56 protein-coding genes are annotated in these 57,671 nt (G+C 31.8%); 12 read left to right on the top strand and 44 right to left on the bottom strand.

The genetic code is table 11. The features are described 5' to 3' along the window. Window positions 1-471 precede the first annotated feature (471 nt). The 3 genes from CN946_RS20070 to CN946_RS20080 form a co-directional block, all read right to left on the bottom strand. A complete protein-coding gene (locus CN946_RS20070; RefSeq protein WP_098862714.1) occupies window positions 472-1,215 on the bottom strand; it encodes a hypothetical protein in 744 nt (247 codons plus the stop codon). A 311-nt stretch (window positions 1,216-1,526) separates the two neighbouring features. Continuing rightward, window positions 1,527-2,048, bottom strand: coding sequence for a DUF4362 domain-containing protein (locus tag CN946_RS20075; protein WP_098862715.1), 522 nt, complete (start codon window positions 2,046-2,048; stop codon window positions 1,527-1,529). A 108-nt stretch (window positions 2,049-2,156) separates the two neighbouring features. Further along, window positions 2,157-2,768: a hypothetical protein gene (locus tag CN946_RS20080; protein WP_098862716.1), complete on the bottom strand. Its 612-nt coding sequence runs from the start codon at window positions 2,766-2,768 to the stop codon at window positions 2,157-2,159. A gap of 243 nt (window positions 2,769-3,011) precedes the next feature. Here CN946_RS20080 and CN946_RS20085 point away from each other — a divergent pair, with 243 nt between their 5' ends. The 4 genes from CN946_RS20085 (at window position 3,012) to CN946_RS20105 (ending at window position 7,316) form a co-directional block, all read left to right on the top strand. Continuing rightward, window positions 3,012-3,167, top strand: coding sequence for a XapX domain-containing protein (locus CN946_RS20085; protein WP_025671048.1), 156 nt, complete (start codon window positions 3,012-3,014; stop codon window positions 3,165-3,167). Between the two features lie 100 nt (window positions 3,168-3,267). Then, entirely contained in the window at window positions 3,268-4,446 is a 1,179-nt protein-coding gene (locus CN946_RS20090; RefSeq protein ID WP_098862717.1) for a NupC/NupG family nucleoside CNT transporter, read from the top strand. Window positions 4,447-5,098: 652 nt separating this feature from the next. Beyond that, on the top strand, window positions 5,099-6,469 hold the full coding sequence (locus CN946_RS20100) for a glycosyltransferase family 2 protein (protein ID WP_098862719.1): 1,371 nt from the start codon (window positions 5,099-5,101) through the stop codon (window positions 6,467-6,469). After that, window positions 6,462-7,316, top strand: coding sequence for a polysaccharide deacetylase family protein (locus CN946_RS20105; RefSeq protein ID WP_098862720.1), 855 nt, complete (start codon window positions 6,462-6,464; stop codon window positions 7,314-7,316). The genes CN946_RS20100 and CN946_RS20105 overlap by 8 nt, the downstream gene beginning before the upstream one ends. A 124-nt stretch (window positions 7,317-7,440) precedes the next feature. Here CN946_RS20105 and CN946_RS20110 read toward each other — a convergent pair whose 3' ends face one another. The 9 genes from CN946_RS20110 to CN946_RS20150 all read right to left on the bottom strand — a co-directional run bounded on the left by CN946_RS20110 (window position 7,441) and on the right by CN946_RS20150 (window position 14,960). After that, window positions 7,441-8,304, bottom strand: coding sequence for a COG4705 family protein (locus CN946_RS20110; RefSeq protein WP_098862721.1), 864 nt, complete (start codon window positions 8,302-8,304; stop codon window positions 7,441-7,443). A 240-nt stretch (window positions 8,305-8,544) separates the two neighbouring features. After that, complete coding sequence (locus CN946_RS20115; protein ID WP_098862722.1) at window positions 8,545-9,045, bottom strand: GNAT family N-acetyltransferase; 501 nt, start codon at window positions 9,043-9,045, stop codon at window positions 8,545-8,547. Between the two features lie 281 nt (window positions 9,046-9,326). Then, entirely contained in the window at window positions 9,327-9,809 is a 483-nt protein-coding gene (locus CN946_RS20120) for a heme-degrading domain-containing protein (RefSeq protein ID WP_098862723.1), read from the bottom strand. 11 nt (window positions 9,810-9,820) lie between these two features. Next, window positions 9,821-10,861 (bottom strand): oxidoreductase, encoded by a 1,041-nt coding sequence (locus CN946_RS20125; RefSeq protein ID WP_098862724.1) that lies wholly within the window; start codon window positions 10,859-10,861, stop codon window positions 9,821-9,823. Beyond that, on the bottom strand, window positions 10,848-11,636 hold the full coding sequence (locus tag CN946_RS20130) for a DeoR/GlpR family DNA-binding transcription regulator (RefSeq protein ID WP_098862725.1): 789 nt from the start codon (window positions 11,634-11,636) through the stop codon (window positions 10,848-10,850). The genes CN946_RS20125 and CN946_RS20130 overlap by 14 nt, the downstream gene beginning before the upstream one ends. Before the next feature lie 188 nt (window positions 11,637-11,824). After that, a complete protein-coding gene (locus tag CN946_RS20135; protein ID WP_098429108.1) occupies window positions 11,825-12,235 on the bottom strand; it encodes a hypothetical protein in 411 nt (136 codons plus the stop codon). Window positions 12,236-12,418: 183 nt separating this feature from the next. Continuing rightward, window positions 12,419-12,628, bottom strand: a complete 210-nt coding sequence (locus CN946_RS20140) for a hypothetical protein (protein ID WP_098862726.1) — start codon at window positions 12,626-12,628, stop codon at window positions 12,419-12,421. Window positions 12,629-13,056: 428 nt separating this feature from the next. Beyond that, complete coding sequence (locus CN946_RS20145) at window positions 13,057-14,175, bottom strand: RtcB family protein (protein WP_098862727.1); 1,119 nt, start codon at window positions 14,173-14,175, stop codon at window positions 13,057-13,059. A 233-nt stretch (window positions 14,176-14,408) separates the two neighbouring features. Then, window positions 14,409-14,960 carry a histidine phosphatase family protein gene (locus CN946_RS20150; protein WP_141546952.1) on the bottom strand — a complete coding sequence of 184 codons (552 nt, stop codon included), beginning with the start codon at window positions 14,958-14,960 and terminating at the stop codon, window positions 14,409-14,411. Between the two features lie 278 nt (window positions 14,961-15,238). Between CN946_RS20150 and CN946_RS20155 the strand changes: the two genes are divergently transcribed. Next, window positions 15,239-15,805 (top strand): hypothetical protein, encoded by a 567-nt coding sequence (locus CN946_RS20155; protein WP_098862729.1) that lies wholly within the window; start codon window positions 15,239-15,241, stop codon window positions 15,803-15,805. Between the two features lie 125 nt (window positions 15,806-15,930). Here the strand turns inward: CN946_RS20155 and CN946_RS20160 are convergent, their stop codons facing one another. Beyond that, window positions 15,931-16,629, bottom strand: coding sequence for a Dph6-related ATP pyrophosphatase (locus CN946_RS20160; protein ID WP_098862730.1), 699 nt, complete (start codon window positions 16,627-16,629; stop codon window positions 15,931-15,933). A gap of 290 nt (window positions 16,630-16,919) precedes the next feature. Between CN946_RS20160 and CN946_RS20165 the strand changes: the two genes are divergently transcribed. Then, window positions 16,920-17,156 carry a hypothetical protein gene (locus tag CN946_RS20165; protein WP_069032177.1) on the top strand — a complete coding sequence of 79 codons (237 nt, stop codon included), beginning with the start codon at window positions 16,920-16,922 and terminating at the stop codon, window positions 17,154-17,156. Window positions 17,157-17,261: 105 nt separating this feature from the next. Here CN946_RS20165 and CN946_RS20170 read toward each other — a convergent pair whose 3' ends face one another. Both CN946_RS20170 and CN946_RS20175 read right to left on the bottom strand, forming a co-directional pair. Further along, window positions 17,262-17,588, bottom strand: coding sequence for a hypothetical protein (locus CN946_RS20170; protein ID WP_141546948.1), 327 nt, complete (start codon window positions 17,586-17,588; stop codon window positions 17,262-17,264). Between the two features lie 173 nt (window positions 17,589-17,761). Next, on the bottom strand, window positions 17,762-18,250 hold the full coding sequence (locus CN946_RS20175) for an NUDIX hydrolase (protein WP_098862732.1): 489 nt from the start codon (window positions 18,248-18,250) through the stop codon (window positions 17,762-17,764). Window positions 18,251-18,559: 309 nt separating this feature from the next. On the opposite strand from CN946_RS20175, the gene CN946_RS20180 reads away from it, so the two are divergent. Both CN946_RS20180 and CN946_RS20185 read left to right on the top strand, forming a co-directional pair. Then, entirely contained in the window at window positions 18,560-19,030 is a 471-nt protein-coding gene (locus tag CN946_RS20180) for a cytochrome c oxidase subunit II (protein WP_098862733.1), read from the top strand. Between the two features lie 8 nt (window positions 19,031-19,038). Beyond that, window positions 19,039-20,694, top strand: a complete 1,656-nt coding sequence (locus CN946_RS20185) for a b(o/a)3-type cytochrome-c oxidase subunit 1 (protein ID WP_098862790.1) — start codon at window positions 19,039-19,041, stop codon at window positions 20,692-20,694. 209 nt (window positions 20,695-20,903) lie between these two features. Here CN946_RS20185 and CN946_RS20190 read toward each other — a convergent pair whose 3' ends face one another. The 9 genes from CN946_RS20190 to CN946_RS23890 form a co-directional block, all read right to left on the bottom strand. Next, window positions 20,904-21,719: a formate/nitrite transporter family protein gene (locus CN946_RS20190; RefSeq protein ID WP_098862734.1), complete on the bottom strand. Its 816-nt coding sequence runs from the start codon at window positions 21,717-21,719 to the stop codon at window positions 20,904-20,906. A gap of 16 nt (window positions 21,720-21,735) precedes the next feature. Then, window positions 21,736-22,452 carry a sirohydrochlorin chelatase gene (locus CN946_RS20195; RefSeq protein WP_098862735.1) on the bottom strand — a complete coding sequence of 239 codons (717 nt, stop codon included), beginning with the start codon at window positions 22,450-22,452 and terminating at the stop codon, window positions 21,736-21,738. Window positions 22,453-22,456: 4 nt separating this feature from the next. Next, a complete protein-coding gene (gene cobA / locus CN946_RS20200) occupies window positions 22,457-23,881 on the bottom strand; it encodes a uroporphyrinogen-III C-methyltransferase (protein WP_098862736.1) in 1,425 nt (474 codons plus the stop codon). Between the two features lie 3 nt (window positions 23,882-23,884). Beyond that, window positions 23,885-24,202, bottom strand: coding sequence for a nitrite reductase small subunit NirD (gene nirD, locus CN946_RS20205; protein ID WP_098862737.1), 318 nt, complete (start codon window positions 24,200-24,202; stop codon window positions 23,885-23,887). A gap of 25 nt (window positions 24,203-24,227) precedes the next feature. After that, window positions 24,228-26,627 carry a nitrite reductase large subunit NirB gene (gene nirB, locus CN946_RS20210; RefSeq protein WP_098862738.1) on the bottom strand — a complete coding sequence of 800 codons (2,400 nt, stop codon included), beginning with the start codon at window positions 26,625-26,627 and terminating at the stop codon, window positions 24,228-24,230. Between the two features lie 222 nt (window positions 26,628-26,849). Next, a complete protein-coding gene (locus CN946_RS20215) occupies window positions 26,850-27,239 on the bottom strand; it encodes an iron chaperone (RefSeq protein WP_098862739.1) in 390 nt (129 codons plus the stop codon). Between the two features lie 18 nt (window positions 27,240-27,257). After that, entirely contained in the window at window positions 27,258-28,496 is a 1,239-nt protein-coding gene (locus CN946_RS20220) for an MFS transporter (RefSeq protein WP_218012667.1), read from the bottom strand. Window positions 28,497-28,755: 259 nt separating this feature from the next. Beyond that, window positions 28,756-28,965, bottom strand: a complete 210-nt coding sequence (locus tag CN946_RS23590; protein ID WP_176547389.1) for a hypothetical protein — start codon at window positions 28,963-28,965, stop codon at window positions 28,756-28,758. Between the two features lie 120 nt (window positions 28,966-29,085). Beyond that, window positions 29,086-29,763, bottom strand: coding sequence for a response regulator transcription factor (locus CN946_RS23890; protein ID WP_286133998.1), 678 nt, complete (start codon window positions 29,761-29,763; stop codon window positions 29,086-29,088). A gap of 224 nt (window positions 29,764-29,987) precedes the next feature. On the opposite strand from CN946_RS23890, the gene CN946_RS20235 reads away from it, so the two are divergent. After that, window positions 29,988-30,884 (top strand): LysR family transcriptional regulator, encoded by an 897-nt coding sequence (locus CN946_RS20235; protein WP_098862741.1) that lies wholly within the window; start codon window positions 29,988-29,990, stop codon window positions 30,882-30,884. Window positions 30,885-30,941: 57 nt separating this feature from the next. On the opposite strand, the gene CN946_RS20240 is transcribed toward CN946_RS20235, so the two are convergent. The 16 genes from CN946_RS20240 to CN946_RS20315 form a co-directional block, all read right to left on the bottom strand. Beyond that, window positions 30,942-31,370 (bottom strand): protein-tyrosine phosphatase family protein, encoded by a 429-nt coding sequence (locus tag CN946_RS20240; RefSeq protein ID WP_098862742.1) that lies wholly within the window; start codon window positions 31,368-31,370, stop codon window positions 30,942-30,944. A gap of 33 nt (window positions 31,371-31,403) precedes the next feature. After that, window positions 31,404-32,150: an MBL fold metallo-hydrolase gene (locus CN946_RS20245; RefSeq protein WP_098862743.1), complete on the bottom strand. Its 747-nt coding sequence runs from the start codon at window positions 32,148-32,150 to the stop codon at window positions 31,404-31,406. A gap of 285 nt (window positions 32,151-32,435) precedes the next feature. Further along, window positions 32,436-33,986, bottom strand: coding sequence for an acyl-CoA carboxylase subunit beta (locus CN946_RS20250; RefSeq protein WP_098862744.1), 1,551 nt, complete (start codon window positions 33,984-33,986; stop codon window positions 32,436-32,438). Window positions 33,987-33,990: 4 nt separating this feature from the next. Then, window positions 33,991-34,431 carry a methylmalonyl-CoA epimerase gene (mce, locus tag CN946_RS20255; RefSeq protein WP_098862745.1) on the bottom strand — a complete coding sequence of 147 codons (441 nt, stop codon included), beginning with the start codon at window positions 34,429-34,431 and terminating at the stop codon, window positions 33,991-33,993. After that, on the bottom strand, window positions 34,431-35,450 hold the full coding sequence (gene meaB, locus CN946_RS20260; protein WP_098862746.1) for a methylmalonyl Co-A mutase-associated GTPase MeaB: 1,020 nt from the start codon (window positions 35,448-35,450) through the stop codon (window positions 34,431-34,433). The genes mce and meaB overlap by 1 nt, the downstream gene beginning before the upstream one ends. Next, entirely contained in the window at window positions 35,451-37,616 is a 2,166-nt protein-coding gene (gene scpA, locus CN946_RS20265; protein ID WP_098862747.1) for a methylmalonyl-CoA mutase, read from the bottom strand. After that, window positions 37,613-39,712, bottom strand: a complete 2,100-nt coding sequence (locus CN946_RS20270; protein WP_098862748.1) for a methylmalonyl-CoA mutase family protein — start codon at window positions 39,710-39,712, stop codon at window positions 37,613-37,615. Before CN946_RS20270 ends, scpA begins: the two co-directional genes overlap by 4 nt. 302 nt (window positions 39,713-40,014) lie before the next feature. After that, window positions 40,015-40,974, bottom strand: coding sequence for a PDR/VanB family oxidoreductase (locus CN946_RS20275; protein WP_098862749.1), 960 nt, complete (start codon window positions 40,972-40,974; stop codon window positions 40,015-40,017). A 15-nt stretch (window positions 40,975-40,989) separates the two neighbouring features. After that, window positions 40,990-41,478 carry a hypothetical protein gene (locus tag CN946_RS20280; protein ID WP_098862750.1) on the bottom strand — a complete coding sequence of 163 codons (489 nt, stop codon included), beginning with the start codon at window positions 41,476-41,478 and terminating at the stop codon, window positions 40,990-40,992. Window positions 41,479-41,484: 6 nt separating this feature from the next. Next, window positions 41,485-42,435: a heme-dependent oxidative N-demethylase family protein gene (locus tag CN946_RS20285; RefSeq protein ID WP_098862751.1), complete on the bottom strand. Its 951-nt coding sequence runs from the start codon at window positions 42,433-42,435 to the stop codon at window positions 41,485-41,487. Between the two features lie 653 nt (window positions 42,436-43,088). Continuing rightward, window positions 43,089-43,385 carry a rhodanese-like domain-containing protein gene (locus CN946_RS20290; protein ID WP_098862752.1) on the bottom strand — a complete coding sequence of 99 codons (297 nt, stop codon included), beginning with the start codon at window positions 43,383-43,385 and terminating at the stop codon, window positions 43,089-43,091. A gap of 16 nt (window positions 43,386-43,401) precedes the next feature. Next, entirely contained in the window at window positions 43,402-43,761 is a 360-nt protein-coding gene (locus CN946_RS20295; RefSeq protein ID WP_098862753.1) for a rhodanese-like domain-containing protein, read from the bottom strand. A 70-nt stretch (window positions 43,762-43,831) separates the two neighbouring features. Further along, window positions 43,832-44,092 (bottom strand): metal-sensitive transcriptional regulator, encoded by a 261-nt coding sequence (locus CN946_RS20300; RefSeq protein WP_098234579.1) that lies wholly within the window; start codon window positions 44,090-44,092, stop codon window positions 43,832-43,834. Window positions 44,093-44,607: 515 nt separating this feature from the next. Next, window positions 44,608-45,144 carry a signal peptidase I gene (gene lepB / locus CN946_RS20305; protein WP_286133999.1) on the bottom strand — a complete coding sequence of 179 codons (537 nt, stop codon included), beginning with the start codon at window positions 45,142-45,144 and terminating at the stop codon, window positions 44,608-44,610. A 144-nt stretch (window positions 45,145-45,288) separates the two neighbouring features. Beyond that, a complete protein-coding gene (locus tag CN946_RS20310) occupies window positions 45,289-46,932 on the bottom strand; it encodes an AMP-binding protein (protein WP_098862755.1) in 1,644 nt (547 codons plus the stop codon). 200 nt (window positions 46,933-47,132) lie between these two features. After that, window positions 47,133-48,389: a cation:dicarboxylate symporter family transporter gene (locus CN946_RS20315; RefSeq protein ID WP_098862756.1), complete on the bottom strand. Its 1,257-nt coding sequence runs from the start codon at window positions 48,387-48,389 to the stop codon at window positions 47,133-47,135. Between the two features lie 644 nt (window positions 48,390-49,033). Between CN946_RS20315 and zwf the strand changes: the two genes are divergently transcribed. After that, window positions 49,034-50,533, top strand: a complete 1,500-nt coding sequence (gene zwf, locus CN946_RS20320) for a glucose-6-phosphate dehydrogenase (RefSeq protein ID WP_098862757.1) — start codon at window positions 49,034-49,036, stop codon at window positions 50,531-50,533. Window positions 50,534-50,608: 75 nt separating this feature from the next. Here zwf and gndA read toward each other — a convergent pair whose 3' ends face one another. Then, the gene (gene gndA / locus CN946_RS20325) at window positions 50,609-52,015 is read right to left on the bottom strand and encodes an NADP-dependent phosphogluconate dehydrogenase (protein WP_098862758.1); all 1,407 of its coding nucleotides are present in this window, start codon (window positions 52,013-52,015) and stop codon (window positions 50,609-50,611) included. A 247-nt stretch (window positions 52,016-52,262) separates the two neighbouring features. Here gndA and CN946_RS20330 point away from each other — a divergent pair, with 247 nt between their 5' ends. Beyond that, complete coding sequence (locus CN946_RS20330; RefSeq protein ID WP_098862759.1) at window positions 52,263-53,372, top strand: AbrB family transcriptional regulator; 1,110 nt, start codon at window positions 52,263-52,265, stop codon at window positions 53,370-53,372. Window positions 53,373-53,404: 32 nt separating this feature from the next. Here the strand turns inward: CN946_RS20330 and CN946_RS20335 are convergent, their stop codons facing one another. Further along, window positions 53,405-54,151 (bottom strand): SDR family NAD(P)-dependent oxidoreductase, encoded by a 747-nt coding sequence (locus tag CN946_RS20335; protein WP_098862760.1) that lies wholly within the window; start codon window positions 54,149-54,151, stop codon window positions 53,405-53,407. A 107-nt stretch (window positions 54,152-54,258) separates the two neighbouring features. Continuing rightward, entirely contained in the window at window positions 54,259-54,708 is a 450-nt protein-coding gene (locus tag CN946_RS20340; protein WP_098862761.1) for a MarR family winged helix-turn-helix transcriptional regulator, read from the bottom strand. Between the two features lie 649 nt (window positions 54,709-55,357). Between CN946_RS20340 and CN946_RS20345 the strand changes: the two genes are divergently transcribed. Further along, entirely contained in the window at window positions 55,358-56,905 is a 1,548-nt protein-coding gene (locus CN946_RS20345; RefSeq protein WP_098862762.1) for a bifunctional GNAT family N-acetyltransferase/carbon-nitrogen hydrolase family protein, read from the top strand. 84 nt (window positions 56,906-56,989) lie between these two features. Here CN946_RS20345 and CN946_RS20350 read toward each other — a convergent pair whose 3' ends face one another. Beyond that, window positions 56,990-57,301 carry a hypothetical protein gene (locus tag CN946_RS20350; RefSeq protein ID WP_098862763.1) on the bottom strand — a complete coding sequence of 104 codons (312 nt, stop codon included), beginning with the start codon at window positions 57,299-57,301 and terminating at the stop codon, window positions 56,990-56,992. Window positions 57,302-57,671: the final 370 nt, after the last annotated feature.

Genomic DNA, 57,671 nt, shown 5'->3' on the forward strand with positions numbered 1-57,671 from the left:
CCTGCGGGGTCTCAGCCTTCCCGCATATCCCATAGGAGTCGAGCATCCCTCCATTCCAATCAACTAATACATCAAAAAAAGTTTACGATTAAAATCTAATTTAAACTCTTTTATTTAGTGTAACATGAACAGAATATTAATCAGTTTGAAAGACAATTGAGATTAAAATCAACTTATAAACTAATCATTAAATCTATTTATTTAAATTTTGCTCTTAATATTTTTAATTTCCAAAAAAAACAATTACTAAAGTTTGTTAGTATATTAAAATTCTTGAATCACTTTACATTTAAAATCGTTAGAAAATATAAAAAAATGAATTTTAACATCCATAATATTCTACTAATTTTTTCCCTATAGACCGTTTTATATTTCAACACTCTGAAAAAAGCTAACTGTATAAGTTAGCTTTTTGTGAATTCCCTTAATCTAAATATAAATTAATCTATAACTTCTATTCTCGCTCTAAATTTAATTCTCAGCAACCTTTGAAGGGTTATTTAGTTTATATTTAACTTCTTTGTTTAATTTCTTATCAACTACTTTTCCATCAAATTGATAAGATTTACCTACCTCTAATTCAGCTGCTTTTAAAGTTTTGCTCAATGAACACCAAGCATTTCCAATTACTAAATCCTGATCTCCTTTGACAGTTACGTTTTCCCAAATAATGATCTCTTCTTCGCTATCATTGAAATGATTATATTTTGTACTAAATTCTTTAACGGTACCGTTAAAATGTGATTTATCAGTTGGTAATGTAATTGAAACTTCCTCTTTCTTTTCTACTTTTTTCTTTGTAGTTGTTTTAGAAGAACTTTCTTTCGACTTTGGTACTGTTTCTGATTCTGTTTTCTTATCTTCACTGTTCTTCGGATCACTTTCACCAACTGTGTATACTTTCTTAAAGCTTGGGGATTGCATTTCTTTTAAATAAGCAGGATGAATACATGTTAAATTGCCATCTTCAAATTCAATAATAATTGTATGATACTCATCCGTAACCCCATATGTTTCATAGCCAACAAGCTTTACATTTACTTGAAAGTCTTGACCTTTGAATAAAAAATCATGTTTTGGATTTTTATTAAATAATCCCCAAGATCGTCCTTTTTCTAAATAATCCTCATCAGACAGAAATTTTGTAAATTCTCCTTTTGGAGGTATATATTTTATTAACTCAGTTTTCTCATTTTGAACTATATTTTCTGTCATTTTATTTACTCCTTTGGTGAATCTTTTTTATTTCCAGATTTTAATAGTAGTTTTATTCGTTATATGTAGAAATTATAGTTTAGTTTGGAACTTTTTGTCCATCTTATAGTTAAAAGAAATAATTTTAGGCATATATTACGGTACGTGAAATTCTTAAGGTTGAATAGCTGTTTAAAAGTTTTATTAATAATCTCGAGTTTAAAGTTTTAAAATTGTTTTATATATAAACTACGGTAAGTGAAATTTCATTTACTCTTTTATGTAACTAAAATACAAAAAAACGCCGATTTTTTAACCGACGTTTTTAAAAACTAAAATTCCACTTTATCAAAATGATAACAATTTGTTAAATATGACGTATTTGAATTTACCACTAACTTTTGGCAATAGTCTTCTAATACTTTTGGTCCTGTAACAAATTTACTCATCGCAAATGTACCTTTTCGATATCGGTCTGTTCGATCCCTTGAACTATCAAATCGATAGTATATTAATTTTCCATTATATTGATATTCGGTAATCACTGGATCACCTTTTGAAGTAAATTCAACAAATCGAATAAAGTCAGGCTTCTTATTTTTTACATTATTAATAAATTTTTGAATCCGTTCATTATGGTTAGTAGTTCTTCCTATTATTAATATATCTCCATTTTTTAGCGCTTCTTCTTTACTATAGGATGCTGGGATTTTGTTAGTTGCTTTTTCTCCGTAATTCTCGATTTCTTTTTTTAACATTTCTTTTGTAAATACACTAGCTTCTGCCACCATAAAATGATCGAAGGAAAAACCAAGAAATATTAAAAGCATAAACGCTACTATTGATTTATACATTTTGCCCTCCAATATTACAATTAATAATATTGGTTAGTTTTTCCATTCAATTATAACTTATGCAGTTGAGAAAAAAATCCACCTTTGATTAGAAAGGTGGATTTTTATTTAGGAAGAGTAAGAGCTATTTGAACTTGAATGTCTGCGATGGTGGCGTCTGGAGGATGAAGAGTGTCTGTAATGATGCCTTGAAGATGAGTGATCATGACGTTTTTTATGTTTTCGGTGACGTCGATTTGAACTTCCAAATAAAGATTTAAAAAAGCCTAGTTGGAGAGTTTCTTCAAGAGAAAATCGTCCGACGTCAACAATTCGAACTTCGCCATCATTTGATAACATTAAATTATGATTATGTAAGTCGAATGCACTTAAACCTGCATTTTGTGCATCAAAGATTGCTTGATTAATCTCTGTTTCATATTGTTTTCGTAAATTTTTACTGTGTCCATCTAATTGATAAAAAGTTTCACCAAATATCCGATCACTTACCATAAAATCATCCGTAAATACATGTACTTTTGGATAGTATATACTTCGTTCGAGAAGGTGAAGTTTCACCCCGTCATCTCGACTTTTTCCATCTTCCTTAAATACTTTTATAACATAATTGTCTCTAGTGTAAACATCTCCATCTTTTCCACTTGCTAAGTATTCAAAATGATCTGCATGTTCACCAAATAAGGTAAAATCATGAATTTCTTGCAATAGTAATTGTTTCATTCTTAAGCTCCTTTCAACTTGAAAATATTCTAGGTGATCAAGATTAGAATTTTCTTTACAAATATATTCTTTAAAAACATTCTTTTTACCTACCAACCATTTGATTTACAAAAAAAGTTTTCTTTAGTGTAGTAATTTGTATTAGCTATGATTTTTGGGGATAATACCCTATTAACAGAGAAGATTGGCGATCAGTATCAATCGTAATACAAAAATGTGTTGAACAAAAAGGAGTTAGTAAATATGCATGAAATAATTATGAGCTTAATCGCAGGTTTAATTGTTGGAGTTGTATTTACTCTCATTAAATTACCAATTCCGGCACCACCTGTATTTTCAGCAATTTGTGGGATTATAGGTGTTTGGGGTGGCATGAAATTAGTTCAGCTATTTATATAAATAAAGCTTACTTTATTTAATGATATTTTTATATTGATTGGAAACAATAAGATTGCAAATTAGAAATTATTCTACGATTTTGTAGTTTGGAGGAAAATAAATGTCATATATTATCGCAATCATTGGCATTATCTTGATACTTATTATTTGTTGGCTAATGTCTAATGATAAAAAGCACATTAACTATAAAGCTGTTGCAATTATGTTAGTGGTTCAATTGATTTTAGCTTGGTTTATGCTAAAAACCTCAATTGGTAGAACAGTTTTACAAAAGATCGTCTCTTTCTTTAATAAAGTTTTATCTTTTGGTAATGAAGGTATTGCATTTGTATTCGGTGATTTATCGACAAAGGGTTATTTTTGGATAAACGTTTTAATGATGATCATATTCGTATCTTCATTATTATCAATTTTGACTTACACAAGAATACTACCGTTAGCAATTAAATATATCGGTGGAGCAGTTGCTAAAGTTACAGGATTACCAAAGATTGAGTCATTCGTTGCTGTAAATAGTATGGTATTTGGTGATACTACAGCAATTCTTTCTGTTAAAACTGAATTACATAAACTTACACCTAACCGATTATTTGTTGTCGTTACATCTTCGTTAGTAGCGGTATCATGTTCGATCTTAGGTGCATATATGCAAATGATTCCCCCTGAATATGTATTAGTTGCACTGCCAATCAACGTGTTCTCTGGTTTAATTCTTTCTTCAATGGCATGTCCTGTTACATCAGAACAAGATGAAGAAATTAATGTCAAAGAAATGATTAAAGAAAAGTCGTTATTTGAAGCCATCGGTAACGGTGCACTTGATGGTGGTAAAGTTGCCTTAATTGTTGGGGCAATGTTAATAACCTACATTGGTTTACTTGCTATGATTAATTTCGTATTCAATGCGATTATCGGAATGACATTTACTGAAATTTTAGGATATGTTTTTGCACCTGTTGCTTTCATTATGGGTATCCCAACAGATGAATTAGTACGTTCAGGATCAATAATGGGTACAAAAGTTGCTGCAAATGAGTTTGTTGCAATGCTTGATTTCCAAAAAATCATTCCTAATTTATCAACAAAAACTGTAGCAATCGTGTCATCATTCTTAGTATCTTTTGCTAACTTTTCATCAATTGGAATTATATATGGTGCAATTGCTGCGATTGATAAAAAACAATCAGAGCTTTTTGCTAAAATTGGTTTAAGAGTATTATTAGTTGCTACCCTAGGTTCAGTTTTAACAGGAACGATTGTAGGATTATTTGTAAGATAATATTTTAAACCATTAAAAATTACTTAAAACAAAACAGCAGAATCTTATTAAGTTTTCGGCTGTTTTGTTTATTTATCTTTATCAATTTCATGAATTAGTACTAATACCTAAAACTACTTTAATAAATAATTCACAAAAATTCTATTCATATAACAAATGTCTTTCCATTGGAAAGTTTAAGTAATCTTTATTCATCCTAAAAGTTCCATCTCTTATATCCACTTCCAATAGATTCATCATACTAATTCCGTATATCCAAGCTTGATCATTTTGCCTCTTCCCTACAACTAAATCACACTTTAGATACTCCGCCAGCTGCAAGTATAATTATGTCCCCTCTTTAAGGAATAGTGCATTTTGGGGCCATTTCAAAAATAGAGACATTACCCTTCTGTTTCTTAATAATCAAAACTATTTAAATAGAATTAGTACGGTACGTGAAATTACCACGAATTTAGAAAACATTTTAATATTTGTATTGTTAGTATTCATTTTGAAATAAATTGTTCAAATAATAACATATTAAACAAGCCAAAATCCCGTTAAAATAATCAAAGTAGAAATCTAATATTGTTATGACTGATTGATTATTTTTCTTTCATACTCAGATAATGAAATTACGTAACAATACAAGTTTTAAGGAGATTTAATTATGCAATTTGTTACAATACTCACCCTATTCTTATGTACCTTTTTCCCAATCTTACATATGATCAATGCTCTTCCAATCTTTTATAATCGTAAGAAACGAAAACAAAACATAATACAAACTAATAAAAGCATCAGCATACTCATACCATGCTTTAACGAAGAAAGCATTATCGAAACAGCTATTAAAGGGATTAATAGATTAGATTATTCAACAAAAGAAGTTATTTATATTAATGATGGATCTCAAGATGGAACCATGAAAATTTTACATAAACTTCTTCGTCTAACACCGGAAGATCGAAAAATATCAAATCAGTTAAAGAGTAATAAAATCAAAAACTTTTATAAATCGACTATTTACCCAAATGTATACGTAATAGACAAAGTAAATGGTGGAAAACATGACGCCTTAAACGCTGGAATCGAATACTCTAAAAATGAATTAGTCGTAACTTTAGATGCAGATAGTATTCTTGCAAACGATGCATTGCATATTCTGAATGAAGTTTTCCAAGATCCTGATGTATTAGCCGCAGGAGGAATGGTGCACCCCCTTCAAGGTGTTAGATTTAATCAAAAAAATATCGAGCGTACTTTATCGGTTAATCATGTCATTCGATTTCAAATTTTTGAATTCATAAAAGGATTCTATATTAATAGAGTTTCTCTTGCAAAATTCGATGCACTCTCCGTTATTTCTGGGGCATTTGGGGTTTTTAATAGAGATATTTTATTTAAAGTTGGTGGATATAGAAAGACTTTAGGAGAAGATATCGACATTACATTAAAATTTCAACAATACATTTTAAAAAATCCTGGCAAGAAAATGGTTTTTGTCCCCCATGCTGTATGTTATACGGAGTGTCCAGAAACCTGGAAGGATTTATTTAAACAAAGAATTCGTTGGCAAAAAGCATTTATTGACTGTGTCATTTATTATTTTCCAATGCTTATAAAGACCTTTTTATTTCGCACAGTTTCTTTCTTTATGCTAATCGATTCATTTATTTTAGGTACAGTTGCGATCTATTTTACGCTTTTTAATTTTGGCTATATGTTGTTTACAAATATAGGACATGCTCAAAATCTACTATTATTCTATCTGCTCGGAGTTGTATCTTTAAATTTTATTTATAGTATATTTGCTATGTATTTGGCTAATTATTATGGCGTTAAATTTAAAGGCAAAGAAAAGATCAGATTGACGATTACAATTATTTTAGACTTATTTGTCTATCGTTTTGTAACATTATTTTTTGTACTATTTGGTACTATTTCCTATTTTATAAACCGTAGTGATTGGAACAAAGTTTCACGATCCGGGAGAATTTATGAGTTAGAAAAGGATAAAGGAATGAAGAACGTTGGATAAAAAACTAATTATCGTATATGCTGTTCTAATTTCATCATTTTTGATAGCATATCCGTTTATGAAAAGTAGTGCATCTTATTTGTCAGAACCTAAACAACAAAATAATTTGCTGCAAACTACTAATTGTAAAAATTTGCAAAGTAAAGTTCAAACATCACAAGAAATTGAAAAAAACAAAAATAAAGCTAACATTATTTTTACAATGGACGATGGATGGGAAACACAATTTACGAAAGGTTTTAAAATCTTAAAGGATAATGATCTAAAAGGAAGTATTGCTGTCATTCCTTCGAAAATAGGAACTAAAGGATATATGTCATTACGTCAATTAAATACTTTATATCGTTCTGGTTGGGATTTGATGAATCATACAAATACACATCGACATTTAGCAAGTTTAAAAAAACAAGAGCAAAAAAGTGAATTAAACGATGCACGTGAATGGCTTGATCAACACTGTTTTACAAGAGCAAGTAATATCGCTGTTTATCCATATGGTTCCTTTAATCAAGATACTTTAAAAACCTTGCAGGAAGAACATTATCGAAGTGCTCGTACAATTAAGGATGGAATACAAACAAACAATATCAAAAAATATGAAGTTCGTACGATTAATTTACTTCCTAGTACAGACATTTCATGGGTTAAAGATCAAATTGACTTAGCAATTAAGACGAAACAATCAATTGTATTTACTAATCATCGATTTGAAAAAAAAGCTGATAAAGCTCAAATGAATTTTGATCCAGAAAAGTTTAAAATGATTGTTAATTATGTCGTAAGTAAAAAAGATGAACTAAACATTTTGACATATTCTGAATGGCTAGATTTAGAAGAGATTAATTAACTTTATAAATATTAATTTAAGCTGCTTTGGCAGCTTTTTTTCTTCTAAAATAATAATAAAGAGAGTGAGAGGTTAGTTATCTTACTTACCTCCCACTCTCCTATTATATAAATCTTAAATGAAATTAACTTACTTGAATATCAGATTCATTCATTTTCAAATTATTTAGTTTTGATTTATCTGTTACAAACTGGATGATTATACAGACGATAAGAACACCTAATAAAATTGCAGATGCGATTTGTGTACCATTCTCTAATCCTAATCCGCCTTTTTCTTGTGGTTTGATTAGGAAATCTCCAAATGTTGCTCCGAATGGTCGTGTCAGTACAAACGCTACCCAAAATAAAAATACTCTATTTAAATTTGTAAACCAGTATGCTAAAAGAATTAATAAAATTACCCCACCTGTAAGCATTGCCCCTTGTGCAATAGTTAGTCCTAATCCTTGTTCTAGGTAACTCCTTCCACCTGCTAATGTACCTACTCCTTCAGATTTATGAGATAAAAAATCACCTGCTGCAGTCCCTAATGTATTAGAAACAAGAATCGCAACCCAATATAAAACCTCTACTCTTTTCGTCGCAATATTTTTCACGTTTAACGTTGGCTCTGTAAAATACCAAAAAATAAAAATGATAGCAAGTAAACTTATTAGAATTAGTGAGCCTTTCATATAACCTAACCCTAATGAACGATCCATATAATCTGAAAACGCTGTACCTGCAAGACTAGTAGATAGAATAACAGTCCAATAGACAGTTGATACATATCTCTTTACAAACAATTGAATCGTTAAAAAGACAGCAAATACACCAACGAAAAACAGAAAAGGTGTTAAATAATTATCTTCTGTTCCAGGTACAGTCACTAAATCACTACCCGTTTCTCCTAGTGTAGTTGCAGCAATCTTCATGATCCAAAATAACAGTGTCAATTGTGGTATTTTACTAACTGACGACTTTAAAACTTTTTTGGCAGTTGACATTAAAATATCATTCCCTTTCATATGTAATTTAAATACAATTTATAATCCCATACAATTATGAAAGGAAAATGAAAATGGTAATTTTTTGAAAAATTTCTCCCAATTTTTTAAAAAATTATCAACTTAACACAACTTAAAATTATTAATAGATTTTTACCGATTTTTAAAAAGAAAATAATTCAAAGTCTATCCAGCAATTCCACCAATAAATCCCATTACTTTAGGCCAATCTATTAGACATTATAATATCTTGGCCATATAATACTCATCAAATCTTTTACCATCTATTATTAAAGAATTTATTTTTGTTCCTTCGATTTGATAACCCATCTTTTTATATAAACCTACTGCTACTTCATTCTGTTTTACAACAGTTAATTCTAATCTGAATATACTATGATTAATTGCCCATTCTTCTAATGCTTGAAATAATTTTGTCCCAAGTCCCTTCCCAGTAAATTCCTCTAAAATTCCAATGGCAAGATACACCGAATGTTTTTTCCTTTTTGCTGTACTCCCAATTGCAAACGCATATCCTACTAACCTGCCAGTAGTTTCTTCCGCAACAAATATGGTCGAATTTGGGGATTTTTCAATCACTTCTAACTGTTTTCGTTGTTTTTCAGTTGTGGTCTTCCTTTCCCCTGCTCCATACAGCATGAAATGTGCCTGGTTTTCAACTTCTATAATTAGTTTCGCAAAATTTTCTGCATCCTCTAGTTTGATTTCTCTAATGTTCACTGTTTACCCACCTTATTTTATGATTTTTAGATTCTAATCATTTTTGATAGACGAATAGCTTTGATTGTTTAATTATTCTCGTAAAGGTTTGTTCGTACGAATAGCTCTTTTATATTCGATGTGGTGGTATTGAATCCCTTTATTTAATTGAACTGAAACCATACTAAAAAAATGTTCGATATTTTGGTCACAACTCATGTAAAAAAGGAGCCGATAATCCGACTCCTTTGAAATTCCAAAATAATTTTTTTAAAAAAATCTATTATTTATATATATTAAAATTAAATCGTTTTATTTAGGAATTTTGCTAATGCCTCCACAATCAAATTATGATCTTCCTCTTGTGCTAAGCCTGAAACAGTAATGACGCCAATTACGCCCGATCCTTTAATTTTAATAGGAAATGCCCCACCATGTGCTGCAAACTCATAAGGACTGGCTGAGTAAAATTCATTATATGATCTATTTTTCATTTCATTGTAAAGCCTCATATAATAAGAGCTACAATGATGACGGAGAACAATATTTGATTTTCGATTGATCCATAAATCTTGGTCTGGTGATGTATGATCCATTGCATAATGGAAAATACTTTGACCGTTTTTCAAAATATTTATAGCAACTGGTTTATCTAAATCTTTAGCAGCTTCAATAATTAACAAACCAATTTCTAAAGCATCTTTATTTGAAAAACTATTAAAGACTAGATTTTCTTCTTGTTTTCTTACCTCTTCAAGTTTTTGTTGAATAGTTTTCTCTTCCATACAACCTCCAATTAAAGATAAATCACTTTCTTTTCATCACTACTTTTAAGTGCTGCTTCAATGATTTTAATAACAGACAAGCCTTCTATACCTGTAACGGGAGCATTGGTACCATTTAAAATACTATCAGCAATTTTCTTGTAATATGTTGTATACGAACCTGGTATTGTTTCAATGGTTTCTTCCATTTCTTTTTCGCCGTCAACAGTATAGAGCTTTCCATATAATTGCGGTTCATCCATACCCCATGCTTGTTCAGTAGGTTTTTTACCTTCTTTTAGTGCGGCTTCTTGTCCATCTATTCCATACTTAATAAAGCTCCCTTTGTTTCCATGTACTTGAAAACGTGGTCCGTTACTTGGGATGATGGAACCAGAATGTAAAATTACACGTAGTTTGTCATATCCTAAAATGATATGGAAATAATCATCTTTTTCTGCATTTTCTCTTTGTGCAAATACATCCGCTGAGATGAATTGAGGCTGCCCAAAAAGGCTTAAAGCTTGATCAATTAAATGCGAACCTAAATCATATAACATGCCAGAACCAGGACCTTGTTTTTCTCTCCATCGATTCCTTATTTCTGGTCTATATCGGTCAAAATGAACTTGATATGTATTGATTTCTCCTAATACACCTTCATTTATTAACTTTTTAACTGTTAAAAAGTCATTATCCCATCTTCTATTATGATATACACTTAGTACTCGATTCTTTTCTTCAGCAATCTTAATTAGCTCTTCTGCTTCCCATGTTTCCACGACCATCGGTTTTTCTAAAATGACATGTTTACCAGCTTCTAAACTTTTTTTAGCCATTTCATAATGCATACTACTTGGCGTAGTAATGACAACTAAGTCAATCAATTCATCTTTTAGTACCTCATCTAAACTACTTACTACCTCTACATCTCCTAAATCTCTTTTTACATCTTCCTTTTTTGAACTAACAACTTTTGTTAATTCAAATTCTTCTAGAACACTTATAAAAGGTGCATGGAACGTAGCTCCTGAAAAACCAAATCCAATTAAACCAACCTTAATTTTTTTCACCCGAAATCCTCTCCCTTTCCTCTTCTTCTAAACTAATTAAATGAATATTAAATTCAATGATTTTTCTTTTAAATTCTTCATCTGGATCTTTGTCTGTAATAATGATGTCTATTCCCTTAATATCACATACCTTATGCAGAAAAACTTTTTCGAACTTTGTAAGATCTGCCAATAAAACTACTTGTTTTGCACAACTAATCATTTTTTTCTTTAAAAACGCTTCCTCTTCATCAGGTGAAGTTATTCCTTCTGCGCTAATTCCACAAGCACCTAGAAATAGCTGATCAACTTTGTAATCATTAAGTGTTTCAATTGTCCTAGGTCCAACTAAATTTCTATTTTTCCGATTAAATTTTCCTGGTAGCATAAAGGTTTGAATTTCTTCATACTCACCTAATAAATCAACTATATCAATTGAATTTGTAATCACATTAACTTGTTTACCTGACATAAATTTTGACATGAGTGCACAAGTTGAAGATGTATCCATTAATAAGTCACTAGTTTCACGAATAAGTACTGATGCTCTTTGCGCAATTTTCTCCTTGCCTTCAGTTGCATTTCGTTCTTTATAATCGGTTAAATTTCGATTAGATGTTGGAAGTGTTGCTCCACCCTTTATTCGCATAATTTCCCCGCGTTCTTCAAGTTTGACGAGATCCCTTCTTGCTGTATCCTTTGAAACGCTTAGCATTGTACATATTTCTTCTAAAGTAATCTCATTATTTGAAGCCAAATAATTTATGATCAAAGATAATCTTTGTTCTTGATACATCGCTTAGAGCCCCTTTATCTATTCCCTTAAGATTGAATTCTAAAGCTATTATATATAATTAATTTAAGTATTTCCACAAAAAAACTTAAAAAACTTAATTTAATTACGTTTTTTAAGCAGACTAACGGATTATATGTAACAAAAAATAAAAAAAGACGGTATTAAACTTTACCGTCTTTAAAAACTGTTTATAAAAATTTAATTTGGTGGAAAAGATGATTTTTCCCATTCCATTCGATAATAAATTCTTCAATCCCTAAAACTGCAGTTTCTGGTTTTGACACTTGATGATCAATCCATTTCTTAAGTTTAGGTAATACATCATTATGAAATTGAGATTTGGCCTTCTCTGGATAAATAGTTTGGGAGACTGGATAGAAATAAATTCTAATATCCTTGTCTCTATTACAAGTAACAGAAGCTACAACAGTACCGCTGATTTGTGGTGGTCTTGCACAACGATTATCAAATTCAAACTTTCTTGTTAGGCCAAATATAACACTGGCCTCTTCTTTACTAGGAAGATTCAACTTTATTTGTTTTCTATTTGCAGCATATGTTTCAACTTTATTGAGATTTCTAAAAAAAACGATCTTCAATTTTGCACCTCCTAATAATAGCCACAACAAATAACATTTTCTACTTCATTTAATTTATGCCCCTACTAATAATCATATTGACCTACTTTGAAATAATCACAATAAAAAAAATCGACAAAAATGTCGATACTGTTCAAAGCTATTAAACTATTTGAGTTATGCTTGAATTTAGATAGTAAAAAATTATTTAATATAGTAAACTAGTCCTCCAATACAAATTAAAAAAATGCCTATAACTCCTGACCAGATGGAGAATTGATCTTTATTTAAGTGCCCTAACTTAAAAATATCATCTTTCACTACTCTTTGTTGTTCTGGAGCTTGAAACGCACCTATGAGTATTCCAGAAATAAGTATAAAAATTGCACCTATAATAAAACAAATTTTCACCAAATTTAATCCACTCTCCTTTATGAATTATATTCAAAGGAGGAGTACCAAAACCCTTTATTATTTTATCACTTATCTAAACGAATCAACTACTAATCTCCAAAGAAAATTTCCTATTAACAACGACAATCCAAGATAAAGTACAAAAATGAGAAGTACTACTAGGAACCTTTTAATCTTATTCAGCATAGTAATCCCCCATTATGTAAATTTAGTGTCAAAATAAGTAAATTTATATAATTTTATACTGTTAATAGGGAGAAAGAACTTATTTAGAGAATATTTTCATTTTAAAATTGGATTAAATTATGACGATTAATTAAAAATACTTATTATAACCAATTTTAAATCCATTTTTCATTTTTAATTACTAAAATATAAGTTATATAGATTGAAATAATAAAATTAAAATAACCTCTCTAAAAGAGAGGTTATTTATCAGCTTTAAGGTTATACACCGGTTTCATGAAGAAATCGATTTCAATCTGTTCAGTAATATTTTCTAATATTAATTTAGGCTTTTTATATACCATTGGTGATTCATCGATTGTATGTTTGTTAACAGAGGTTGTATATACGCCCTTCATTGCTTTTTGATAAACATCTAAGTCGACTTTATAGACTGCGTCTGTTCGGCTCATTATTCGACCTGCTCCGTGTGGTGCTGAATAATTGTAGTCACTCGAACTTTTGCCTTTTCCTACAACACATCCATATGCCATATTAAATGGGATGATTATTTCTTCACCCTCACTGGCTGAAATTGCGCCTTTTCTTAGAATATTGTTTTGAAGGTCGATATAATTATGTACCGATTCAATTTTTTTAATCGAATCAAAATCGAGTTTAAAATATTTTTCAATGATGATTTTAGCAATCGTTTCTCTATTTAACGAGGCGAAATGTTGGGCAATTGATAGATCTCTTAAATATGCATCTTTGTCTTCCTGTTTAGATAAATATTCGAATCCTTTATAATTTTCTCCGAATAATTGTTTCATATTTTCTTTAGCGACGTTCATATGATGTTTTGCAATTTCAAATCCAAAATTTCTTGAACCTGTGTGGATTACAAGCCAAAAATGATTATTTTCATCTTTATCAATTTCTATAAAATGATTTCCGGAACCTAGCGTTGCAATACTGTTCATTACATACATATAGTTCAGATTAAGTCTCTCAATCGCTTCTGCAATCTCTACCGGCTCAATTACTGGTTCCTCATGAATATTTGAACCAATCGGGATATTTTTTCGGATGAACTTATCAAGTTTTTCACTCTTAATTGATTTCATACGCCCTAGATGGTATGCACTAACGCCACATCCAATATCTACACCGACGATCGAAGGAATAATAAAATCATTCAAAGTCATCGTAAAACCTACAATGACGCCTCCACTAGATATATGGCAGTCTGGCATGACAACAATGTTTGAATTTGCAAAGCATTCAGTATCCAAGATTGTTTTTAATCGTGTAATGACATTTGTATCAACATAATCAAGTAGTATTTTTCCATTATTGTGTTTTCCATTAAATTCTAACATGCGTGATCCTCACTTGTGTTTTTCTTTCATAAAGTCCCATCCACGTAACAATGGAACAAACTTAGAAATATTATATCATCTCTTATTATACGATTCGTTAATTTCCTGAAAAATAAAAGAATCGTCAACTTCATTCACCATATTCAAATAATCCATTTTTTAGTAGAATAGCAAACTTTCTCTCCTTATTTACATTCAGTATCACTAAACAAAATATTAGAAGTGTACTAACATTAATTCCATATTCTTTTCACTTTAACTAATGATTTACCTTCAAAGGTTAATTTATAAATATCCGGCATAGCAAGTTCATTCCAAAAATTGAAATCATATTTTTGATCAAAATAATTCATAATTAGTACCATCAAATTGCCATGTGTACCAATAACAATGTTTTTACCAGAATAATTTACTAATAATTTGTTTATTGCTTCTATTCCTCTTTTTTGAGCCGTATAATTTGACTCTCCACCATTTAACGAACGCTTAAAGTCCATCCAAACTTCTCTTATTTCTTTTTCAAAATCCCCAACAGGCTCTAGTGATAGGAGTCGCTCTTTAAAATCTTCCTCTATAATAATGTCTAAATTTGATGATTTGGCTATCTCTTGAACTGTTTGAATTGCACGTTTATATGGACTTGAAATTACGTAGTCAATCTTTTCATTTATTAGTAGTTTAGTAACATTAATTGCATCAGTAAATCCTCTTTTAGATAAAGGTCGGCCCAATTCATCAGGAGTATAAGTTGAATGCGCATGTCTTACTAAGTATAAGTTCGTTATCATTTGGCACCACTCCCTTTATAAAATTTTTTACCTACTATAAAATTCGACATTTTTTTAACATTTCCTTGTACTGTCTTCAGTCATTAATAACTCTTTATATCCATGGGTTTAATTGAATTTCTTTCCTTTACCATTTCCTCTTTTTCTACATCTTCTAGATTTAATATTTTTTGACAAAAAAATATGCTAACATAAAAAACATTTTATAAAAGTATAGTTTTGAATAATTCAACTTAAACTAAACAAAAAAATTACACAAGGTTTGGTGTAAATAGATGAAAAAAATATGTATTATTACTATTTTGAGCACAATCATTTTTTTTAGTTCTTTGCAATTAGCGCTAGCAGAAAAGTTGAATGAAGTTTCTGCAACACTTACAGTCCAAGTAGGAACAACAGCTGACTCCTCAGGAGAATCTGGTCAACCGATTAAAGGCGCTAGGGTTATTGTGATCAATTCATTAGGAAAAGTTATAGGTACTAAATTAACAGATTCAAATGGCATTGCAAAAATAAATGTATCAGTGAAGAAGGATCCCCTTTTTCCGAAGAAGCAAATGGGAGAGGTTACTTTAATCACTGTAGCAAACGGATATAATGAACAAATCGATTTTAGTGTACCTATAAATGAATTCAATGACCATACGGCTAAAGACTCGGTGTCACTATGGAAGGTGGATCCAAAAAGAAGAAATGAACTACGTTTTACCAATTGTTCGTATCATCGGTTAACCGTTTATGAAATGTTAGATGATTATGCAAAGCAAGTCGGATTAACGAGACAAAAAATAATGGTGGATGCAGGAGCAGAGCCGCCTTGGGGTCCAAAATTGAAAAAATAATAGGAGATTAAACAAATTCAAAGTTATTTATAGTTCGTTATTAAAACCAAAAAATAGACTGTTTCAAATTAACAGTCTATTTTAAACTTAGATCCATTCAACAATTCTCAATGTTAAAACATACTTCAAACAAGAACTAAATCTGTATAACAAAATCTAGTTTCTCCAGTATAAACATCAGCAGTTAGCTTCTTTTCTCCAATGCCAAACTGAATGGGATTATTAAAAATAGGACCATCAAATACAAATGAATGGTATTCTCCATTCTCACCACAAGGATCAACCTCTTTTGGAAGTTCCTTGATTAAATGATAATCTATTTCTTTACCAGAATATTCTTCTGATAATCTTGTTAAATCAACACATGTAATAATCGTTTTATAGCCTAAGGAAATAAAGCGTTCAATCACATTTGTCGTACCTTCACCCCATAAAGGAAAAATTGGATTAATACCTAATGGTTTAAGCATGTCCTCTCGATACTTTCGTATGTCTTCAAGAAATAAATCTCCAAATGCAATATTTTCAATCCCTTGTTCCTTTAGCTCTAAATTAACCTTAGTCATAATTTCTTGATATTTTTGATTAGAACAATTGTCCGGTATCCAAATTTTCTTTAATGGTAGACCGATTGAATTTGCTTGTGCCTCCAATAATTCAACCCTTACTCCATGAATGCTCGTACGATTAAACCCTTCAGTTACTGATGCGATTAGTACGACTACTTCAAATTCATCAGAATGCAAAAGATCATGCAGTGCCAAAGTTGAATCTTTACCACTAAAAGATACTGCTATTTTTTTCTTATTAATTGGGATTACCACCTTTTTTTATATACATTCTATTAATTAAAATCTTTAAGTCTCCTATTTGACCTAGATTCCATCATCTTCCATAAAAAATTATAGCATTTTTCAATTAATTAATATTCATTTAAATAATATAAAGCCGGTAATATGATTAATCTTCAAAAATAGATAATAAATTTTTATAAAATGGCTAATAAATAACGAAGAATGTTTCACTGAAAAATAAAATTGACATACAACCATAAGGTGTTATAATTTAAATAACACCTTATGGTTGTATAAATTATTTATAGGAGGCAACAAGAATGGACAAGCAAGGTCAAGAAATGTTTTTAAATTTCATTTTACAAAGAGTTCAAGAAGGTAAAGAAGATGAAGCAAGGGAAATTCTTTTAGAAAACTTCAGAAAACAAGATGAAGGTACTTTTTCATTAGAAGAAGTTCAACAATTTGTTCCTAAGATGATTACTTTATTAAAGCCTGATAAACTTGAAGAAGTTAAAGCAGTTGTAATGCAATTCGCTGGAAATTTTGGTAAATAAAGTGAAAAAAACTCTGTCTATCAGAGTTTTTTACTTTATTTTACATTTTATTAAATACTTCCCACCAAATAGCTCCCTTAGCCTTTTCCCTTTCAATCAATCCCTCTACTTCTCTAAATGACGTTCAAAAATAAAAAATGAATAAAGTCTATACATTATTGCAATCAGAGCTAAAATTGACAAATAAATCATCGAGTGGTCATCAATAAAAAATGACGCAATACAAATCGCAAATGCTAGAAATGTTAGAAAGTTCCCAGAGAAACCATTAATTGGTTGATTGTTAAGAAAAAGTGTTTTGGCACCTTTTAAATCTTTTGCATAACAATCTTCATGATAAGGAACGACTTGTAAAAACATCGTAGCAGTAACGAGATCTCCTCTGATCCTTATTTCCTTTAAACATCGATCGCAATGGACAGTTTTAGCCAAATAAGTCACCCCATACTTTTTAATTCAACATTAAACAATAATTCTATTTTTTTTTGATCGATTCCTAGTAAACTATGAACTTTTTATCAAATAAAAAAAAAGAACCATCATGGATCTTTTTTATTTCTTTATATCGAAAAAAAGATATGAAACCACCCTTCTTGTTTTTCTTGCTAATTTGCCGTTGGATCATTTATACCCAATTCCGGATAAAATTTTGTTAAAAATTCATTTAAAATAACCTTGTGACTTTTAACAATATTATTTGGTAGTTCATTTGGATAAAAGAATTCAAATTTAATAGATTCCGAATCATTAACACTTATAGTCCCTTTATATTCTTCTGTATAATAAGCAACCGTAACTACGAAAAATTCATCTCCGTTTTCAGCTTTAACGAAGTTTTGTGGTCCTGAATAAACATTTATTAAATTCAAATGATCTACTATTAGCCCCGTTTCTTCAGTAACTTCCCTCTTGGCTACATCTTCTGTAGATTCCCCTAACTCCATTAGTCCACCTGGTATTCCCCAATAGCCATTTGGAAATTTTCTAAGTTGTAATAATAATCTACCGGATTGGTCAATGATGATTTTAACTGAGCCTACAAATATTAATGGTCTATGTCCAACAATACTCCTTAACTCTTCTATATATCCCATTTTTACGCCCCCTTTTTATTACTATATCTTACCTAGAATACTTTCAGCTAGATTCCCTAAATGCTATTTTCAAATTTTGTATTTATTTTCCTTGAATAGAAATACTTGGAAATAATCAAACTAACTTTTAGTTTATATCTTGAATTTAGAAATTGGAGGGATTAAATTGTCTTCAAAAAAAACAGAGAGAGAACAAGATCATAATTTAAACGGAACTTTCATCAGTGTCCTTGTACTTGGTGTTTTTATTTTAATTTTATGGTTTAGCTTCTATGCTTTTTATTTACATCGCTAGTAAGGAGGATGTTCATGCATCTACATAAATTTGAAAAAATATGGCTAACATTTGGAATGATTTCATTAATTGTTTTTTTAGTAATTATCGGTATTACAGCCTTTCGTTCACATCTTCAGCCAGCAGGCGGGATGAACACGGTAAATCCTCAAACCGTTGAAAAAACTGCACCATTTAGTCATCCAGGTGTGTATCAAAAAGATGATGGTACATTCGAAGTCGTAATACTAGCAAAAACATTTGCTTATGCACCGAGCAAATTAAAAGTACCTGTTGGTAAGAAGGTGCGCTTTGTTTTAACTAGTACCGATGTGACACACAGTTTTTCAATCGTTAATACAAATGTCAATATGATGGCTGTTCCAGGACAAATTAATACGAAGGAATATTCCTTTAAAAAACCAGGAAATTATTTAATTTTATGTAATGAATATTGTGGAACGGGTCATTCATTTATGCAAACTACTATCGAGGCGGTGAAATAATGAATGAAATGATAGGAAGACCAGATCGTAAACTAGCTTTAACACATATTGTAGTGGCGTATATTGCTTTTTTAATAGGTACATTTACTGGCCTTATGCAGGTCTTTGTGCGAAATAATGCACTTGAACTTCCAAAATGGCTTGATTACTATCAAATTCTAACAGCTCATGGAGTTCTGCTTGCACTTGTCTTTACTACATATTTTATATTTGGTTTCTTAATTACAGGAATGAGTAAAACACTAGGTGATTTTGGAGCTAAAGTACAGACATTTATTTGGTTAGGTTTTATTGTAATGACGATTGGAACAATACTTGCAGTGTTAGAAATATTATCAGGTCAAGCCTCTGTTTTATACACATTCTATGCCCCATTGCAGGCTAATGCTTGGTTTTATGTTGCTTTAGCACTTTTTGTAGTTGGTACATGGATCAGTGGATTTGCATTAGTTGGACATTATGTTGCTTGGAAAAAGAATAATAAAGGTAAAATAAGTCCTCTAATCGCTTTTATGACTGTAGCAACAATCGTATTATGGGTTATTGCTAGTCTAGGAGTAGCTGCGACAGTTCTATTTCAATTCATTCCGTGGTCTTTCGGTTGGGTAGACACAATCAACGTTGAATTAAGTCGATCACTTTTTTGGTTTTTCGGTCACCCACTTGTTTATTTTTGGTTACTCCCTGCTTATATAGGTTGGTATGCAATTATGCCAAAAATAGTTGGTGGAGAAGTATTTAGTGACTCTCTTGCACGACTTGCTTTTATCTTATTTCTTTTGTTCTCTATACCAGTCGGTTTTCATCATCAACTTCAAGAACCCGGTATCTCAACCTTTTGGAAATTTTTACAGACTGTATTAACTTTTATGGTCATTATACCATCATTAATGACGGCTTTCTCTATGTTTGCAGTGTTTGAGATTTCTGGAAGAAAAAAAGGTGCGAAAGGTTTATTTGGTTGGATTTTTAAATTACCATGGAAAGATGTTCGGTTTACATCACTTTTCATTGCCATGTTATTTTTCGCTCCAGGTGGTGCAGGTGGAATCATCAATGCAAGCTATCAATTAGATGAAATCGTTCATAACACACTTTGGATTGTTGGACATTTCCATATTACAGTAGGTACACCTGTTGCAATGACATTTTTCGGATTAACCTTTTGGCTTATTCCTTATTTAACAGGAAAGAAACTTACAAATGCATTCCAAAAATTAGCGTTTATACAGATTTTCACATGGGCAATCGGGATGTTTTTAATGTCGACTACAATGCATATTCTCGGAATTTATGGTGCTCCTAGAAGAACCTCATATACTGATTATATGGGTCATCCTGCAGCCGCTAAATGGTTTTCTGGGATATTCACAAATCATGTAACAGTTGCGGTTGGTGGATCAATTTTGTTCTTATCTGCTTTATTATTAATTTTCATCGTCCTACAAGCGTTATTTACTTTACCAACTGCGAATTCGAAAGAAGAAACAGTTGAATTCCCAGTTGCCGAAAGTAATACCGAAAACACACCTCGTATATTGGAAAATTGGTGGCTGTGGATTGGTGTATCCATTGTATTAATTGCAATTGCTTATACAATTCCTTTATCACATATGATGCATCAACATCATCCGACTGGCTCGGAAGGCTTCAAAACTTGGTAGGAGTGAATTAATTTGTTCATATTTACATTTTCGTTAATTTTGGTATGCGTTATCAGTATCGTTATTCTTGTTGATTTAACGACTAAAGAAGAATAATAAAAGAAAAAATCCCCCCTGAATATAATTATATAATAAAAAGAAACAACCTATTTCGAATTTGATTTGATCTAAGATTGTTTCTTTTTTGTTTTATTTTAAAAAAATGGAAATTAAGCTACTTTTTTATTTCCATTATATTTAGCATTTGAATTTTTTTTATTTTTTGCTTCCGAACTAGAAACCCAATAAGCTGCTCCTACAAATAAACTACCGCCAATAATGTTTCCAATTGTAACTGGTACAAGATTCGAAATCATTCCGGCTAATGTTACTGTTTCTGGGTGTTTAATTAATAATGAAATCGATAATAATGTCATGTTTGCAATACTATGCTCAAAACCTGAGGTAATGAACGCAAACAGACACCAAAATACCATAATTAATTTCCCTGTCTCAGATTTCATTTTAAATGAACACCACAGTGCTAAACAAACAAGTATATTACACAGAATTCCACTAACTAGTAATTCCATAAATGGTGCATTCATTTTTGCTGCGGCTGCATTATTAATAAATTCTGCCACTCCACCATTAGCTAGCCCTGAGTATGCAAATAATAACGCCACTAATACTGATCCAAGTAAATTTCCTAGATAACTATAGCCCCATACTTTCGTAGTGTCAATCCAATTAACCTTTTTTTCTAACATACCTATAGACATAATCATATTATTTCCAGTAAATAAATCTGCTCCTGCCATAATGACTAAACTTAAGGCAATTCCAAATGAAACACCCATAATAATTTTCGTACCAGCAAAACCAGTAGGTGCGAGTATTCCACCGATTGTAAAGATTAATATGATACCTAGTCCTACAAAAAATCCTGCCATCATTGTAGGGACCATATATCTAGATTTACTTGATTTAATTTGGTTTGTCTTCGAGATAGCTACATTTCCAATTGAATTAATAACTTCTTTCAAATTGATCACCCTATATTTAGATTTTACCCTTTTCTTGTATCCGCTCTATAAGTGCTTGACTCATTAATTCATCAAATTGTAAATTCCCACAAAGATAAAATTTTTCATTTTCGATTGAAATCCGTCTCTTAATTTTTTCAAGAAGTAATCCTGTAAATAATAAATATGGCATAACATAAATACTTTGAAATTCTTTACTCATATTATTAATGGTATCTTCTAATCTTGGATTACCCGCAGTTAAAAAAGCTGTGCGAACAGGGACATTAATTCGCGCCTCAACAGCATTTCCAATTTGTTTAAGCATTTCGATCGGCTCGGGGTCACTACTTCCACGACCTACTAATATAATTGCAGCATTACTAGTTCCACATGCTGCTTGGACACGTTTTAGAACAAGCTGAATCATTTTTTTATGAATACCAAATGGCTCAGTTATCGTAATATTTACATGTCGAAATCGTTTTAAAATAATATTGAATTCGTCTGGAATATCGCGTTTATAATGTCCCGCTGCAAATAATAATACTGGTACAACTAATATATTTATCGCACCTTCTACGATAATTTTTTCCAAACTTTGTTGAATAGTTGGATCAACTAATTCTAAAAACGCATATTCTTGGACTTGAATAGGAATTTCTTTGATTACAGATTGAATAAAGTGTATAAATTGTTGATTACCTTCTTGCCTACGACTTCCGTGACCAATATATACAACAGCATCAAACATTTTTTCACTTCCAATCACCTAGCATTAATTCCGTTTGTAATTCTTCGTCAATTTTAGTAAACCCGCATTTAAAAGCATATTCCCTAACCGACTCACCAATATATGCAAATGGTAAATTCATTAAATGACTTTCTTTAGTATTCTTTAATTCTTTTATAAACCAATCAACAGATGAACAATTTGGAAAAATAATTGATTCCCATTTTGTTTCTTCAAGCATTCTTTGATTGATTACATCAAATCGAGAATCTGCAATATTTTCATGTGTGGCTATAAATTGTGAGTTTGTTGGTAATTTCGTATATTTGTCTACCGATCCTATAAATACTGTGTGGTTCTTACCGCCACTGTCCTTCTCAGCCAAAATTCCATACTTCTCAAGTTCTTTGTTTGTTTTCGGCGATATATACTCAATTCTATTTGGAAGTCTACGAACATCGAATTTTAATTTATACATTTTAGTAAAAAATAATTTTACACTTTCTGGTGAACAAAAGACGATTCTTTCATGGCTTAGTGCATCCACTACCTGAATATGCTCAATAGGAAGTTGAACTGATTTAAGTGTTGGAAAAGCGTAAACCTCAGCTCCGTTTTCTGATAAAAACGTTTCTAATCCATTCTTTTCTACTGATGCTGTTCCTTTAGCTAATAAAATTTTTCTACCAAAATATTTTTTCTTTTCAAACCAAAAAATCTTCGAGCGTAATTTGACAACATCTCCAATAATTGTCATTGCTGGATTTGTAATTTCTTCTTTCTCAATAACTGAAACAATTGTTTCAATTGTTCCTTCAACGACTTTTTGTTTTCCAAATGTACCCCACTGAATAACAGCTACTGGAGTATCCTTAGATTTACCATTCTTTATTAGGTGTGTACATATTTTAGGGAGATTACTTACCCCCATATAATAAGCAAGTGTGTCCCCTAACTGATCAGAACAATTCGATTCAATAATACCTTCATTTCCCATACATTTATGGCCTGTTCTTAAGGTGAAACTTGTACTATATTCTCTATGTGTAACTGGGATTCCAGCATATGCTGCTGTAGCAATGCTAGATGTAATTCCAGGAATAATTTCAAAAGGTATATCATGCTTTGAAGCTTCCTCTGCTTCTTCACCTACTCGACCGAAAACAGATGGGTCTCCGCCTTTTAATCTAACGACATATTTCCCGTCTTTGGAGAAAGTTACTAAAGTTTGATTAATCATTTCTTGACGCATAGTATGTCTGTTAGGAAGCTTCCCACAGTAAATGAATTCACAATTATCATCCGCTTCTCGAAGTAGCCTTGGATTAGCAAGTCGATCATATAAAATGACTTCTGCTTCTCGAATACATTTCAATCCTTTTTCTGTTATTAACCCTAAATCCCCAGGTCCAGCACCAACAAATGAAATAAATCCAGATTTTTTTGTCATAAATCACACCGTAATATAAACAGAACCGTCGATTACTTCGGTTATATATGTTTTTACAATGCCATCATCAGGTTTTTGAACTTCACCAGTTATTAATGAAATTTTCCAGTCACGTAGAGGACAGAACACATATTCACCTGACACAATCCCTTCGGCAAGTGGTCCATTAGTCCCTGGACATATACTTTCGATTGCACGAACATCTTCATTTGATAATCGGAATAATGCGATTGATTCCCCTTTTACAACTACTTCCTTTCCAATTTGTATTGGTAAAGATGCTAGGTCAATAATCTTAATTTTCTCCGTTGTTGAAATCATTTTATTGCTCCTCTCTAGTTTAAAATTACTTTCTGATAATCTCGTATAGTTCTAATTGATTAGTAAGCGCTTGGCCCCATGCTTCTTCATATGTTGATTTTGCTTGGTCAAATTTCTCTACTAAAGCATTTTGTTGTTCCTTGTTTAACAATACTTTTCTAATCGTTTCCACTCCAGTTCGCTCTACCCATGGAGCAGTTCGTTCCCCGTATACACCCGTTTCACGATAATATTGAACATAAGCTTTTGCCATGTGGACTACTTCTTCTTCTGTTGTCAGAGTCGTTAATAAATCGCATTCTCGGACTTCTGTTCCACCATTACCACCTATATAAAGCTGGAAGCCATTTTCCACACAAATTACTCCAAAGTCTTTAGTAAGCACTTCTGCGCAATTTCGAGGACATCCTGTAACACCCATTTTCATCTTATGTGGAGTGTCAACCATTTCGATTGCTTTCTCTAATTGGATTCCTAAGCCTAGAGAATCTTGCGTTCCAAATCGACAAAATCGATTGCCGACGCACGACTTAACATTTCTAAGCGACTTAGAATAAGCATAACCCGAACGCATCCCTAATTCTTTCCAAACTTTCGGTACATCTTCTTTTTTAACACCATACAAACCAACACGGCTCGCACCAGTAACTTTAACTAAAGGTACGTTGAATTTATTTGCTACTTCACCAAGTTTAATTAATTCATCACCAGTCGTTACTCCCCCATACATTCGCGGTACAATTGAGAATGACCCATCTTTTTGGATATTCCCTTCCATTCGTTCATTGACGAAACGTGATGATTTATCATCCTGATAATCATTTGGATGCATCATTCTTAAATAATAATTTAGAGCTGGACGGCATTTTGAACAACCTTCTTCATTTTCAAATCCTAATACAATTCGAACCTCTCTAGGAGTTTGTAATCCTTTTTCTTCGATTTCATTAATAACTTCATCACGAGATAATGTTGTACATCCACACATACCAGGCTTTGTGGCATTGGGATCAAATGTATCACCTAATGTAACTGCTAAAATACTTTCAACCATTCCTTTACACTTTCCACATGATGCGCCAGCCTTTGTGCAACTTTTCACATCTTCAAACGTAGTAAGCTCTTGTTCTAAAATTGATTGAACGATTGTTCCTTTCGTGACGCCATTACATCCACAAACTGTATCATTAGCACTCATAGTAAGAACAAAATCTTCACCGGAGTCCTCTCCTGATTTATGGAGAATAGAAGCACTTGTATATTCCTTTATATTTATTTCATTTTTCAACATGTTGAATAATCGATTTCCATCCGATGCGTCACCATATAAAACTACTCCAACAACTTTTTCATCTTTCACAATTACTTTTTTGTATAGTCCGGCAAATTGGTCATTTACAATGATTGCTTGCATATCTTCTCCTTCATGGATTAATCCACCAGAGAATAAATCACAACCAGATACTTTTAACTGAGTTGATAAAATACTTCCTTTATATCCGTTCGTTGAATTACCAGTCATATGCTCTGCAAGCACAATCCCTTGTTCGTACAGCGGTGCTACTAAACCATAGGTAGTTCCGTTATGTTCGACGCATTCACCTACTGCATAAATTGATGGTTCAGATGTTTGCATAAAATCGTTAACTACTATTGCACGGTTAGCATTGATTCCTGCTTCTTTTGCTAAAGAAATATTAGGTCTAATTCCTACTGCCATTACGACTAAATCACAATCTAATGAAGTTCCATCTGAGAAACTTATTCCTTCTAAACGATTTGTTCCATTTATTGAAATCGTTTGTTTCTCCATTAAGAAATTCATGCCCTGTGCTTCTAAATCTTTTTTTAACATTTTCGCAGCAGTTGCATCTAATTGTTGTTCCATTAAAGTAGGTAGTAGGTGAACAACATGAACTTCCATTCCTCGGTCAATTAAGCCTCTTGCTGCTTCTAAACCTAATAGGCCTCCCCCAATTACTACGGCTTTTTTATATTTTTTTGCATAATCTATCATTAATTCAGTATTTTGAATTGTTCGGAAACCGATAACTCCTTGAAGATCATTTCCTGGTATAGGTAGGATAAAGGCACTAGATCCAGTAGCTAAAATAAGCTCATCATATGAAATCGTTTTTCCTTTTTCTGTTTCGACTTTTTTTTCTGCAGGAGAGATTTTTGACACTTTTTCGTTTGTAAGGAGAGTAATATTATTTTCTATATACCAGTTCCAATCATTTATATTGATTTCATCGAAGGTTGTTTTTCCTTGCAATACATTTGATAACATGATCCTGTTATAGTTTGGATAAGGTTCATCACCTATTATTGTGATTTCAAATAAATCTTTATTTCTTTTTAAAATCTCTTCTATACATCGAACTCCTGCCATTCCATTTCCAATCATCAATAATTTTCTTTTCATCTCTACTGTCCCCCAAATACAATTTGTGAACTTTTTCACATGTTTTACTGAAAAAAATCAACTTCATCATTCATTACTTGCTTTTCCCTTCTAAATACAAGTTTAGTATAACGGATAAAGTAATTTATTACTGGAAAATATTTGACAAAATTTTGAACAAAATGATTAGTCCTTTTTACTAAAAAACCTCCAAAACTAAAATTAGCCTCAGAGGTTATGAATTTATTTTTTCTTTTTTAATTTTTCTTCAGCTTTTTTAATATCCTCAAGTTCCCTATACTTTACAATCATTTTTATCAAATCAAATGGAAGTGGATCGTTTATTGGAAATTGTACAGATCCTTTAGCGCCTTTATAAATTGATAATTCTTCTTTAAATGCTGCAATCCCACTTGCCCCAGGGTAAAATCCAATATGATTTTTAAATGCAGCAAAATGTACTAAATTTTTATTTAGTGCAAATGTAGGCATCTGGTAACTAATTCTTTCAACCGCATTTGGTACAACTTCTTTTACACTCTTCCTCAAAGCTTGTAATTTTTCCTGAACATCTGGCTGAAATTGTGAAATATATTCATCAATCGTTTCAAATGATTTTTTAGTACTTTCCATAAATCCTCCTTTAACAAATTATCCTGCTTTTTCTGTTTTATCTCCAGAAAGTGAATTAATTCTTCTAAGTGAAGGGAATAAATACATCCAAAGTCCTGCAACTAGTATCGTTCCAAGTCCTCCTACAAATACAGCTGGTACGGCACCAATTAATCCAGCCATTGTTCCAGATTCAAATTCTCCAAGCTGATTCGAAGTTCCAATAAATAGCGAATTTACAGCATTTACTCTGCCTCTCATATCATCCGGTGTCTGAAGCTGAACAAGTGAAGAACGTATTACTACGCTGACCACATCTGAAGCTCCGATTATAAATAATGCAATTAACGAGATGACTAAGCTTGTTGAAATTGCAAATAGCATTGTTGCCAATCCAAAAATACCTAACGCTGCAAATAATATCGGACCAAAAGATCTTTTAAGTGGGAAATAAGCTAAAATTAGAGACATTATTAATGCTCCAACAGCTGGTGCAGTACGCATCAGACCTAAGCCCCAAGCTTCTGTATGTAAAATATCTTGCGCATAAATTGGTAAAAGTGCTGTAGCTCCTCCAAGTAAAACGGCAAATAGATCAAGTGAAATAGTTCCTAAAATGATTGGGTGTTTATAGACAAATTCTAACCCCATAAGCATTGTACGTAAAGTTACTGGCTCTGCTTTACGGATAAATTCACTATCTAATTTTATAAAAATTGTTAAGATTGATGAAAGTATTAAAGCAATTGCTGACGTTGCATATACGTATGCTGGTCCTACTGAAAATAAAACACCACCAAGAGACGGCCCAAGTATTTGTGCTGTTTGACCTGCCGATGTACTCCAAGAAATAGCTTGTTGTAAAATAGACTTTGGCACAACTTGAGGTAATAACGCCGAAGAAGCAGGTCCTTCAAATGATCGGCATGCACCGAGTATAAAAGCTGCAATTAATATTTCCTCCCTGCTAAGCCAATTAGCAAAATTACCATATAAAAGAAGTCCTGCTATTAAAGCTTCTACCATTTGGCATATGAAAACAATTTTCCGACGATCCACTCTGTCAGCAACCTGACCAACTACTAAAGTAAGTAAGACCATTGGAATAAATTGTGCTAAACCTACTAGACCTAGACTAAACGCGTCATGTGTCAAATCATACATTTGCCATCCAATTGCTACCGATAGCATCTGAAATGAAGTCGAAGTAAACATTCGAGAGACCCAAAAATTTGTAAATGAAGTCCCTTTAAAGATCGATTTTTTTGATGCAGACAAATTCAAACTCTCCCCTTTTTAACTCTAACAAATAGCAAATTGAATATTTATACTATTGATAAAATTTAAATACATACCATTATACTATTTTGACTCTGAATTTGTGGATTAATTCAACTTACATTTAATGAATTTTAATAATTGGAAAGCTCTTTTTTTAAATGGAACATCTATTAGAAAATAACTCTATTTTTCAAATTATTTCCATATAAAAAACACTTCTCTAATTAAAGAATGGTTTTTTAAAGTTGTAACGTAATTAATGAACTGCAGTTGAAATTAAAACAAAACCTTCATATCCATTTGTAGCTATTTCATCGCATTTTTTACGATAAGGTAAAATTTGAAATTCTCGTAGTTTTACTTTAATATTTGCCCCAGTGTACCATGAACCAGTTTTTGTAAATAGTTTTACCTCAACAGTAAAACGATATGTGAAATCCGCTATAAAAAAACTTGGTGCTAACAATCGCTCTCATGCTGTTGGTGAATTAATTCGAAAAGGAATTATTTCTTAAATTATGAAAGCGCTTTTAAACCTAAAAAAAACACTAATCCTTTTATGTAAAAGATTAGTGTAATTTTTTACTTAATCAAGCGAAATCCAATTATTTTTTAATGCAAAAATCACTGCATTTAATCTGTCAGTTACCTGTAATTTTTGGATTATATTTGAAACATGATTTTTAACAGTTTTACTCGAAATAAATAATTCAGATCCTATTTGAATATTGGAATATCCTTGAACTAGAAGTTGTAAAATTTCAATTTCTCTTTTCGTCAAAAGATCATTCATAGCTTCATAATCTAGTTCTTTCTTTTTCTTTCCATTCTCAAGAAGACGTGTATTTTCTTGAATGATTAAATTTGTCAATCGTGAATCTAAGAAGAATTGGCCATTTTGAACTTTTCTTACAATATATAATAAATATTCTTCATCAATGTCAGTTAAGCAAATTCCATTTACCCCAAGTTTCATTAAACTCTCTATTTCTTTATAATCCATGTTATTTTTTATGATTACTATATTAATGTTCTGATCACGTAACTTTAAAAGCTGAGATTTTATTCCCATCTCTTCATTTTTCACATGACAAATAAAAAATGTTTCATTTAAATCGCTTGTGTTAATTTCATGAAAATCTATTTTTCTAGCATCCAGATTATGATGTACTAAAATTGTACATATTCCTGATACAAATAGAGTATTTTCAACAAAAATAAATGTTTTATTTTCGTGGTGATTAAACTCATTGTTAGTAAACATTTTTATTCCCAACTTTCAACAGTAATTAGATTCAATTACTGATATTTTATTGCCTAATCCTAATTAATCCTATAAAATTAAATGGAATTAAGTAGTATTTTACATTGTTTACGAAAGAAATTATATTTCATATATGTTAAGCTATTGTTAAGTAATACTTAACAATGTAATGCACTTAGATATATTAAACTATTGATAGGATGTTTTTATATTAGGAGGTTAATATGAACTTTGAACAACTAGAATATGTTGTAAGTATCGCGAATGAAAAGTCGATTTCAAAGGCAGCGAAAAAATTGCATATTTCTCCTTCTGGGGTTAGTCAAGCCATTAGTCAACTTGAAAGAGAATTAGAAATAAATATATTTAATCGTTCTAGAGGAGGAATTACCTTAACTTTTGAGGGAGAGTTAGTATTATCTAGGTCGATTGAAATTTTAAATAATTTAAAAGATTTAAAAGAACAGCTTTCGGATTTTAAGGAAACTAGAGTAAAGCATATGAAAATTGCATGTGCACCTACTTTTACTTATATAATTCACGAAGTTTTAAAAAAATACTCTAGTAATAACAATGGAGCAACTATTGAATTAATTGAACAAGGTACACCTCAGATTATTAACAATTTAGCAAAAGAAGACTATGACTTAGCGTTAGTTGTATCTTCAAAAGCGGAATTAGAAAAGGAAAATAATATTAATTATGAATTTATAAGTAAAGGAAATGTTTGCATTTTAGTAGGTAAAAATTCTCCTTTATATGAATTAGACTATGTCACATCTGAAGAATTACTATACCAAAAAGTTATAATGTATAATGTTTCTAATAAAAATTTTCTACAATTAGCTAAAAAATTTAAAAATGAGATCGTTCTTAAATCAAATCGTACAATGACACTTATTGAAATTATTAAGGAGGGACGCGTATTTACATTTGTTCATAATACTACTTTAAAATATTTTCCAGAAGTATTAAGCGGCGAATTAAAAATAATCCCAGTTAAAGAAACAGATTATATTTATCAGGACTTTTGGGTAATATCTCCAAATACCAAAGAAAATACAAGTGAAAAAAATGAATTCATAAAGTGTGTAAAAGATCATTTAAATGGTATTTCTTAATAAAAAACGCTAAATGATACAAAACAAATTTGTATAATTAGCGTTTTTTATTTTAATTTAAGCATTAGGAAAAATCATTTTTAAGGATTCCTTCATATCAGGATTCGATTTAATTGTTGGACGTATTGATCTAGCCATTTCTTCAGCTTCTTCAATTGTTTCAGCTTTGTTTAGTGCAATTAATGCTCCAATTGCCACAGTACCTGCACGTGTATTACCACCACCACAATGGAAATACACTTTTTGATCATTTTGATAAGCTTCTACTACATGATCAATCGCTCTTTTAAGTGTTTCTGCTTGTTCTTCTTTATCATCAACAATCGGACTATGTACACGGTTAATTTGAGGGTCATCCTCATAATTTTTTACTCTCAGATCAAAAATAATATCTGCATTTTCGTTTTCCATCATGTCTTTAACGTCATCTGCCCCACCGAAAAAGACACGATCTTTTATTAATTCTTGATAATTCTTGTTGCTCATATTTTTGCCTCCAAAAACGATTTTTTAATATTTTTATTGAATGATTTCAATTAATCTTTCTTTTACATTCCCTTCAAATAATCCACCATGATAACAGATCACTTTTTCAATATCAAATGACAATAAAGACTCAAGTGATTTTATCGATTGTTCAATATTATAAGTGTATTGTGGGTTTGAAGGGTTTAATTGACCATTTTCAATCATCAGCGCATCTCCTGCAACTAATGTTTTCGACTCTTTATGATAAAAGCTTATATGTCCTGGTGTATGTCCAGCTGTGTCAATTACAATAATACCACCACAAATTGCCAAATCATTTCCTGGTGTAACAATATGGTTAACTTTACCTTTTGGTGGGTTTTCTAATCTGTTTTTAAATGCTTTTCGAAATTCATCTGTTGTATCGGCTGGCAATGACGCTACAGCTTTCGCAATTTTTTCTGGGGTAATTTTAATAAGTAACTTTTCACCTTGAATATAAGGTTTTTCTATCTCACTCGCATAGACTTCAATTTGGTTAGTAGACTCTTCTACGATCGCAGAAAGACTTCCAATATGATCAATATCTTGATGAGTAATCAGTATTTTATTAAGTTTTTCAAAAGATACTCCAACAGTTTCAAAGCAGTTTTGAAATTCGTTTAATTGTCCTGGATAACCTGTATCAATTAATACGACATCTTCGTCATCCCAAATTAGTGTTGGATGAATTGTATTAGTCATACCATTTGAATTCAACGTAATGCTTAACATTTGGATCTTATTTCTACCAAGCATAAAATCACTCCCGAACTATATTGTGTAATCATTTCCAAGTACTATCGTACCGATTATAGTCCATCCAGTCAACACAAAAATATATAATTATATCATAAATATTTTTATTTGTCAATAGATTGGTTGATTTATTAAAATGTAATTTTTAACATTTTCTCGAAAAAAACTAGATATACTAATCTTTCAGTATATCTAGTCATTCTGTCGTAATAAGGACTTGTCGACTAAAATATTCACAGTAGAGGAAGTTTAGTGACGTTGATTCCCATTACAATTCCCTAATTTTTAAAGCGGGATATTTCCATGTTTTTTCTTAGGTCGTGTTTCACTTTTTGTTCTTAACATTTCTAAGGATTGTTTTAAGACTTTACGTGTTTCTCTTGGATCAATAACATCATCGACCATGCCGTGAGAAGCTGCAACATATGGGTTTGCAAACATTTCTCTATATTCTGAAATTTTTTCAGCTCTTGTTGCAATTGGATCGATACTTTGATTAATTTCTTTTGCGAAGATAATATTTGCTGCTCCTTCTGGTCCCATTACGGCGATTTCTGCATTTGGCCAAGCGTATACTACATCTGCACCAATTGCTTTCGAATTCATTGCTACGTATGCCCCGCCATATGCTTTTCTTAAGATTACAGTAATTTTTGGAACTGTAGCTTCTGAATATGCATATAAAATTTTAGCTCCGTGACGAATAATTCCACCATGCTCCTGGTTTACACCTGGGAAGAAACCTGTTACATCTTCAAATGTAATTAAAGGAATATTAAATGAATCACAGAAACGGATAAATCTTGAAAGTTTATCAGAAGAATTAATGTCAAGACCACCTGCCATTACTTTTGGCTGATTTGCTATGATTCCTACACTTTGTCCATCAATTCGACCAAACCCTATAACAATGTTCTTTGCAAAGTTTGGTTGTACTTCCATGAAGTCTCCATTATCAAGAATTTGCTCAACCACTTTTCTTACATCATAAACTTTCGTAGATTCGATCGGAACTAAGTCAATTAGATCTTCTCTCCAATCATCTTTTTCAAAGAATGGAACACCTTCTGGTTTTTCGTTATTATTTTGAGGTAAGAAGCTGATTAATCTGCGTACCTGTTCTAATATTTCTGGTTCTGATTCTTCAGTGAAATGTGCTACACCGCTAATCGAAGAATGAACTTTTGCTCCTCCTAGATTTTCAGATGTAATTTTTTCCCCAGTTATTGTCTCGATTACTTTTGGACCAGTAATAAACATTTGGCTCGTCTTTTCAACCATAAAAACAAAATCAGTAATTGATGGTGAATAGACTGCCCCTCCTGCACACGGTCCCATTATGACAGAAATTTGTGGTATAACACCAGAATAAATCGAATTGCGATAAAATACATGACCGTAACCGTCTAAAGAAACTACTCCTTCTTGTATTCTTGCACCACCAGAATCATTTAACCCTATAATCGGAGCACCCACTTTTGCTGCTAAGTCCATAACTTTCGCAATTTTTAAAGCGTGCATTTCACCTAATGCTCCACCAAATACTGTAAAATCTTGTGCAAATACATAAATTAAACGTCCATGTACTTTACCGTAACCCGTGACAACACCTTCACCTGGACTATCCATTTTATCCATTCCAAAATTAGTAGCACGATGTTTAATAAAAGGATTTAATTCGACAAAAGTATCTTCATCTAATAATAGATTAATACGTTCTCTAGCAGTTAATTTCCCTCTATTATGCTGTGAATCTATTCGTTCGTCTCCACCGCCAAGTTCAATGACTCTCTTTCGATCCATTAATTCATTAATTTTCTCATACGCTGTCGTCATAACTTTATTCAACTTCCTTTCCGGTAACACTAGATGATGGTTGGCATAGCTCAAACAATACTTTATTCGTTGAATTTGGATGAAGGAATGCAACTAGGCTATTGTGCGCACCCTTTTTTGGAACTTCATTTATTAGTTTAATTCCGTGTTCTTTCACAATTTCAAGCTGTTTCTCACAGTTTTCTGTTTCTAATGCAATATGGTGAATTCCTTCGCCTTTTTTCTCAATAAACTTTGCAATTGCGCTCTCTGGACTAGTTGCTTCTAAAAGCTCTATTTTCACTTCTCCGATTTCGATAAATGCTACTCGTACTTTTTCACTTTCAACTGTTTCAATTCCTTTAAGTTTTAAGCCAAGTACATTCGTATACAATTGAATAGAAGTTTCTAAATCTCTTACTGCAATTCCAATATGATTAATTTTTTTAGGACTAGTCTCATGCATTACATTGTCTCCTTTCGATTGCCTTCAAAAATGGATAATAAATAGTTTGCAGCTGAAGTTGCTGTTAATTCTCCATTTACAATTGAGCTTTCGATCGTTTTTAAATTTAGTTTTACACTTTCATGATTCATAAAACTTAGTTTTAACTGTTCAAAAACCATGTTGTACATCCAATCAATCATTTGTTTTTGACGTCGCAAAGAAAAATAGCCTGACTCAGTTGTTAGATCTTTAAAAGCATTAATTTCATTCCATATTTCTTCTATACCTTCACCAAGTAACGCGGAAACTGTGTATGCTTTACTAGACCAACCTGGAGTTGAAGGCTGTAATAAGTGAAGTATTCGATTAAATTCAGCTTTAGCCGCTTTGGCCTTTAATTTGTTTTGTCCATCGGCTTTATTGATAACAATTGAATCTGCAAGTTCCATGATGCCTTTTTTAATTCCTTGTAGCTCATCTCCTGCTCCAGTTAGCATGACTAAAAGAAAAAAATCTACCATTGAACGAACTTGTACTTCACTTTGTCCAACACCGACTGTTTCGATTAAAATCACATCATAGCCTGCTGCTTCGCATACTAGCATTGATTCTCGTGTTTTACGTGCAATCCCACCAAGAGAACCACCTGATGCAGAAGGTCTAATAAATGCATTAGGATTCTTTGAAAGTGAATCCATTCTTGTTTTATCTCCTAAAATACTACCTTTAGTAATTGTGCTACTTGGATCGATTGTTAAAACCGCTACTTTATGTCCTTGTTCACACAAATATGTTCCAAAGCTTTCTATTAAACTACTTTTACCGGCACCTGGAACCCCAGTTATTCCAATCCGGATCGAACGACCTGAATGAGGAAGTAACCTCGTCAACACATTTTGTGCAGAATTCATATGTGCTGACGAATTACTTTCTATAAGGGTAATTGTTTGGGCTAAAATAGTACGATTGCCTTCAAGTACTCCATTTACATAGTCGTCTTCTGAAAGCTTTTTCTTTCTTTTGTTTTCGTGATCCATTTAAATCGTATCCTCAAGTCGGCGATTAATTTCTTCAATTACCTTTTGTGCCGCAACTGGGATAACAGTACCTGGTCCGAAGATTGCTGCCGCTCCGTTCTTCAATAAAAACTCATAATCCCCTGCTGGTATTACTCCTCCAGCAACAAGAACTATGTCTTGTCGACCTAGTTTTTTTAACTCTTCCATCAATTGTGGAAGTAGCGTTTTATGGCCTCCTGCTAAAGAGCTCATTCCGATAACATGAACATCATTTTCAACTGCTTGAAGTGCCGTTTCCGCTGGTGTTTGGAATAAAGGACCGATATCTACATCAAAGCCTAAATCAGCAAATGCTGTTGCGATTACTTTCGCTCCACGGTCATGACCGTCTTGTCCAAGTTTAGCAATCATAATACGAGGACGACGACCTTCCTTCTCTTCAAAATCATCAGCCATTTTACGCACAATTTCTATTTCATCTTTTTCACCGTATTCCGCACTATAAACTCCCATAATTGAACGAATAACGGCTTTATGTCTACCTACTACTTTTTCATAAGCATCCGAAATTTCACCTAATGTTGCACGAGCTCTAGCAGCCTCAATTGCAAGCGCTAACAAATTACCTTCCCCAGACTCCGTAGCCTCAGTAATTGCAGCTAATGCTGCCTGAACTTTTGCTTCATCTCTAGTTGCTCGAAGCTCTTGTAATCGCATAATTTGCGCTTCACGAACTGCAGTATTGTCAACTTCTAAAACATCTAATGGATCTTCTTTTTCAAGGCGATATTTATTAACGCCAATAATTGTTTCTTTACCTGAATCGATGTGAGCTTGACGTCTTGCTGCGGCTTCTTCGATTCTCATCTTTGGTAAACCAGTTTCAATCGCTTTTGCCATTCCACCTAATGATTCAACCTCTTGAATATGTGCCCAAGCTTTTTGAACTAATTCATTTGTTAACGATTCAACGTAATATGAGCCTCCCCAAGGGTCCACTACATTACAAATTCCAGTTTCTTCTTGTAGATAAAGCTGCGTATTACGGGCAATACGAGCAGAGAAATCAGTTGGTAATGCAATTGCTTCATCTAAAGCATTCGTATGAAGTGATTGAGTATGTCCTAAAACAGCAGCCATCGCTTCAATACAAGTACGAGTCACATTATTAAATGGATCTTGTTCAGTTAAACTCCAACCAGATGTTTGTGAATGCGTTCTTAGCGCCATAGATTTTTCTTTCTTTGGATCAAATGATTTGATCAATTTAGCCCAAAGCATGCGCCCTGCTCTCATTTTTGCGATTTCCATGAAATAGTTCATCCCAATTCCCCAGAAAAATGATAAACGAGGAGCAAACGAATCAATATCGATACCCGCTTTTAAACCTGTTCGAACATATTCCAATCCATTTGCCAAAGTATAGCCTAATTCGATATCTGCAGTTGCTCCTGCTTCTTGCATATGGTAACCAGATATACTGATGCTGTTGAATTTTGGCATATGTTGTGAAGTATAAGAAAAAATATCAGCGATAATACGCATTGATGCTTCTGGTGGGTAAATATAAGTATTTCTCACCATATATTCTTTCAAAATATCGTTTTGAATCGTTCCTGTAAGTTGTGATTGATGTACTCCTTGTTCTTCAGCAGCAACAATATAAAATGCTAAAACAGGAAGTACTGCACCATTCATTGTCATTGAAACTGACATTTTATCTAAAGGAATACCATCAAATAAAATTTTCATATCCAGGATTGAATCAATTGCAACCCCTGCTTTTCCAACATCCCCTTCAACACGAGGATGATCTGAATCATATCCACGGTGAGTAGCTAAATCAAACGCAATCGATAAACCTTTTTGACCAGCAGCTAAATTTCTTCGATAAAATGCATTACTTTCTTCTGCAGTTGAAAAGCCAGCGTATTGACGTATTGTCCAAGGCTTGTTTATATACATCGCAGGGTAAGGTCCACGTAAAAACGGAGCAATTCCAGAAACGTAACCTAAATGTTCCATCTGATTAAGATCATTCGAATCATATAATGGTTTTACATCTATTTGTTCTAAAGTTTTCCAATCTTCATAATTAACTTGCATCTGTTTAGGAGGTACTATATTCGGTGCTGAAAATGTTGTATTAAATGGCATCTTTGTAAAGTCTGTTAGTTTGTTCATTCCGTAATCCCTCCATCCTTTTGAAGATTTTGCAACTTCTCGAAATTATTTACATTGATATGAATGAAATCATCAATTCCAACTTCTTTATATAAATTCATATCATCTATTGACGGTTTTCCTGCTAAAAGTATTTTTGCATTCGGATTAATTGTTTTTATCTGATTTGTTAAAGAAGGTACAACTTCTGAATATTGATCATCAGTTGAACAAACGACAACAATTGTCGATTCTGATTTTTTAAATTCATCAATTATTTCATCAATTGATGCAAAGCCTTTATTTTGAAGCACCTTAAATCCTCCAACTTCAAAGAAATCAGTAACAAAGTCTGTTCGAGCTTTATATGCTGCAACTTGCCCAAAATTTGCTACAAATACAGTTGGAAATTCACCTGTACTATTTTTATAGCTTTGAGAATTTTGGCGTAATGATTCATAAGGTTGTGCACCACGATGTATGTTTAATGGATTAACGCTAGGAATCTCTGAACCTACTAAATTCATTGCAGTTAAAATGTTCGATATTGATGCACCGTTATTTGCTGCATCAATAATATCTTCTATTGAACAACCACTTTGTAATACGAAATGTTCGGAACTTCCCTCGAAGTTTTCTTTATTCCCTTCAACTTCTTTACGATCCAATTCTTTTTTCTCTAACCCTGTTTCATTCAGATTTGGATAAATATTAGTCCCAATAAATTTATCTTTTCTATTTTTTATGTTGCTCAATTTCTTTTCTGCAACCTGTCTAACTAATGCTTGTGGGAAGCCTTCTTGTATTGCCTTAACCATTCCACCTTTTTCTTCAATCTTTTGGAATAGTTCCCAAGCCTTTTCAGCCAAAGAGTAAGTAAGTGATTCAATATACCAAGAACCACCAGCTGGATCAGCGACTTTTGATAAATTTGATTCTTTTTCAAGAATTAAATGTGTATTTCTCGCAATACGTCTAGAAAACTCATCAGATGATTTAATCGATTCATCGAATGGTGAAACATGAAGTGAATCAGATCCTCCAATTACTCCTGCAAAAGCTTCTACAGTTCCTCTAAGTATATTTACATAAGGATCATAAATCGTTTTCGTCCACGCAGATGTACGAGAATGAATATTCATTTTTTGTGAAGCTTCATTCCCACCTAATTCTTTCATCATTCTTGCCCAAATCATTCTAGCTGCTCTTAATTTTGCGATTTCCATAAAGAAGTTCGATCCGACAGAAAACGAGAATAGTATTTTCGTCGCTGCATCATCAAGCTGAATTTGTTGGTTATCCATTTCGCGTAAATACTCTAATCCAGTAGAAATAGCAAATGCTAATTCTTGCACTGCATTTCCTCCAGCATCGTGATAAGGATGTGACTGCACTAAAATATTTCTTAAATTTGCTGTATGTTTAACCGACCATTTTGTGATTTCAGCCATCATTTTGTAAGCATTTTCAAGAGAATACGGAAGTGTTCCTTCTTTCACTAAATTACTGATCGGATCCATACCAATAAATCCATTTATTTTATTAAAATCGTAATTTTGTTGTTGCAAATATGCGATAAATGAACAAAAAAATGCTTGCCCGCCGTTAACTGTTTCAATATATAAAGGAACTTCCTCTAAATTTATATTTTGAAAGGCTATTCTAAAATCATTAATAGATGTTAAGATTAACCCTTTATTTGAATTGTTATTTTTACTGTTTGTTTCGATAGATTCGTTAAGTTGAATCTTTAACATCGTTTGACCTTTGTCTAAATCGTGTTTTGCAACACGATTGAACTCCTCAGGCGTTGAACAATCTAAATCCTGACTAATTTCCCATGTCTTTTCTAGATAACCTTGTTCACTTGTTCCTCTAACGAAAGGGAATTCTCCTGGTTGTGCGTTTAAATAAGGATAGTTAGCGATGTCTTCTTCCCCATACATCGGCTTCAAAATTATTTCTTCATACGTTTTGGTTACAAGCTTTTCCTCAATAGTGGCTCCTTTTAAGGATTTTTCAACAACATCTCTCCACTCTTGTACAGTAGGCTTTGGAAACTCAGCAAATAAATTCTCTTCCAAATTATGGTTCGAAGTTTTCGTATTTTCTGACATGTATAAAGCCACTCCTTTCTTTAACACTTAATTTAATAAGATGTAAAAATAAATTGCATGATCGAATTTATCTATGTAATAAAGTCGATCTTTCTTTTCATTAAGAATATAAATGCAAAGAATAATTAAAATTTCGACAAATGCTTTCAAAAATCCTCTAAAATTATGAAAATTAGGTATTTTTTAAATCCTCTCATTTATAATTATATTTCGACATTAGTTTTTTTCTAAAAAAACATAAAAATAAAACAGCTAGTCTACCAAATAAATGGGTAGTCTAGCTGTTTTACTAAAATTGAACTCTAAATTTCAAGGATTATTTGACTGGATTTCGCCCTAGAGACACAGGTTAAAATCATCTTATTACTTTTTCTTTGATCCTCATCTAATAAAAAGTCGTGATGCTCAATTTGACCATCGATTACATTTACTTCGCATGTCCCACATCTACCAACTCTACAGGAATAGGGTACTTTTATGCCCTCATCCAGTAAAACATCTAATAAAGTTTTATCAACGGGAACTTGTTTTGTCGTTCCATTCGCCAGTCTTACCTCAAAGGGTCTTGAGTTAGCCAATAATTGTGGTGTAAAAACCTCAATATGGACACTTGATTTCGGATAGCCAAATGCATAAGCTGACTCATTAAATTGAGAAATAAACCGATTAGGACCACAAAAATATACATGAGTACCGATTGAATGGTCTAAAAGCGTTTCAACTTTTATTCGACTAGAATTAAGCTCTTTCGTAAAGTAAAATGTAGTCTCTTCTTTATAATATTCATTTAAAAAGTCATAAAATGCACTACTTGATTTTGTTGCCGATGTATAGTGAAGTTCAAAGGATTTATTTTTACTTTTTAATTCCTTCATCATCGATAAAAATGGCGTTATGCCAATACCCGCTGCATAAAACACATGATGTTTCGCTCTTAAACTTAATGGAAAATGATTTTTTGGATAGCTAATGCGTAGTCGATCACCTACTTTAATTCGTTCATGCCAATATTTTGAACCACCCTTTGATTCCGAACTTAAATGAATGGCAATTTTATAAGTGTTATCAATAAGTGAATGATGAACTAAGGAATAGGGTCTGCAAATAATCTCATTTTCTGCAGCTACGTTTGTATTAATATGAGAACCTCCACTAAAAGTTGGAAGATTAAATTCATCAATTGGAATAAAACTAAACTCTTTAACCTGTTGTGTTATTTGCTTTATTTCATTAACACGAACTAGTATCGTATTCTCAATCAATCCATTCACTCCCATCTACAATTTAGCGATATTTCCTAAATATGCGTCATAATGGACCGAATAATGGTCAGAAACTGAAAGTAATAAATGACAGTTTTGACACTGAACTTCTTTTCCAATTTCTAAATTTTTTAATTCAGTTAAACTATGACAACGACAACAAAAAACCTTCGAGTTCAATTCACCATAACCAATATATTGTACTTCATCTTCAAAAAATCCAACATCTTCTATAATTGGTCGTAAATTTTTAAGCTCTTCTTTACTTAGTGCTAAATATAAATAGCTACCCATTTTCTGACTTTGCAACCAAGTTTTAAGATTAGTTTGCATTTGTTCTGGACTTGAATCAAATCCGATGAAGACAAAATCAAAAGAATAATTTTTTTCAAGTAACTTTTCTAAAATTGGCTGGATTAACGACCTCCCTCTATGATTCGAACAGATTAAATATTTTCTTTTTCCATCTATAAAACTAGCTTCTTCAACTATTAAATTATTCATCGCATTCTACCCAACTTCATCAAGTTTATTTTTTAAATATGTTATTACTTCTTTTTTATATGAAGAGATTCCTTTATAATCTAAAATGAAATCCGGCAATTCCCATAGAATTTTATAAAATTGTTCTAACCATTCCTTATTTAAGGTTAATTGCTCTAGTGGTAATAAGTGAGTATGAATCGTAAATAGGAGTCCATTACTAGCAGCCAACCTAAATAACTTTTGAACTTCAACACGTAAGTGAACAAATTTCCCGACATTATCAGTTGTAACTTTTTTTCTATCTTTACCCCATTGATCAAATGTTTCTAATGAAGTATTAATTCTTTTCCCTGCCATTAATGACCAATTTTTACGAGCCCAAGGTGCTCCTTGTTCAATATTTTTTAAGAAACGAAGAATTCGTTCATCCAATGATTTTTCACCAAACAGAGGGATTGGCTGATGAATCTCTTTAAATCTCATTCCTAGTTTAAAAGTAAGTGACCAATTAGAAGGAAAGCAGAGATGTCCAGCATCTAAAAATAGATCTCCATCTCGTTGACTCATATAAATTAAATCCTCTTGAACATGTCTACCAATGAAATTCAATGGTTTTCCTAATACAGAAGTTAGGTCCCCAAACCTAAATTGTTCCTCCTCCATCAGAAGCTTATTATAAATAGTCCAATATTCATGACCCTTATGAACTTCAAAATAGTTTGGATAATACCTTATTAGATGATCTAAAACTAATTCTACAATTTCCCATTGCCCTTCAAAACTAGTAGGAAGTGCCTGATAACAATGGCTAGGTGAATTGTGTAACAAGCTTCTTTTTAATTTTATTTCCTTCTCATATTTAGGAGTAATCTCGATGCTTACTGGTGGATCTAATAAAATAGAATTATTAGAGTAACGATAAATCTCCTCTTTAAACGGATACGGAAAGCTTTCTAATTCATTAACTTGATTCATCTGAACACCCTTTATAGTAGATTAAAAGTAAATCGTTCAAATAAGTTAAACTAGACAAAGATCAATATTCTATTAATTTCTGTTTTTTGTTACATTAGATTTTAATTAATTATAAGAATATTCTGTTTTTTATGTCAATAGCTAGTCCGATTTATTGTTCAATTTAATAGAAAGTTTACGAAAGAATCGTTTATTATGAGGTACTATATCTCGGCTTTTTGTCTTTTTACTTCCTCATGAACCCTTTATGAGGTATTTATTTCAGCTTTTTGTCTTTTTGCTTATTCATGAACCTTTTATGAGGTACTTTATCTTTTCTTTTTGCCTTTTTGCTTCCTCATGAACCCTTTATGAGGTACTATATCTTTTCTTTTTGCCTTTTTACTTCCTCATGAACCCTTTATGAGGTACTATATTTCAGCTTTTTGTCTTTTTACTTCCTCATGAACCCTTTATGAGGTACTTTATCTCATTTTTTTGCCTTTTTAATTATTCATGAATTCCAGGCCATTTTACTTACCCATAAGCCTTTATAGGTAGGTATTTTACCTTTTACAGTTTTCTCCTACTAATAAACCTGAGTATGTTCTAAACTCTCAATACAAATAAAAAAATTGCTTATATTCTTTTATAAGCAATTTTGATCAAAACGTTTATTCAATTTCTCCTGTCCAAGCAAGCATACCGCCAGTCATATTCACAACATTAAATCCATGGCTTTCTAAAAACTGTACTGCTCGACTACTTCTGCCACCAGCATGACATACAACGATGTATTCATTATTTTTATCTAAATCCGCCATGCGAAATTCGATTAAACCAAGTGGAATATGCGTCGCACCAGGGATTATTCCGTTTGCTACTTCATCCGCCTCGCGAACATCAATTATATTAACTGTATTTCCATTCTTTAATAGATCTTCAAGTTTTTCTGCTGTAATTTCTCTCATTACTTATTCTCCTTTATTAAGACCAGGTACTCATTCCGCCTTTTACATTTGTAATATTGGTATAACCCATTTTTTTAAGAACTTTACATGCTTTTTTACTTCTCATTCCACTTTGGCAAATAATAATTGTTTCTTGATCTTTTGATAGATGATTTAAATTTTGCTTTAACATATGTAATGGAATATTTTTGAATTCTTTTATATGTCTTCCTTTATATTCTGCAGGTGTTCGAACATCAATGAATTGTTTTTCCTTCCTTTTCAATTCATTTTTTAATTCATTTGTTGAAATTTGCTTAACCCCTTTGATTGGAAGAAAAGTTTGCACTAAAAAATAAGCAATTAATAAGATGATTAGAATATTTAACATTTCCATTTAAGTCCTACTTTCAAGAAGGTTGATATTCAGAAATATTTTGGCCAGTGATAAGTTTTACAAATGTTTTTTATCTACTTTTTACTAATAAGTTAACTGCTTCTTTTACAAGCTCTTCTGCACTTTCTCCATTTTCATCAGCTAGTCTTACACATTCAATTAGATTTGTACTTACGATCACTCCAATTGTACGATCCATTGCCGCTCTTACTGCTGATAATTGAGTGATAACATCTTTACATCCTTTATCCTCATCCATCATTTTTAAAATGCCTCTAAGCTGCCCTTCAATTCGTTTTACTCTATTTTTTATTTGATCATCATAAGACATAGAAATCTTTCCTTTCTAAGTAAAATTTTTACATTAGTTAAATTGAACTATATACCCAGATAGGTATGAAGTCAATTAAATTGCGTCCATTTTAGATTACTAGAAAAAGAAGATTAGTGGCATAAACAACACGAAATTACTTATTTAATAGTCAATTTCTTTTTAAACAGCATAAAAGCCTGGCATCTAACTATTCCAGGCTTTACTTCATTACATATTTATTACTAAAAAAGGTATCGTGATGATCGCTACAATCATTAATAACCAATTATTCTTCTTAATTTGAGTAATTTCTTCCTCCAATATAAGCTCTTCACTTTTTTTCATTATATATTCCTACTTTCAGTTTTGATTAATTTATTCTTATATTTAAGATTTATTTCCTTAAATAAAGCTTAAAATACCTGTAAGTTTCAATTTTGTTACTTTTTTACTTTATATAATGAAAATGAAATTTTAATGAAAAACCTTTTTCAATTTCTATTATCCCTATTTAATCCATTTTACTTTTTCTTTTAGTGTATTATTCTTGCTCGATCAAAAGGGAAAAAAACTCCTTCAACTTTGCCTACTATTTCAGACTGCTTAATATACCCTAAACCATTTCTGCTATCTTTACTATTTAGTCGACTATCACCCATTACTAAATATGACCCGCTAGGTACTTTAACTTGATTAAATTGAAGATATTCTTTATAGACATTTTTTAAATGATTATTTAAATAGTTTTCAGTTATATGTTTTCCATTAATATATAGGAGCCCATTCGTTAAATTAACGTTGTCACTTGGCAAACCAATGATTCTTTTAACATAATACTTGGGGTCATTTTGTTTTTTTATAATGACTACTTCGCCTCTATTTATTGATGAAATATGAAATGAGGCTTTGTTAACAAACAAATAATCATGATTATGTAGAGTCGGTTGCATCGAAGCACCTTGAACAATAAAGGGTGACAAAATAAAAATCTTAACAATTAATGCGATTGTAAAAGAATAGACTATTATTTTAAAAGTTTGCCATGAAGATTCCTTTTTTCGTATTTTCAAATTTGTATCCCCTTTAAATTTTTTGTCTCCACATTTTACCATAATACGATTAATTGTTTGAATATTCCCTGCAAATATTTAATGAAAAAATAGCAAAGCTTTCTGTTTCACTTTGCTATTTCTTCAATGATTAAATCAGAAGAATTAAACTTGTTTTGAAGCAGTTTCTACTGCTTGGTCTCTAAGTCGGAATTTCTGAATTTTCCCTGAGGCAGTCATAGGATACTCTTTAACAAATTCTATATATCGAGGAATTTTATGTTTTGAGATTTTTCCTTTACAGTACATTCGAATATCCTCTGGTGTAATTTTTATTCCTTCTTTAAGAATAATGCAAGCCATTACTTCTTCCCCATACACATCATCAGGTACTCCAACAACTTGAACATCTAACACATCTGGGTGAGTATATAAAAATTCTTCAATTTCACGAGGGTAAATATTTTCCCCACCACGGATAATCATGTCTTTGAGCCTACCTGTAACTTTGCAATAGCCATTCTCATCCATGATTGCTAAATCTCCAGTATGTAACCATCCATCTTCATCAATTGCAATATGAGTAGCTTCTTCATTTTTGTAATAGCCTTTCATTACATGATATCCTCTAGTACAAAGTTCACCTTGTACTCCACGTGGTACTTCATTAGAAGTGCCTGGTTCAACTATTTTCACTTCAACATTTGGTAATGCCTTACCAACTGTTTCAACTCGTACCTCAATTGGATCATTCGTTCTAGTTTGTGTGATAACTGGAGAAGACTCCGTTTGGCCATATGCAATTGTAATCTCTCTTATTCCCATTTTTTCGATAACTGCCTTCATAACTTCAATTGGACAGTTTGAACCCGCCATAATTCCAGTTCGTAATGTTGATAAATCATATTTAGAAAAATCAAGTTCATTTAATTCTGCGATAAACATTGTAGGAACTCCATGTAATCCAGTACATTTTTCATCTTGTACAGTTTGAAGTACTCTTTTTGGACTGAAGTCTTGTACAGGTACCATCGTTGCTCCAACAGTAACACAAGCCATGGTGCCTAAAACACATCCAAAGCAATGGAAAAATGGAACGGGTATGCATAAACGATCTGCCTTTGTTAATTCCATACAATTCGCAATATTAAACCCATTATTGACGATATTTGAGTGTGTAAGCATTACACCTTTTGGGAAACCAGTCGTTCCAGATGTATATTGCATGTTTATAACATCATATGGACTCATTGTTGCAATTCGCTTATCCAACTCTACGTCTGATGTATTTTTAGCCATGGAAATAAGCTCATCCCAGGAGAATGTTCCAGGGTATTTCTTCTCACCAAGAACGATTACATTCCGTAAAAATGGCAGTCGACTGCAATGAAGTTCTCCAGGAACAGCATCCTCTAATTCAGGTATAATTTCATAAAGCATTTCAATATATGAAGAATCTTTATACTGATCCATTAAAATAATAGTTGTTGAATCAGATTGCTTTAACAAATATTCTAGCTCTGCTGTACGATAATTTGTGTTTACTGTAACAAGAACTCCACCCATTTTGCCAGTTGCAAATTGTGAAGTAAGCCATTCAGGTGTATTTGAAGACCATATTGCAATATGATCACCTTTTTGAATTCTAAGACTCATCAAACCTTTTGCTATTTCTCTACAGTGGTTTTCAAATTGTTCGTAATTCATCCTTAAACCTCTATCCGCATAGACAACAGCCTCATGAGTAGGATGTAATTTCGCTTTTTCTTCTAATAGTTTCCCTATCGTAATATCTAGTAAATTTGTCATCTTATCCTCCTTAATTGGTTCCCTTCCAAAAGGACGCGTTATTAGAACTCAAATTAAATACAATTAAGAATATTCTATGTTTTTGGACTTTTCCCTTTAAAAAAACTTTTGTAAAAATAGAAAAGCCACAAGGAATTTCTTTTTCCTTGTGGCTGCTGTTTTTAGTTAATTTATTTGAGAGTTAAAATATCTTTTATACGTTACATAGCAACGTTATTATCATTCTTCACCACTTCTGGTTTAAATGCGCGTTCCCATTTAGCAATTACAACTGCTGCTAAAGAGTTACCTACTACGTTTACTGCAGTTCTAGCCATATCTAGAATACGGTCAATTCCTGCAATAAATGCTAAACCTTCAACTGGAATTCCTGCTGTACCTAATGTTGCTAATAATACAACAAACGATACGCCTGGTACACCTGCGATACCTTTTGAAGTGACCATTAGAACTAACATTAGTGAAATTTGATCAGTGATTGATAAATGAATACCATACATTTGAGCGATAAAAATTGCTGCTAGTGCTTGATATAAAGTTGATCCATCAAGATTGAATGAATAACCAGTCGGAATAACGAATGAAGAAATTGATTTTGGTACTCCGAATTTTTCTACTTTTTCCATAATTTTAGGTAAAACTGTTTCAGAACTCGCAGTAGAATATGCTAAGATCAGTTCATCTTTAATTAATTTAATGAACTTAAATATATTAACTCCTACCATTTTAGCTACTAAACCTAATACTACAACGATAAAGAATGCCATCGTTAGATAAACAGTTATGACTAATTTTCCTAATGGAATTAAAGATTCTAATCCAAACTTTGAAACTGTTACACCGATTAATGCGAAAACACCAAATGGAGCAAATTTCATAATTTGATTTGTAATGTAAAACATTGTATCAGCTGTTCCTTGGAAAAATGCTAATACAGGCTTTCCTCTTTCTCCTACCGCTGTAATCCCAAGACCAAACAGTACTGAGAAAAAGATAATTGCTAACATATTTCCTTCAACAAAAGCTGAAAAAATATTTGGCGGTACGATATTTACAAATGTATCTGCAAACCCATGACTCTTTACTTCTTTTGCTGTTTCAACATAAGTATTGATATCAGTTTTGTGAAGAATACTCATATCTACACCAGCGCCTGGTTTAACGATATTCGCTACTAGTAAACCGATTAAAATTGCAACTGTTGTAATAATCTCAAAGTACAGAATCGTTTTTCCGCCTAAACGGCCAAGTTTTTTTGTGTCACCAACACTTGCAACACCTACAATTATACTTGAAACAACGATTGGTATTACAATCATTTTAATCAGACGTAAAAAGATGTCTCCAATTGGTTGTAAATAGTCAGCAACCTTAGGATTTCCATAAAAAATTGCGCCTACAATGATCCCGATAACAAGACCAATTAATATTTGCCAAGCTAAGCCAATTTTTTTCATAATAAAAGTCCCCCTTGTAGTAGAATTTTGCCAAGTTTTTTAATTTACTAAAAATAACAAAACCATTTAAATTTTTTTAAATGGTTTAAGCACTACTTGGCTTATTAAGATATCGATGGAACTCTCATAAATTACCCATCATTTCCATAATTTACTTTTTGATTATATTCAGAATTTACAATCAAAAAAAGTTATAAAAACAGTATAACAGAAATCATTACGATTTCAATTTTACTATATTTTCCAAATTTCGATTAAGTTACATTACAATTCTACTAAAAAACTGAGATTTTGACAAATTCTCCTCGCTTTTTTTTAATTGTTTTTTAATTTTTAACCAAATAATTACATGTTTCTAGTTTTAATAAGAAAAAAGTTGCAAAATCCATTTCATTTAAAACCCCTTTGTTTACAAGGAATAAGAAGAAAAAAGTTAAATATTATCAAGACTCTTATTTACGAATCTGTTCGTTTTGTTTATGATATAAGATGAATAATTTGGAAATTTAATTTATTTTTTAATAATTAATGAAAATGCTTTCAAAATATTTTTTTTGAAAGGGATTTTACATATTTTGTATAATCAGCATTGATTATTACTAAAATAAGTTAGTAATTTATGTTTAAGAAGTGAGGTAAATTAATTGAAAACTAAAGTAAACCCAAAAGCAGTTATAGTCATTTTTGGAGCAACAGGAGACCTAGCAAAAAGAAAGCTTTTTATTTCAATATATAGATTATTTTTAAGTCAAAAAATTGATGAAGGCTTTGCGGTTGTAGGTGTAGGTAGAAGACCTTGGTCAAATGATGAGTTTCGTGAAACTGTAAAAAAATCAATTAAAACTATTGCTTCATCTGAAACTGAGATTGAAAGCTTTTTATCTCATTTTTATTACCATCAATTTGAAGTATTAGAACCGTCTTCATATATAGAATTAGGAAATTTATTAACAAACTTGGATAATCATTATGTAATTCCTGGTAACCGTGTTTTTTTCCTTGCAATGGCACCTGAATTTTTCGGAACAATTGCTAAGCAGTTAAAACATAATGGATTGGCTGATACAGAAGGTTGGAGTCGAATTGTAATCGAAAAACCATTTGGACATGATTTACCGAGTGCAATTGAATTGAATGATGAAATTCGAGAAGCATTTTCTGAAGATCAAATCTACCGTATCGATCATTACTTAGGTAAAGAAATGGTTCAAAATATTGAAGTAATCCGTTTTGCGAATGCTATGTTTGAACCACTTTGGAATAATCGATTTATTTCAAATATCCAAATTACTTCTAGTGAAATTCTTGGTGTTGAAGACCGTGGAAAATACTATGAGAATTCGGGAGCTTTAAAAGATATGGTTCAGAATCATATGCTTCAAATGGCGGCACTACTTGCTATGGAGCCTCCGATTAAATTAACAACTGAAGAAATTCGTAGTGAAAAAGTTAAAGTATTTAAAGCTCTTCGTAAAATTGATGAAAACGAAGTAAAAGATTACTTTGTTCGCGGACAATATGATGCTGGTGTAATTAATGGTGAAGAAGTACCAGCTTATAGAAATGAGAACAATGTAGCACCTGAGTCTCAAACTGAAACGTTTGTAGCGGGCAAACTTTTTATCGATAATTTTAGATGGGCTGGTGTACCATTCTATATTCGAACTGGAAAAAGAATGGCGACGAAATCTACTAAAATTATTGTTCAGTTCTCAGATATACCAATGAATCTTTATTACAATACAAAAGAGACAATGTCTCCAAATTTATTAATTATACATATTCAACCAGATGAAGGAATTACATTGCAATTAAATGCAAAAAGATCTGGTTCAGATGAAGGCTACACAAAGCCAATTCAATTAACATTTAATAATAATTGCGTTGATTGTATTAATACACCAGAAGCATACGAGCGATTAATTTATGATTGTATGTTAGGTGATGGAACAAACTTTACACATTGGGATGAAGTAAAATATTCTTGGAGCTTTGTTGATGTCATCTCAAAAGCTTGGGACAATAATTTAGCACCACTTACAAATTATAGTTCTGGTTCAATGGGTCCAAACGAAGCTGATACTTTATTGACAGTTGATGGTCATAAATGGTGGCCTGTTACTGATCGATTAAATGAAAATTAAAAACGATTTATATAAATAAAAAGTTACCCCCTCATCATTTCGAGGGGGTAACTTTTTTATGTTACGAAAACAAATTTATGTCCACTGAGTATGGAACTTACCTTCTTTATCAATTCGTTCATAAGTATGTGCACCAAAATAATCTCTTTGTGCTTGAATTAAATTTGCAGGAAGTGTTTCTGTACGATAGCTATCAAAATAAGCTAATGCAGCAGAGAAACATGGAATTGGTACACCAGCTTCAATTGCTACTACGCTAATTTTTCGTAAAGCACCTTGATAACTTTCAACGATTTCTTTGAAATATGGATCAAGTAATAAGTTAGAAAGATTAGCATCTAGATCGTAAGCCTCTTTAATCTTTTGTAAGAAAGCCGCTCGAATAATACATCCACCTCTGAAAATCATTGCAATATCACCATATTGTAAATCCCATTTATACTCATCAGATGCAGCTCTTAATTGAGCAAATCCTTGAGCATATGAACAAATTTTACTCATATAAAGAGCTTTACGCACATCTTCAATAAGTTGCTCTTTATCACCATTATATGTACTAGTTGATGGACCAGATAATAATTTACTTGCTTTTACTCTTTCATCCTTCATTGCAGAAATAAAACGTGCAAATACAGACTCAGTAATAATAGAAGTAGGTACGCCTAAATCTAGCGTGCTTTGACTAGTCCATTTTCCTGTACCTTTTTGTCCTGCTTTATCTAAAATAACATCTACAAGTGGTTTACCTGTTTCTTCGTCTGTTTTAGTAAAGATATCGGCTGTAATTTCAATTAAATAGCTATCAAGCTCACCCTTATTCCAATCACTAAATACATGGTGTAATTCGTCAGCAGTTAAGCCAAGTACATTTTTTAATAAAAAGTAAGCTTCTGAGATTAATTGCATATCACCATATTCAATTCCATTATGAACCATTTTTACGTAATGACCAGCACCATCTGGGCCAATATATGTTGTACAAGGCTCATTATTTACTTTTGCAGCAATCGCTTCAAAAATAGGTTTTACTAGTTCAAATGCTTCTTTTTGTCCACCAGGCATAATTGAAGGTCCTTTTAAAGCTCCCTCTTCTCCACCTGAAACACCTGTGCCAATAAAATGAATTCCGCTATCAGATAGCATTTTGTTTCGTCTTTGAGTGTCTTTATAGTATGTATTTCCACCATCAATTAAAATATCACCCTGATCAAGATGAGGTAATAACATTTCAATTGTAGAATCAGTTGGGGCACCTGCTTTTACCATTATTAAAATTTTTCTAGGTGTTTCAAGAGAATTTACAAATTCTTCAATTGAAAATGTTCCAACTACATTTTTACCTTCTGCTTCTTTTAAAAATTCTTCTGTTTTTTCAACTGATCGGTTATATACAGAAATTGAAAAACCTCTACTTTCAATATTTAAAGCTAGGTTTTTTCCCATTACTGCTAAACCAATTACGCCTATTTGTTGTTTAGCCAATTCAATTAGTCCTTTCTAATTAAAATTTGCAAGGGTTTTCAAAATTAAAAATTGTAAAAGATTTACTATCCTTAATATATCCTCCGATTAGTTTGCTATCCTGTTAAATATTCTAATGACTAACCGAGCAAAATCCTTGCATACCATAAACTTAAGGTCAATAATGATATTAACATAACAAGCGCGATGAATAAATGTAAACATGATCTAAACATTAAAATTTTATAATTTGAAAAGAAGTGAAACGATGATAATAAATTACAACGATAATAAATGGACTCAGCTTTTATTTACTGTAATTATTGCAATTATTGGTGGATTTATATTTCAATTGATTAAACTGCCGATACCTTGGCTCCTTGGACCGATGTTTTTTGTACTTATACTTTCTAAAATTAAAGGGATAAAATTGTATTGGCCAAGTAAAATTCGAGATACAGCCATGATCATAATCGGCTACACAATTGGGCTATCTTTTACATCTTCAACGTTTATTCAAATCGGACATCAATTAACTTCTATGATTTTGATGACCTTTCTACTCATCCTTTTTACAATTACAATTTCGATCATAATTTCGAAAGTATTTAAAATACATTATCCAACTGTTTTATTAGGTAGTATTCCAGGTGGACTAAGTCAAATGATTGCTCTTGCAGAAGAGATTAAAGATATTGACTTTACTATTGTCACGTTCTTACAAATTTCCAGGCTTATGATGATTATTTTTATGGTCCCATTATTAATTTTCAGTCCATTTTTTAATGTACATAAAAGTTCGATTTCAGAAGCCATTCACCACACTTCAGCAAGCTGGCATGGCTTATTTCCAAACATCATTATTTTTGCTATTTTCTGTACACTACTTGGAATTTTAGGGAAGAAAATAAATTTTCCAACAGCATTACTTCTAGGTCCAATGATCGCTACCATTATCCTTAATTTATCTGGATTACATGGACCTCCTTTACCATCAGTTATTTTGGATTGCTCACAGCTAATGATGGGAAGTTATATAGGCTTATTATTGAAACCAGAAAATTTAAATAACAAATTAAAAATAGTTCTAGTTTCAGTTTTAAGTGGAGTCGTTTTATTAACATTTTCGCTATTATCTAGTATATTTTTAACACATATTCACACCATTGATCATATCAGTGCCTTACTAAGTTTAGCCCCCGGTGGAATGGATCAAATGGCATTAATCGCAAAAGAAGTAGACGCAGATCTAACTGTCATTATGTGTTATCAACTATTTAGAACACTATTTATCTTTATTGTAGTACCATATTTATTAAGATATATTTTTAGAGCAAGGATACAAGAAAGTAAGGTAAAGCGAATTAGTAATGAATAAAAAAAGCAAGGAAATTTACTTTTCTTGCTTTTCTACTCTTCATAGATCATTTTTCTAGTCATTCCACCATCAATTATGATATTTTGACCATTAATAAAGTTATTTTCTGGATCAGCTAAATAAATACAAGCTTTGGCGATATCTTCAGGCTTACCTACCCGATTCGACCAATGTTGAAGATGATCAGTTTCTTTTAATTCTTCATTCTGATCAACTTGAATCCATCCAGGGCTAATGCAGTTTACAGTTATACCATTTGGCTGAAGCGAAGCAGCTAACGAATGGGTAATTGATACAATTCCACCTTTTGATGCTGCATAAGCTTCTGAATTTGGCTCCGACATAATCGCCCTTGTTGATGCCATATTTATTATTCTTCCACCATTATTCATCACTTTAGCAGCTTCTCTTGATGAAATAAAAACGCTTCTCAAATTAGTATTTATTACTTGATCCCATTCATCTGTTGATAAACTTAAAAATGGCTTAAAAGCGGAAATTCCTGCATTATTAATTAAAATATCAAGTTTACCAATTTTATCAATGACAGTGCGAATAAGATTTAAGATGTCTTCTTCTATACTAACATCAGTCTTATGGAATATTGCTTTTCCACCATTTTCCTCAATTTTCTTTACAACTTTATGACCTTTTTGTTCATTAACATCTGCTATAAAAACAATTGCACCTAATTTCCCAAATGCAAGTGCAATACCCTCTCCAATTCCATTCGCACCACCTGTAATAATAATTGATTTCCCTTTAAACTTTTCTTCCATATTTTTAACCTCTTCTTACAATTAGTCTATTATTATTATTTCCAGCCTTAACAAAAAAAGCCGCCAATTGACAGCTTTTAATTCGTTTTAGTTCGAATTAATTTATCTCAACATTGAGGTTGATTTTTGCTTAATCCAATCTTTTTTAATAAATAGATCAACATATCTTTTTCAGCTGTGTTTAGTTCAGAAAATAAGTTATGAATCATTTCGCTATGACCTGGAAAAATGCAGCTAATTACTCTTCTACCCTCTTCAGTCAAAGCTGCATAAATAACTCGTCGATCTTTTGGACAATGAATGCGTTTAATATATCGCCTAGCCTCTAATTTATCTAATACATACGTCATATTTCCGCTTGAGATTAATATCCTTTTTCCAATTTGTTGAATTGGCTGATCTCCTTTATGGTAAAGCAATTCTAAGACTGCAAACTCAGTCAAATTCAAACCAAAACATTTAATATTATTAATAGAAGCATCAGTCAAAACTCGATTTGCTTTACAAATTTCAGAATATAATTGGAGCGAATTAGTTGAAATTTCATTTTGTTTCAATTCATATCTACCCCTTTCAACTATCTTGAATTAAAGATAATTTTAAAGCATTTTTTAGAAGTAGTCAATGTCCGTGTATGGGTTCATTGATTTAATAATTTTTTAAACCTCAATTAATTTAGTTTACATAATAATATTATTAGTTCTAATTACTTACTCATGACCCCTTTATGAGGAACTACATTTCACCTTTTTACATTTTTACTTACTTATGAACCCCTATGAGTAACTACATTTCACCTTTTTCTTTTTTTACTTACTCATGAACCCTTTATGAGGAACTACATTTCACCTTTTTACTTTTTACTTACTTATGAACCCCTATGAGTAACTACATTTCACCTTTTTCTTTTTTTACTTACTCATGAACTCCTTATGAGTAATTACAATTCATATTTTTGCTTATATTTCTTACTCATGAATAAGAAATGAGTAACTACATTTTATTGTCACTTTCGTTCAGACTAGATCCTCAAAAGCCAGAATAAAACCAACTCTGATGCCAATTGAATTATTAATATAAAACTCGTAAATTATATCATATTAAAAGGTAAATTATGGGTAACCTAAATGTGTGAATTACAAATCCATATACAGTTTTTTTATGGTCCCTTAGTAAGCGAGATATTTATATTTAGGACGTGAGATTATGTCAGAGACAGATATGTCAAAATATGAGAAGAAAATTGAAGTTCGCAATATACGGATGGAAGATATTAGTGAAATTATGAAGTTATCAAACCGTTGTTTTCCTGGCATGGAGGGATGGAAACGGGAACAATTAGAAAGTCATATTCGTATTTTTCCTGAAGGCCAGTTTTGTGTAGAGTATGAAGATAAAATTATTGGTTCTTGTTCAAGTTTAATGGTTGACTTCGATGAATATGATGATCAGCATACTTGGAACGTCATCACTGATAATGGTTATATTACAAATCATGATCCGAATGGATTTAATTTATATGGAATTGAAGTTATGGTTGATCCCGAATACCGTCGTATGAAAATTGGCCATCGTCTTTACGAAGCGCGAAAAGAATTGGCTCGACAATTAAACCTTCAAAGCATTATCATTGGTGGTCGAATCCCAAATTATCATAAACATAGAGAAGAAATGTCACCTCGTGAATACGTAGCAGCAGTAGAAAAGCATAGTATATATGACCCGGTTTTATCATTCCAATTAATGGAAGGTTTTACAATTAAACGGATTAATACACGTTACCTTCCGGATGATAAAGCATCAGATTCATTTGCCACTTTGATGGAATGGAGTAATATTGACTATCTTCCAAAATCTAAACGAGTTTATCGTGCTTCATTTCCAGTTAGAATTTGCGCAATACAATACATGATGAAAAAAATCGATTCATTCTCTGATTTTACGAAGCAAATCGAGTATTATGTTGATGTCGCCGCTGATTTTGGTTCGGATTTTGCTGTTTTCCCAGAGTTGTTTACAACACAATTAATGTCTTTTCTAGAAGAAAAACGCCCTGATCAGGCTGTTCGTAGACTTGCAACTTATACCGAGCAATACATCGAACTTTTTACTGAACTTGCTGTACGCTACAATGTCAATATTGTTGGGGGATCTCACTTCGTTGAGGAAGATGGTAATATCTACAATGTTGCTTATCTATTTAGACGCGATGGTACGATTGAGAAACAATTAAAAATACACGCAACTCCTAATGAGAGAAAGTGGTGGGGAATTTCAGAAGGTAACGAAATTCATGTGTTTGACACCGATTGTGGAAAAATCGCTATTCAAATATGCTATGATATCGAGTTTCCGGAACTTGCCCGGATTGCAGTTGATCAAGGAGCAAATATCATTTTCGTTCCATTTTGTACGGATGATCGCCAAGGTTATCTTCGTGTTCGTTATTGCGCTCAAGCGAGAGCGATTGAAAACCAAGTATATACTTGTATCGCAGGAACAGTTGGGAACTTAACACATGTAGAGAACATGGACATTCAATATGCACAATCTGGTATTTTCTCCCCTTCTGATTTTGGCTTTGCAAGAGATGGTATTGTTGGTGAATGTGATGCAAATGTTGATACTGTCGTAGTCGGAGATGTTGACCTTGAAAAATTAAGACGTTCACGAAATACAGGATCAGTCCGACAATTACGCGATCGACGTCGTGATTTGTATCGAATTGAATTTAAGAATTTAAAGTTAGAATAAAGAATTTGATTGATAAAAAATTAATATTAAAGAATTAAGCTCAGTCTAAAAAAGTAGGCTGAGCTTAATTTATTTTTTTTAAACTCAATTTATATATGTTAGAAATAGGCTTCCGATTGTAAAGATAGACGAAACATACAAAGAAAATGAACTTTTAAAAGCTTCTGATTCATTATCTATTCTTGCTTTGATACCTGTTTTTCCTTGTACTGTTGATTTATCTAATCTTCCAATCAAGCCATCTCCGCTAGTATTAAAAAAAGCGATTATTGCTGTAATGAACAACGAACTAACAAAAAGCCAATCGGTCCAAGTGGAACCTATTACATTAGAAAATCCAAAAGGTGCCATAATCAAGATAACGAGTGTAATACTTCCCGAGATTAAATTTTTCACTTTCCTCCCCCTTTGTCTACCTAATTTTAGATTCATCTATTACTATATTTTACCATTTTTTTAGATTCATCTATTTTATATTTAATTTAATAGATTTTCTCATAAAACATTCTATTAAGCCTTAATCTACTTACCAATAATATTTTGACATATTTAGACACCGACACAAACTTCTACTATTCTAAAAAAATGTTAAACTGAGTAATTTTTACTAAAAATTTATAAAAAGTACAAATTTATGTACGATTACGTTTTTTTATGATATGTTTACATTATAATTTGATTATTCAGAAATAATTACAAATTTATATTTTATGTCGAAATTTTGTATATTTCTTATTATTTATAATGAAATCTTTTTGATATGAGG

The sequence above is a fragment of the Bacillus sp. AFS053548 genome, from assembly GCF_002575105.1.
Lineage (GTDB): Bacteria > Bacillota > Bacilli > Bacillales > Bacillaceae_G > Gottfriedia.

Bases quoted from the DNA above. Each gene is read 5' to 3' on its own strand.
- CN946_RS20070 (WP_098862714.1), bottom strand. From the start codon at position 1,215: ATGACAGAAAATATAGTTCAAAATGAGAAAACTGAGTTAATAAAATAT.
- CN946_RS20075 (WP_098862715.1), bottom strand. From the start codon at position 2,048: ATGTATAAATCAATAGTAGCGTTTATGCTTTTAATATTTCTTGGTTTT.
- CN946_RS20080 (WP_098862716.1), bottom strand. From the start codon at position 2,768: ATGAAACAATTACTATTGCAAGAAATTCATGATTTTACCTTATTTGGT.
- CN946_RS20085 (WP_025671048.1), top strand. From the start codon at position 3,012: ATGCATGAAATAATTATGAGCTTAATCGCAGGTTTAATTGTTGGAGTT.
- CN946_RS20090 (WP_098862717.1), top strand. From the start codon at position 3,268: ATGTCATATATTATCGCAATCATTGGCATTATCTTGATACTTATTATT.
- CN946_RS20100 (WP_098862719.1), top strand. From the start codon at position 5,099: ATGCAATTTGTTACAATACTCACCCTATTCTTATGTACCTTTTTCCCA.
- CN946_RS20110 (WP_098862721.1), bottom strand. From the start codon at position 8,304: ATGTCAACTGCCAAAAAAGTTTTAAAGTCGTCAGTTAGTAAAATACCA.
- CN946_RS20120 (WP_098862723.1), bottom strand. From the start codon at position 9,809: ATGGAAGAGAAAACTATTCAACAAAAACTTGAAGAGGTAAGAAAACAA.
- CN946_RS20130 (WP_098862725.1), bottom strand. From the start codon at position 11,636: ATGTATCAAGAACAAAGATTATCTTTGATCATAAATTATTTGGCTTCA.
- CN946_RS20145 (WP_098862727.1), bottom strand. From the start codon at position 14,175: ATGTTAGAATTTAATGGAAAACACAATAATGGAAAAATACTACTTGAT.
- CN946_RS20155 (WP_098862729.1), top strand. From the start codon at position 15,239: ATGAAAAAAATATGTATTATTACTATTTTGAGCACAATCATTTTTTTT.
- CN946_RS20165 (WP_069032177.1), top strand. From the start codon at position 16,920: ATGGACAAGCAAGGTCAAGAAATGTTTTTAAATTTCATTTTACAAAGA.
- CN946_RS20175 (WP_098862732.1), bottom strand. From the start codon at position 18,250: ATGGGATATATAGAAGAGTTAAGGAGTATTGTTGGACATAGACCATTA.
- CN946_RS20180 (WP_098862733.1), top strand. From the start codon at position 18,560: ATGCATCTACATAAATTTGAAAAAATATGGCTAACATTTGGAATGATT.
- CN946_RS20185 (WP_098862790.1), top strand. From the start codon at position 19,039: ATGATAGGAAGACCAGATCGTAAACTAGCTTTAACACATATTGTAGTG.
- CN946_RS20195 (WP_098862735.1), bottom strand. From the start codon at position 22,452: ATGTTTGATGCTGTTGTATATATTGGTCACGGAAGTCGTAGGCAAGAA.
- cobA (WP_098862736.1), bottom strand. From the start codon at position 23,881: ATGACAAAAAAATCTGGATTTATTTCATTTGTTGGTGCTGGACCTGGG.
- nirD (WP_098862737.1), bottom strand. From the start codon at position 24,202: ATGATTTCAACAACGGAGAAAATTAAGATTATTGACCTAGCATCTTTA.
- nirB (WP_098862738.1), bottom strand. From the start codon at position 26,627: ATGAAAAGAAAATTATTGATGATTGGAAATGGAATGGCAGGAGTTCGA.
- CN946_RS20215 (WP_098862739.1), bottom strand. From the start codon at position 27,239: ATGGAAAGTACTAAAAAATCATTTGAAACGATTGATGAATATATTTCA.
- CN946_RS23890 (WP_286133998.1), bottom strand. From the start codon at position 29,763: ATGTTTACTAACAATGAGTTTAATCACCACGAAAATAAAACATTTATT.
- CN946_RS20235 (WP_098862741.1), top strand. From the start codon at position 29,988: ATGAACTTTGAACAACTAGAATATGTTGTAAGTATCGCGAATGAAAAG.
- CN946_RS20240 (WP_098862742.1), bottom strand. From the start codon at position 31,370: ATGAGCAACAAGAATTATCAAGAATTAATAAAAGATCGTGTCTTTTTC.
- CN946_RS20245 (WP_098862743.1), bottom strand. From the start codon at position 32,150: ATGCTTGGTAGAAATAAGATCCAAATGTTAAGCATTACGTTGAATTCA.
- CN946_RS20250 (WP_098862744.1), bottom strand. From the start codon at position 33,986: ATGACGACAGCGTATGAGAAAATTAATGAATTAATGGATCGAAAGAGA.
- mce (WP_098862745.1), bottom strand. From the start codon at position 34,431: ATGCATGAGACTAGTCCTAAAAAAATTAATCATATTGGAATTGCAGTA.
- meaB (WP_098862746.1), bottom strand. From the start codon at position 35,450: ATGGATCACGAAAACAAAAGAAAGAAAAAGCTTTCAGAAGACGACTAT.
- scpA (WP_098862747.1), bottom strand. From the start codon at position 37,616: ATGAACAAACTAACAGACTTTACAAAGATGCCATTTAATACAACATTT.
- CN946_RS20270 (WP_098862748.1), bottom strand. From the start codon at position 39,712: ATGTCAGAAAATACGAAAACTTCGAACCATAATTTGGAAGAGAATTTA.
- CN946_RS20280 (WP_098862750.1), bottom strand. From the start codon at position 41,478: ATGAATAATTTAATAGTTGAAGAAGCTAGTTTTATAGATGGAAAAAGA.
- CN946_RS20285 (WP_098862751.1), bottom strand. From the start codon at position 42,435: ATGAATCAAGTTAATGAATTAGAAAGCTTTCCGTATCCGTTTAAAGAG.
- CN946_RS20290 (WP_098862752.1), bottom strand. From the start codon at position 43,385: ATGAGAGAAATTACAGCAGAAAAACTTGAAGATCTATTAAAGAATGGA.
- CN946_RS20295 (WP_098862753.1), bottom strand. From the start codon at position 43,761: ATGGAAATGTTAAATATTCTAATCATCTTATTAATTGCTTATTTTTTA.
- CN946_RS20300 (WP_098234579.1), bottom strand. From the start codon at position 44,092: ATGTCTTATGATGATCAAATAAAAAATAGAGTAAAACGAATTGAAGGG.
- CN946_RS20310 (WP_098862755.1), bottom strand. From the start codon at position 46,932: ATGACAAATTTACTAGATATTACGATAGGGAAACTATTAGAAGAAAAA.
- CN946_RS20315 (WP_098862756.1), bottom strand. From the start codon at position 48,389: ATGAAAAAAATTGGCTTAGCTTGGCAAATATTAATTGGTCTTGTTATC.
- CN946_RS20330 (WP_098862759.1), top strand. From the start codon at position 52,263: ATGATAATAAATTACAACGATAATAAATGGACTCAGCTTTTATTTACT.
- CN946_RS20335 (WP_098862760.1), bottom strand. From the start codon at position 54,151: ATGGAAGAAAAGTTTAAAGGGAAATCAATTATTATTACAGGTGGTGCG.
- CN946_RS20345 (WP_098862762.1), top strand. From the start codon at position 55,358: ATGTCAGAGACAGATATGTCAAAATATGAGAAGAAAATTGAAGTTCGC.